The sequence below is a fragment of the Bacteroidota bacterium genome (assembly GCA_040388375.1).
GTDB lineage: Bacteria > Bacteroidota > Bacteroidia > UKL13-3 > UKL13-3 > JAAFJM01.
Genome location: JAZKBU010000011.1, coordinates 1 through 55,198 on the forward strand (window position 1 = coordinate 1; position 55,198 = coordinate 55,198).

The 55,198-nt window shown below is 33.7% G+C and carries 81 protein-coding genes; 61 read left to right on the forward strand and 20 right to left on the reverse strand.

Annotation, left to right across the window (positions count from 1 at the left end; genetic code table 11):
• The first annotated feature begins 208 nt into the window (after positions 1 to 208).
• The 6 genes from V4538_14895 to V4538_14920 all read left to right on the forward strand — a co-directional run bounded on the left by V4538_14895 (position 209) and on the right by V4538_14920 (position 2,377).
• On the forward strand, positions 209 to 667 hold the full coding sequence (locus V4538_14895; GenBank protein MES2382331.1) for a hypothetical protein: 459 nt from the start codon (positions 209 to 211) through the stop codon (positions 665 to 667).
• A 12-nt stretch (positions 668 to 679) separates the two neighbouring features.
• Positions 680 to 952, forward strand: a complete 273-nt coding sequence (locus V4538_14900; GenBank protein MES2382332.1) for a helix-turn-helix transcriptional regulator — start codon at positions 680 to 682, stop codon at positions 950 to 952.
• A 149-nt stretch (positions 953 to 1,101) separates the two neighbouring features.
• Positions 1,102 to 1,509, forward strand: a complete 408-nt coding sequence (locus V4538_14905) for a hypothetical protein (GenBank protein ID MES2382333.1) — start codon at positions 1,102 to 1,104, stop codon at positions 1,507 to 1,509.
• Positions 1,488 to 1,685, forward strand: coding sequence for a hypothetical protein (locus V4538_14910; protein MES2382334.1), 198 nt, complete (start codon positions 1,488 to 1,490; stop codon positions 1,683 to 1,685). Before V4538_14905 ends, V4538_14910 begins: the two co-directional genes overlap by 22 nt.
• A complete protein-coding gene (locus tag V4538_14915; GenBank protein ID MES2382335.1) occupies positions 1,660 to 1,926 on the forward strand; it encodes a hypothetical protein in 267 nt (88 codons plus the stop codon). The genes V4538_14910 and V4538_14915 overlap by 26 nt, the downstream gene beginning before the upstream one ends.
• Before the next feature lie 79 nt (positions 1,927 to 2,005).
• Entirely contained in the window at positions 2,006 to 2,377 is a 372-nt protein-coding gene (locus V4538_14920) for a hypothetical protein (GenBank protein ID MES2382336.1), read from the forward strand.
• A gap of 393 nt (positions 2,378 to 2,770) precedes the next feature.
• On the opposite strand, the gene V4538_14925 is transcribed toward V4538_14920, so the two are convergent.
• The 19 genes from V4538_14925 to V4538_15015 form a co-directional block, all read right to left on the reverse strand.
• A complete protein-coding gene (locus tag V4538_14925; GenBank protein MES2382337.1) occupies positions 2,771 to 3,148 on the reverse strand; it encodes a hypothetical protein in 378 nt (125 codons plus the stop codon).
• A 4-nt stretch (positions 3,149 to 3,152) separates the two neighbouring features.
• Positions 3,153 to 3,542: a DUF3307 domain-containing protein gene (locus V4538_14930; GenBank protein ID MES2382338.1), complete on the reverse strand. Its 390-nt coding sequence runs from the start codon at positions 3,540 to 3,542 to the stop codon at positions 3,153 to 3,155.
• A gap of 5 nt (positions 3,543 to 3,547) precedes the next feature.
• On the reverse strand, positions 3,548 to 4,093 hold the full coding sequence (locus V4538_14935) for a hypothetical protein (protein MES2382339.1): 546 nt from the start codon (positions 4,091 to 4,093) through the stop codon (positions 3,548 to 3,550).
• Between the two features lie 8 nt (positions 4,094 to 4,101).
• Positions 4,102 to 4,296: a hypothetical protein gene (locus tag V4538_14940; protein MES2382340.1), complete on the reverse strand. Its 195-nt coding sequence runs from the start codon at positions 4,294 to 4,296 to the stop codon at positions 4,102 to 4,104.
• Between the two features lie 40 nt (positions 4,297 to 4,336).
• The gene (locus V4538_14945) at positions 4,337 to 4,912 is read right to left on the reverse strand and encodes a hypothetical protein (protein MES2382341.1); all 576 of its coding nucleotides are present in this window, start codon (positions 4,910 to 4,912) and stop codon (positions 4,337 to 4,339) included.
• A 10-nt stretch (positions 4,913 to 4,922) separates the two neighbouring features.
• On the reverse strand, positions 4,923 to 5,126 hold the full coding sequence (locus V4538_14950) for an ImmA/IrrE family metallo-endopeptidase (GenBank protein ID MES2382342.1): 204 nt from the start codon (positions 5,124 to 5,126) through the stop codon (positions 4,923 to 4,925).
• Positions 5,116 to 5,463, reverse strand: coding sequence for a hypothetical protein (locus tag V4538_14955; protein MES2382343.1), 348 nt, complete (start codon positions 5,461 to 5,463; stop codon positions 5,116 to 5,118). The genes V4538_14950 and V4538_14955 overlap by 11 nt, the downstream gene beginning before the upstream one ends.
• A gap of 38 nt (positions 5,464 to 5,501) precedes the next feature.
• Entirely contained in the window at positions 5,502 to 5,798 is a 297-nt protein-coding gene (locus tag V4538_14960) for a hypothetical protein (protein ID MES2382344.1), read from the reverse strand.
• A 16-nt stretch (positions 5,799 to 5,814) separates the two neighbouring features.
• Positions 5,815 to 6,354 carry a hypothetical protein gene (locus V4538_14965; GenBank protein MES2382345.1) on the reverse strand — a complete coding sequence of 180 codons (540 nt, stop codon included), beginning with the start codon at positions 6,352 to 6,354 and terminating at the stop codon, positions 5,815 to 5,817.
• A gap of 4 nt (positions 6,355 to 6,358) precedes the next feature.
• Entirely contained in the window at positions 6,359 to 6,640 is a 282-nt protein-coding gene (locus V4538_14970; protein MES2382346.1) for a hypothetical protein, read from the reverse strand.
• 20 nt (positions 6,641 to 6,660) lie between these two features.
• Positions 6,661 to 6,888 (reverse strand): hypothetical protein, encoded by a 228-nt coding sequence (locus V4538_14975; GenBank protein ID MES2382347.1) that lies wholly within the window; start codon positions 6,886 to 6,888, stop codon positions 6,661 to 6,663.
• Positions 6,889 to 7,062: 174 nt separating this feature from the next.
• Positions 7,063 to 7,359 (reverse strand): hypothetical protein, encoded by a 297-nt coding sequence (locus V4538_14980; protein ID MES2382348.1) that lies wholly within the window; start codon positions 7,357 to 7,359, stop codon positions 7,063 to 7,065.
• 2 nt (positions 7,360 to 7,361) lie between these two features.
• Entirely contained in the window at positions 7,362 to 7,967 is a 606-nt protein-coding gene (locus V4538_14985) for a recombination protein NinG (GenBank protein ID MES2382349.1), read from the reverse strand.
• A gap of 3 nt (positions 7,968 to 7,970) precedes the next feature.
• Positions 7,971 to 8,294 carry a hypothetical protein gene (locus V4538_14990; GenBank protein MES2382350.1) on the reverse strand — a complete coding sequence of 108 codons (324 nt, stop codon included), beginning with the start codon at positions 8,292 to 8,294 and terminating at the stop codon, positions 7,971 to 7,973.
• A 13-nt stretch (positions 8,295 to 8,307) separates the two neighbouring features.
• A complete protein-coding gene (locus tag V4538_14995; protein MES2382351.1) occupies positions 8,308 to 8,580 on the reverse strand; it encodes a hypothetical protein in 273 nt (90 codons plus the stop codon).
• Positions 8,581 to 8,606: 26 nt separating this feature from the next.
• Positions 8,607 to 8,807, reverse strand: coding sequence for a hypothetical protein (locus tag V4538_15000; protein MES2382352.1), 201 nt, complete (start codon positions 8,805 to 8,807; stop codon positions 8,607 to 8,609).
• Complete coding sequence (locus tag V4538_15005) at positions 8,800 to 9,174, reverse strand: hypothetical protein (GenBank protein MES2382353.1); 375 nt, start codon at positions 9,172 to 9,174, stop codon at positions 8,800 to 8,802. Before V4538_15005 ends, V4538_15000 begins: the two co-directional genes overlap by 8 nt.
• Before the next feature lies 1 nt (position 9,175).
• Entirely contained in the window at positions 9,176 to 9,502 is a 327-nt protein-coding gene (locus V4538_15010; GenBank protein ID MES2382354.1) for a hypothetical protein, read from the reverse strand.
• Positions 9,503 to 9,706 carry a hypothetical protein gene (locus tag V4538_15015; protein ID MES2382355.1) on the reverse strand — a complete coding sequence of 68 codons (204 nt, stop codon included), beginning with the start codon at positions 9,704 to 9,706 and terminating at the stop codon, positions 9,503 to 9,505. It abuts the gene before it with no gap.
• 904 nt (positions 9,707 to 10,610) lie between these two features.
• On the opposite strand from V4538_15015, the gene V4538_15020 reads away from it, so the two are divergent.
• The 32 genes from V4538_15020 (at position 10,611) to V4538_15175 (ending at position 27,566) form a co-directional block, all read left to right on the forward strand.
• A complete protein-coding gene (locus V4538_15020; GenBank protein ID MES2382356.1) occupies positions 10,611 to 11,297 on the forward strand; it encodes a hypothetical protein in 687 nt (228 codons plus the stop codon).
• A 14-nt stretch (positions 11,298 to 11,311) separates the two neighbouring features.
• A complete protein-coding gene (locus V4538_15025; protein ID MES2382357.1) occupies positions 11,312 to 11,716 on the forward strand; it encodes a DUF559 domain-containing protein in 405 nt (134 codons plus the stop codon).
• 37 nt (positions 11,717 to 11,753) lie between these two features.
• Entirely contained in the window at positions 11,754 to 11,981 is a 228-nt protein-coding gene (locus tag V4538_15030; protein ID MES2382358.1) for a hypothetical protein, read from the forward strand.
• A gap of 10 nt (positions 11,982 to 11,991) precedes the next feature.
• Positions 11,992 to 12,303 (forward strand): hypothetical protein, encoded by a 312-nt coding sequence (locus V4538_15035; protein MES2382359.1) that lies wholly within the window; start codon positions 11,992 to 11,994, stop codon positions 12,301 to 12,303.
• A complete protein-coding gene (locus tag V4538_15040) occupies positions 12,209 to 13,042 on the forward strand; it encodes a hypothetical protein (protein MES2382360.1) in 834 nt (277 codons plus the stop codon). The genes V4538_15035 and V4538_15040 overlap by 95 nt, the downstream gene beginning before the upstream one ends.
• Before the next feature lie 2 nt (positions 13,043 to 13,044).
• Positions 13,045 to 13,266, forward strand: coding sequence for a hypothetical protein (locus V4538_15045; GenBank protein MES2382361.1), 222 nt, complete (start codon positions 13,045 to 13,047; stop codon positions 13,264 to 13,266).
• A 2-nt stretch (positions 13,267 to 13,268) separates the two neighbouring features.
• Entirely contained in the window at positions 13,269 to 13,631 is a 363-nt protein-coding gene (locus V4538_15050) for a GIY-YIG nuclease family protein (protein MES2382362.1), read from the forward strand.
• 12 nt (positions 13,632 to 13,643) lie between these two features.
• On the forward strand, positions 13,644 to 13,937 hold the full coding sequence (locus V4538_15055; protein MES2382363.1) for a hypothetical protein: 294 nt from the start codon (positions 13,644 to 13,646) through the stop codon (positions 13,935 to 13,937).
• A 34-nt stretch (positions 13,938 to 13,971) separates the two neighbouring features.
• A complete protein-coding gene (locus V4538_15060) occupies positions 13,972 to 14,400 on the forward strand; it encodes a DUF3307 domain-containing protein (GenBank protein MES2382364.1) in 429 nt (142 codons plus the stop codon).
• Positions 14,400 to 14,576: a hypothetical protein gene (locus V4538_15065; protein ID MES2382365.1), complete on the forward strand. Its 177-nt coding sequence runs from the start codon at positions 14,400 to 14,402 to the stop codon at positions 14,574 to 14,576. The genes V4538_15060 and V4538_15065 overlap by 1 nt, the downstream gene beginning before the upstream one ends.
• Positions 14,577 to 14,778: 202 nt before the next feature.
• Complete coding sequence (locus V4538_15070; GenBank protein MES2382366.1) at positions 14,779 to 15,309, forward strand: hypothetical protein; 531 nt, start codon at positions 14,779 to 14,781, stop codon at positions 15,307 to 15,309.
• Between the two features lie 45 nt (positions 15,310 to 15,354).
• Complete coding sequence (locus tag V4538_15075) at positions 15,355 to 15,741, forward strand: hypothetical protein (GenBank protein ID MES2382367.1); 387 nt, start codon at positions 15,355 to 15,357, stop codon at positions 15,739 to 15,741.
• A gap of 8 nt (positions 15,742 to 15,749) precedes the next feature.
• Positions 15,750 to 16,973 carry a hypothetical protein gene (locus tag V4538_15080; protein MES2382368.1) on the forward strand — a complete coding sequence of 408 codons (1,224 nt, stop codon included), beginning with the start codon at positions 15,750 to 15,752 and terminating at the stop codon, positions 16,971 to 16,973.
• Positions 16,970 to 17,233, forward strand: coding sequence for a hypothetical protein (locus tag V4538_15085; GenBank protein MES2382369.1), 264 nt, complete (start codon positions 16,970 to 16,972; stop codon positions 17,231 to 17,233). Before V4538_15080 ends, V4538_15085 begins: the two co-directional genes overlap by 4 nt.
• Positions 17,223 to 17,597, forward strand: coding sequence for a hypothetical protein (locus V4538_15090; GenBank protein MES2382370.1), 375 nt, complete (start codon positions 17,223 to 17,225; stop codon positions 17,595 to 17,597). Before V4538_15085 ends, V4538_15090 begins: the two co-directional genes overlap by 11 nt.
• 47 nt (positions 17,598 to 17,644) lie before the next feature.
• Positions 17,645 to 17,926 (forward strand): hypothetical protein, encoded by a 282-nt coding sequence (locus tag V4538_15095; protein MES2382371.1) that lies wholly within the window; start codon positions 17,645 to 17,647, stop codon positions 17,924 to 17,926.
• Positions 17,927 to 18,094: 168 nt separating this feature from the next.
• Complete coding sequence (locus V4538_15100) at positions 18,095 to 18,418, forward strand: hypothetical protein (GenBank protein ID MES2382372.1); 324 nt, start codon at positions 18,095 to 18,097, stop codon at positions 18,416 to 18,418.
• Complete coding sequence (locus V4538_15105; GenBank protein ID MES2382373.1) at positions 18,415 to 18,585, forward strand: hypothetical protein; 171 nt, start codon at positions 18,415 to 18,417, stop codon at positions 18,583 to 18,585. Before V4538_15100 ends, V4538_15105 begins: the two co-directional genes overlap by 4 nt.
• Before the next feature lie 7 nt (positions 18,586 to 18,592).
• Positions 18,593 to 18,832, forward strand: coding sequence for a hypothetical protein (locus V4538_15110; protein MES2382374.1), 240 nt, complete (start codon positions 18,593 to 18,595; stop codon positions 18,830 to 18,832).
• Entirely contained in the window at positions 18,829 to 19,791 is a 963-nt protein-coding gene (locus tag V4538_15115) for a hypothetical protein (protein ID MES2382375.1), read from the forward strand. The genes V4538_15110 and V4538_15115 overlap by 4 nt, the downstream gene beginning before the upstream one ends.
• Positions 19,784 to 20,434: a hypothetical protein gene (locus tag V4538_15120; protein MES2382376.1), complete on the forward strand. Its 651-nt coding sequence runs from the start codon at positions 19,784 to 19,786 to the stop codon at positions 20,432 to 20,434. The genes V4538_15115 and V4538_15120 overlap by 8 nt, the downstream gene beginning before the upstream one ends.
• Complete coding sequence (locus V4538_15125) at positions 20,427 to 21,173, forward strand: glycosyltransferase domain-containing protein (GenBank protein ID MES2382377.1); 747 nt, start codon at positions 20,427 to 20,429, stop codon at positions 21,171 to 21,173. Before V4538_15120 ends, V4538_15125 begins: the two co-directional genes overlap by 8 nt.
• Before the next feature lies 1 nt (position 21,174).
• Positions 21,175 to 21,927 (forward strand): glycosyltransferase domain-containing protein, encoded by a 753-nt coding sequence (locus tag V4538_15130; protein MES2382378.1) that lies wholly within the window; start codon positions 21,175 to 21,177, stop codon positions 21,925 to 21,927.
• A 1-nt stretch (position 21,928) separates the two neighbouring features.
• Positions 21,929 to 22,237 carry a hypothetical protein gene (locus V4538_15135; protein MES2382379.1) on the forward strand — a complete coding sequence of 103 codons (309 nt, stop codon included), beginning with the start codon at positions 21,929 to 21,931 and terminating at the stop codon, positions 22,235 to 22,237.
• Entirely contained in the window at positions 22,237 to 22,857 is a 621-nt protein-coding gene (locus tag V4538_15140; protein ID MES2382380.1) for a class I SAM-dependent methyltransferase, read from the forward strand. Before V4538_15135 ends, V4538_15140 begins: the two co-directional genes overlap by 1 nt.
• Positions 22,858 to 23,778 (forward strand): hypothetical protein, encoded by a 921-nt coding sequence (locus tag V4538_15145; protein MES2382381.1) that lies wholly within the window; start codon positions 22,858 to 22,860, stop codon positions 23,776 to 23,778.
• A 146-nt stretch (positions 23,779 to 23,924) separates the two neighbouring features.
• Positions 23,925 to 24,659, forward strand: a complete 735-nt coding sequence (locus V4538_15150; GenBank protein MES2382382.1) for a hypothetical protein — start codon at positions 23,925 to 23,927, stop codon at positions 24,657 to 24,659.
• A 5-nt stretch (positions 24,660 to 24,664) separates the two neighbouring features.
• Positions 24,665 to 25,468, forward strand: coding sequence for a hypothetical protein (locus V4538_15155; GenBank protein MES2382383.1), 804 nt, complete (start codon positions 24,665 to 24,667; stop codon positions 25,466 to 25,468).
• Positions 25,465 to 26,133 carry a hypothetical protein gene (locus V4538_15160; GenBank protein MES2382384.1) on the forward strand — a complete coding sequence of 223 codons (669 nt, stop codon included), beginning with the start codon at positions 25,465 to 25,467 and terminating at the stop codon, positions 26,131 to 26,133. The genes V4538_15155 and V4538_15160 overlap by 4 nt, the downstream gene beginning before the upstream one ends.
• A gap of 152 nt (positions 26,134 to 26,285) precedes the next feature.
• Positions 26,286 to 26,492 (forward strand): hypothetical protein, encoded by a 207-nt coding sequence (locus V4538_15165; GenBank protein ID MES2382385.1) that lies wholly within the window; start codon positions 26,286 to 26,288, stop codon positions 26,490 to 26,492.
• Entirely contained in the window at positions 26,479 to 26,616 is a 138-nt protein-coding gene (locus V4538_15170; GenBank protein ID MES2382386.1) for a hypothetical protein, read from the forward strand. The genes V4538_15165 and V4538_15170 overlap by 14 nt, the downstream gene beginning before the upstream one ends.
• Positions 26,613 to 27,566: a hypothetical protein gene (locus tag V4538_15175; GenBank protein MES2382387.1), complete on the forward strand. Its 954-nt coding sequence runs from the start codon at positions 26,613 to 26,615 to the stop codon at positions 27,564 to 27,566. Before V4538_15170 ends, V4538_15175 begins: the two co-directional genes overlap by 4 nt.
• 50 nt (positions 27,567 to 27,616) lie before the next feature.
• On the opposite strand, the gene V4538_15180 is transcribed toward V4538_15175, so the two are convergent.
• The gene (locus V4538_15180; GenBank protein MES2382388.1) at positions 27,617 to 27,916 is read right to left on the reverse strand and encodes a hypothetical protein; all 300 of its coding nucleotides are present in this window, start codon (positions 27,914 to 27,916) and stop codon (positions 27,617 to 27,619) included.
• A gap of 98 nt (positions 27,917 to 28,014) precedes the next feature.
• Here V4538_15180 and V4538_15185 point away from each other — a divergent pair, with 98 nt between their 5' ends.
• From V4538_15185 to V4538_15295, 23 genes are all read left to right on the forward strand, one after another.
• On the forward strand, positions 28,015 to 28,815 hold the full coding sequence (locus tag V4538_15185) for a hypothetical protein (protein MES2382389.1): 801 nt from the start codon (positions 28,015 to 28,017) through the stop codon (positions 28,813 to 28,815).
• A complete protein-coding gene (locus tag V4538_15190; protein MES2382390.1) occupies positions 28,815 to 28,940 on the forward strand; it encodes a hypothetical protein in 126 nt (41 codons plus the stop codon). Before V4538_15185 ends, V4538_15190 begins: the two co-directional genes overlap by 1 nt.
• A gap of 9 nt (positions 28,941 to 28,949) precedes the next feature.
• Positions 28,950 to 29,285, forward strand: a complete 336-nt coding sequence (locus V4538_15195; GenBank protein MES2382391.1) for a hypothetical protein — start codon at positions 28,950 to 28,952, stop codon at positions 29,283 to 29,285.
• A complete protein-coding gene (locus tag V4538_15200; protein MES2382392.1) occupies positions 29,282 to 31,357 on the forward strand; it encodes a hypothetical protein in 2,076 nt (691 codons plus the stop codon). The genes V4538_15195 and V4538_15200 overlap by 4 nt, the downstream gene beginning before the upstream one ends.
• 287 nt (positions 31,358 to 31,644) lie before the next feature.
• Entirely contained in the window at positions 31,645 to 34,107 is a 2,463-nt protein-coding gene (locus V4538_15205; GenBank protein ID MES2382393.1) for a hypothetical protein, read from the forward strand.
• A gap of 12 nt (positions 34,108 to 34,119) precedes the next feature.
• Complete coding sequence (locus V4538_15210) at positions 34,120 to 34,491, forward strand: hypothetical protein (GenBank protein MES2382394.1); 372 nt, start codon at positions 34,120 to 34,122, stop codon at positions 34,489 to 34,491.
• Positions 34,492 to 34,500: 9 nt separating this feature from the next.
• Positions 34,501 to 35,733, forward strand: a complete 1,233-nt coding sequence (locus tag V4538_15215) for a hypothetical protein (protein MES2382395.1) — start codon at positions 34,501 to 34,503, stop codon at positions 35,731 to 35,733.
• 35 nt (positions 35,734 to 35,768) lie between these two features.
• Entirely contained in the window at positions 35,769 to 37,202 is a 1,434-nt protein-coding gene (locus V4538_15220) for a hypothetical protein (protein MES2382396.1), read from the forward strand.
• Positions 37,203 to 37,336: 134 nt separating this feature from the next.
• Entirely contained in the window at positions 37,337 to 38,218 is an 882-nt protein-coding gene (locus V4538_15225; protein MES2382397.1) for a hypothetical protein, read from the forward strand.
• 1 nt (position 38,219) lies between these two features.
• Positions 38,220 to 38,903: a hypothetical protein gene (locus V4538_15230; protein MES2382398.1), complete on the forward strand. Its 684-nt coding sequence runs from the start codon at positions 38,220 to 38,222 to the stop codon at positions 38,901 to 38,903.
• Complete coding sequence (locus V4538_15235) at positions 38,903 to 39,541, forward strand: hypothetical protein (protein MES2382399.1); 639 nt, start codon at positions 38,903 to 38,905, stop codon at positions 39,539 to 39,541. The genes V4538_15230 and V4538_15235 overlap by 1 nt, the downstream gene beginning before the upstream one ends.
• Positions 39,542 to 39,551: 10 nt before the next feature.
• Positions 39,552 to 39,941: a hypothetical protein gene (locus tag V4538_15240; GenBank protein ID MES2382400.1), complete on the forward strand. Its 390-nt coding sequence runs from the start codon at positions 39,552 to 39,554 to the stop codon at positions 39,939 to 39,941.
• A complete protein-coding gene (locus V4538_15245; GenBank protein ID MES2382401.1) occupies positions 39,938 to 40,201 on the forward strand; it encodes a co-chaperone GroES family protein in 264 nt (87 codons plus the stop codon). Before V4538_15240 ends, V4538_15245 begins: the two co-directional genes overlap by 4 nt.
• The gene (locus V4538_15250; GenBank protein MES2382402.1) at positions 40,198 to 40,962 is read left to right on the forward strand and encodes a hypothetical protein; all 765 of its coding nucleotides are present in this window, start codon (positions 40,198 to 40,200) and stop codon (positions 40,960 to 40,962) included. Before V4538_15245 ends, V4538_15250 begins: the two co-directional genes overlap by 4 nt.
• A 1-nt stretch (position 40,963) precedes the next feature.
• Positions 40,964 to 41,254, forward strand: a complete 291-nt coding sequence (locus V4538_15255; GenBank protein ID MES2382403.1) for a hypothetical protein — start codon at positions 40,964 to 40,966, stop codon at positions 41,252 to 41,254.
• Between the two features lie 3 nt (positions 41,255 to 41,257).
• The gene (locus V4538_15260; protein MES2382404.1) at positions 41,258 to 41,566 is read left to right on the forward strand and encodes a hypothetical protein; all 309 of its coding nucleotides are present in this window, start codon (positions 41,258 to 41,260) and stop codon (positions 41,564 to 41,566) included.
• Positions 41,567 to 41,568: 2 nt separating this feature from the next.
• Positions 41,569 to 45,483, forward strand: a complete 3,915-nt coding sequence (locus V4538_15265) for a hypothetical protein (GenBank protein MES2382405.1) — start codon at positions 41,569 to 41,571, stop codon at positions 45,481 to 45,483.
• Positions 45,480 to 45,917 (forward strand): hypothetical protein, encoded by a 438-nt coding sequence (locus V4538_15270; protein MES2382406.1) that lies wholly within the window; start codon positions 45,480 to 45,482, stop codon positions 45,915 to 45,917. Before V4538_15265 ends, V4538_15270 begins: the two co-directional genes overlap by 4 nt.
• A 3-nt stretch (positions 45,918 to 45,920) precedes the next feature.
• Entirely contained in the window at positions 45,921 to 46,532 is a 612-nt protein-coding gene (locus V4538_15275; GenBank protein ID MES2382407.1) for a hypothetical protein, read from the forward strand.
• Positions 46,533 to 46,535: 3 nt separating this feature from the next.
• The gene (locus V4538_15280; protein ID MES2382408.1) at positions 46,536 to 47,942 is read left to right on the forward strand and encodes a hypothetical protein; all 1,407 of its coding nucleotides are present in this window, start codon (positions 46,536 to 46,538) and stop codon (positions 47,940 to 47,942) included.
• Positions 47,942 to 53,986, forward strand: coding sequence for a hypothetical protein (locus V4538_15285; protein MES2382409.1), 6,045 nt, complete (start codon positions 47,942 to 47,944; stop codon positions 53,984 to 53,986). The genes V4538_15280 and V4538_15285 overlap by 1 nt, the downstream gene beginning before the upstream one ends.
• Before the next feature lie 71 nt (positions 53,987 to 54,057).
• Positions 54,058 to 54,588: a hypothetical protein gene (locus tag V4538_15290; GenBank protein MES2382410.1), complete on the forward strand. Its 531-nt coding sequence runs from the start codon at positions 54,058 to 54,060 to the stop codon at positions 54,586 to 54,588.
• 3 nt (positions 54,589 to 54,591) lie between these two features.
• Positions 54,592 to 55,152, forward strand: a complete 561-nt coding sequence (locus V4538_15295; GenBank protein MES2382411.1) for a hypothetical protein — start codon at positions 54,592 to 54,594, stop codon at positions 55,150 to 55,152.
• Positions 55,153 to 55,198 lie beyond the last annotated feature (46 nt).

The following is a 55,198-nucleotide window of genomic DNA, read 5'->3' on the forward strand; positions in this document are numbered from 1 at the left end:
GGGATTGGGGGAATGTTGGCTCTACACTGATATTGATGAATTGATGGTAAGGGGGGATGGGGGCTTTAGTTTGGTTGTCTTAGGGTAATAACCATGATTGGGAGAGGGAAGGGGATTGGTGGGGGTAGGTTGATTTGGTGTAGATAAAAAATAGAAATAAAATAGAAATAAAATTTGTTAAATAAATTCAAGTAGTTATATTTGCGCTATGGAACAAAATAAACAAAAGGGCGGTAAACGATTGGGGGCTGGAAGAAAGCCTGTTTTGAGCAAAAAAAAACAGATTAGTCTTTATGTAGAGGGTAGTAAAATATTAAAGTTTGGCAATGACGAAAAAATGAAAAAATATCTTTACAAGGTTATTGAAACTTTTGGGAATTCACCTATTGATTATAAGCCTCCAACAGAAGCTAATTTTCATGGCAAGATGGTAAGCATGGAAGTTGTTGATAAAATGGATGTTGAGCAACAAAAAAGTAGTATAACAGGTTTGCCACCTAAGTTATCTGACTTTGATAAGTTTTCAGAAGAATTGCGTTCAGCTAAATCAAGGCATGATGTTGATGCTATAATGAAGCGTTCAGTTGGAGGTATCATGTTTCCAAAAGAAAGGTTTGCGCTTAAATCAGTAGCCGATGAAGTAATGGAAGATATGTTTAACGATTAAAAAATAAAAACTATGGCAGAAAAGATGTTAATGGATAATATCAGGTACTTACAAAAAAGTTCAAAGTTATCAAGATTGGCTTGGGCTAAGAAAATGCAAATAAGTGATAAGACAGTTGGAAAGTGGTTTGAGGGGTTAGCCTCCCCACAAACTGAACATTTAGTTAAGATAAGCAACAAAAACAAAGTAAGCATTGACTATTTGATACGTAAGGATATAGAAATATTGTACAAATTCCAAATTACCGCTAATTATATGTTTATTCAAAAACTTATGAAACTTTGACACCATGCACAACTTCTTTTACATATCAGGCGTATTATTTTGGAGCGCAATTTTAATCGGAATTATCGGGTATATTGTACTTGTAATAATAGGTTTGAGTATTACTGATAGGGATGAAAATTAAAAATAAATTATAAAAAATAAAAAGTATGAAAAAGTATAAAATGGTATTAATAGTTATGTTTTTATCATGTGCTTGGTTGCTCGTAGAAGCACAAACATTACATATTGAAGATGGTATTTACAATCCGTTTAAAATGCCTAAAAGAAATACAAATATTGGTAGAGACACAATTCCTGTTATATTACTTGTTAGTGATACAACTATACCAAATACTGTTGGTTACTGTAATGGTTATTCTGTCAGAAAAATAGAATACGCAAATGTTGATGTATCCATTGATCCAAATTATGTATTACCAGACGGAGGAATGACTTTAATGGGTTGGGTTCCTAGATATGAAGAACGTCCATTTTATACACATCTAGAGTATTTGGATGATAAAAAACTACCGTTATCAAAAAATATAATTGTATGGCAGTTAAATTTAAAATAAAAAACAATTGTAACCATTACCCGATAATGAGATATAAAGATGAAGTGCTTTATATTGTGTGTATGTTTTGTGAGAAAGAATTAAATAAAGACGGCACATTAAAAACCGAAGATATTGACTGTGAAATAGTAACCACTAAACAAATAACCAATGAAAAAAGCAAAAGACAAGGATGAAGCGTGGAAGTTACAGGAAACGTATGCGGGTAAACCTCATGGATGGATACAATGGAAAGGAACTAATGTTTGTATGGACTTTCATTGTGAATGTGGAAATTTTGCTCATATTGATGCAGACTTTGCCTACTTTATAAAATGCCATGTATGTAACAGGATTTATATGTGCAACGGTCATATCGAAATGATTGAAATAGAAAAAGAACCCGATAACTGTGTTATAGAAACAGAACCGGAATAAAGGCAATGATCTAAAACTTAAAAGCCACACAAAACAACAATGTATTTTATTTATTCACAAATCTAAATATTTATCAATTATGAGTTTAGCCGAAAAATATTATAGAATATTTTACAAAGTAAAGGACGGCGTTAAACTTTCAAATGAACAATGGAAGGTAGTAAAAATGATGCACGAATGTTTGAGGGAATACAATAAGCCAAAACTACCGCAGGGTGCAATTATGGTTAATAAACAAGCGTTGGTTAATCATCTTCGGTATGTAAAAAATTGCCTCAAAGATACAGATGCTTTAATGCTGAACTCTAAATACAAAGACTTTTCAAATGGGGAAGGTGGTAAAGAAATGGCTAAAATTTGGAACGCATTAAATTTAACCATGCAGTCTATATTGCACTTTCAGTTAAACGTACCACTTGAAAGGCTGAATGAAGAAATAGCAGAACTTTAAAATCCTTACGCTAATGAGGTAAGGTAGAAAAGCCATCCATTAACAAGGGTGGTTTTTTTATTGAAAAATAATTTGAATTATTGAGTAGGAGTATTATCTTTGTTGTCCGGAAAAGATACAGGATATACAGCCGGAATTTACCGGCAAGAGTTTTAAAAGAGATCAAGACGTTTAAAAGTAAAATCACCCTGAGCAAGTGGTTGCCGCAAAAGTCGGTTACAAGTCTCTAAGGATTTTCACAGAGCCGCAGCAAAGTACAAGCTGCGGTTTTTTTATTCCCCCAACAAAACACCAAATAAAATACCCCTACAAAATACTTTGCAGGGGTGCTTGGTTGACTAACTCTTTTTAAAAATGATGAAAGGCAAAGATACTATTTTTTCAACTGTTCAATTACTTTTGATTGGTATTGTAGGTTAATTCAGTTCCAGTTAATGCGAAATATAGGTTTTGGAGTTGGTGAAGATATTTAATTTCAGCTTTGTACAAATATTCTCCTTTCCCAAAATAAATATACCCTGTAAACAGTTCAACTGAAAGATGAATTTTTGATTTTGTCTCATACCAATCATTATCGTACCACGTAAATCCACACTTATCTAATATTTCCGGCGAAAGCGGTATTGGGTGGATATGCTCAATAGGGATATGGGTATTTATCATTGAACCTTCCCTTAATTCAAAACCGATAGTATGTACCTGTATTGGTTCTGTCATTTTACCTGCTAAAACATAATTTCCAATTCGTAAATCTTTTTCTGATAGGCTCATGGTTTTAGTTATTTATGGGTGGTTGGAGTGCGTAGTATGACATAAAAATAATTACTGTGGCGTGTAAAAATTGGTCAAATCCCATTAATATCCAGTAAGGGTATTTCATGTTATCCCTTGTTATTGGGAAGTAGTATGTTACTTTGCCTTTAGCTACATCAATCAAAAAATGAGTGCCTACCTGAAATAAGATAAGTGGAACCGATTTAAAATAACCAACCGCTATCAGCAATGGTATAATCATCAGTACCCCATGAACGCAAGCGTGATTAAATATAGGGTACAATGGTTTTCCTAATTGCTTTGCCTTTAGCATTGTTGCAGTAGATAACCAAGTAAAATCAGCTAACCAATGGCAAGCAAATAAACTTATCAATAATAATTCCTTTTCCATAACTTTTATTTTGATTGTTCTGATACTGGTGGTTGTGGTAAGGATGCGATAAGTTTTTCAAATTGCCTTTTAGTCATTATTGATTGGCCTGCAAACCGTTGGCAACTATCCAAATCATCGTCCATGTACTCCGAATATTCATCCCACAGTTCTTCGGCTTTTTCCTTTATCCACCCATCGGCTACTACATTAACAGGGGAGGCGGGTGGGTTTGTGATGGCTGGTAAAGGGAAGTTTAAAATAGTTTCTCCTAATGCCTGGAACACATCTTTGTCTGATTTCTTATCTGCTTTATCTTGGTTGAACGGGTAAAGGAAGGTTGTCGAAATATCCTTTAATAATTGTTTTCCATAGTTTTCCATATCCTCCATGCTGTACCATGCTTTTTGAACAGGCTCTACTTGTGGTAGTTGTTCTGGCTTGGGTGCGGGAAATAGAGGCTCCCAATTAGTGTACATAATGGGATCTGATTTACATGACTTGCATGGGGAAAGAATAATTGATAGTTCACCGTGTTTACAAGTTTCGCAATCTTTTTTATCTGGTGTCATAATGGTACTTAATTTTTATTAGATAATACTTCTGTTTTCCAGTAATCGTATAATTCATCAAGTTCAAATTCAGTTCCATCATATTCAACTAGCGGTTCCCTTAATAACCATCCTTCAAAACTTCTTATACAATCTGTATCAATAAACTCTGCAAACGCTATTGAAACAGATTTTAGTGCTGTAAAATATTTTTCTTGACTCATAATTAATCATTTTAAAGTTTTTGCGTTTGTACTGTTGGGGTTAGTTGTTCAACTTTTTTTGAATAGCATCAATAGCCGTCCAGAAATGAGATTGAATTTCATGTAACACATCAGTTCCGTAAGCGTGAACATAAGTGTTGATAATGACGTCTAAATTAAGCACTTCAGGCATTTCTTTCACCTGCCATACCTTACCTACCTCTCCAGTACTTTCTGCTGCTGTAGTGGAGGCGATAAATGTTACAAGATCAGGGAACGGGTTTTCACCCAATGTAATCGGATATGCGCCCCGTCCGTTACCAACAGTATAAGCATTGATTATTTGCTGTTTCTCAACTTCAATGTAGTATGAAAGCCAATGTAATAAGTTCCCTTTATCAATAGTATCTCCTTTAATGGCTTTTATTTTATCCATCATTGTTTTAATTGCAGTTTGCCCAACTGCCATTTCTGCTGCTGTAGTGGATGTATTAAAGTGCTGATGAGTAGCACAAACTAAGTCCACAAGCATGTGGTCATCTACAGCTATTTTAATTGGAGTATTTGAAATGGATATTCCAAAATACTTTTCTACGATTAATTCATACTGGCAGCGATTTGATTTTTCTAATAACATAATTATTTTTTTAATTTTTATATTTAATAAAGTATGCAATTCGTATTGCTAACGCCGTCTTTGATACTCCATATTTTTTTGAAAGACGGTTAATATCTTCATCACTGCCTAAATCAAATCCCCTATCCAAATCTTCTGATATAAATTTTTTTGGCATCAGTAAAAGCATTGCGAACAAATTTGCTTCGGATTCTATATTTTTATCAACTTTCATGTATGGCTGCTGTAGTGTCTGTATCTTCTGCATGGGGGGTGGGTTGGTTATCCAAAATGTCCAATACATCGCCACGTTTAACCCATTTAACTTTTACTGATCTGTGAGTTTTATTTTCATCCCATTCATTTTCAGGTATAGTTTTAAATGGTATTGCCTCAATCCGTTCCCTTAAAGTCCCCGCTACCTGTCCTTCTACTGCTTGTGGTGGTTCAGGTGAGGGGGTTAATTGGGAGGCATATTCTTCAATTGCTGAAATAATACCATCGTAAGTATAAGTAGAACGGAAACCGGGGAAAATGCCTTTATCTTTTAATATTTCTTCTTTACTTTTCATAACGCTTTATTGTTTTAATTGTGTTTGTTGAGTGAGGGTTATTGGTTAAATGTTTTATTGTAGTAATCCATGCAGTTTTTAAATTGTCTCCCGTTACCGTCTTGTTGGTTGTCCCTGTCTGAATCTCCTTGATTATATGCTTTCTCAAATTGTTCCCTTTCTAATTTAAGGAAATTTTTTGCTGTCATTACAGCGATAGTTTGTACTGACATTGCATCGTTCCATATTTTTTTATTCTCCTTACCTTTTACCTCTTTCCATTTTTTATAATACTCCTGATTAGTTTTATCTAACCTTTCAATTAATTGCTGCATTGCTGTTTGTTCTGTAGGCATGGTTACTTGGGTTTGTTTATTTAGATTTATTTAATTGTTCGATTTCCATAGCAACTTCAAGTTCTTTTATGGCTTTGTGATAATTTTCCTTTGCTTCTTGTAGCCTCTTTAATTTAAACCCTTGTTTTCTTTCTGAAATTATTGCGGAAATTCTATTTTGTATTTCGGTGTTACCTTTCCACATATCCATAACTTGTAAAATGCGCTGATCGTTTAAATATTCCTCATTTTCAGTCATAGCCCAATCAATAACACAATCTATCTTTGATATAAAAAATCTACTCATTGGGTAGTGTAGTTGTGAGTGACCTTTTGTGTAATGAGTATTAGCGCAGGTAAAGTCCACACTTGCTTTTAATTCTCCCGATTTTTCACTAACCTTTAAAACAAAATGAGCGTCTTGTAATTGGTTTTTAGCATCCCCTTCATCATAGAAAGGAGTAACGGCAAAAATTTCATCACTATACAAATCGCTTTCAAAACAAATAATAACTTTTCTGCCTCTTTTTTCAGCCCTTGTAATTTTAACACTAATCGGTTCAGGTTTCTTTTCCATAATTTTATTTTAGTAGTGAAATTTGATATTTAAGAAAATCTATCCACCAATTTTCAAATGTTTTATAATTATCTTTTTCTTCCCACAGTAATTCAAAATCATCTTTTATATGAGCGTATTTTTCGTTAACCAAATCTTCTGCATCCTTATACCCTTTGCCACCACATTCATTACAAATAACCATAACATCCATTTCTATTTGCATCCCTTCTTCTCCTCTATGGATATTTTTTTCTACTTCTCCTGTACCGTTACAGTTTTCGCAATTTTTATTTTCTTCTTTCATGCTTAGTACTGTTAGATGGGTTAAGGTTTATAAATAAAAAACTCAATTCCTGAATAATCTGAAATGTAGTAATCTAATTTATTTTCTTTAATGAACTTATTTATTTTTTCTAAGTGGTAATCTTTTCGGGGCAGCGATGTGGATTTAATCAACCAACCGACTACTTCATTATTGGTAAGGCTCTTTTTCACTTCATTAATAATTTTGCAATTAAAAGAAATGATATAAGATTTTAATTCAGGGTTCATGGGTTAATGATTTTTAAAAGAGGGGAAAGTAAATACAATCCCCGTTTGTTACCAAAACAACTGCTTATGAATAGATACTTAAATTACTTGTTCCTAAACATGCCAAATCTGTTGTTACGTTCCAATCCAGTTCAGTGCTGTCCTCTGCACCTTCTATTGCGTTTGGTTCTGTTGTCATGCTAATTGCTTTTTAATAAATTTATTTCTTATTTTTTCATATGGGATATAATCAAAATCTTCTCGTTTTATTTTTGATGGATCGTACTCCCCCAAGCATTCACATTCAGCAAATGTTGTTTCAACATTATCTCCGCTTTCTCTTTCTGTCAAATCAGTATGAATAAATAAAACCTTGCCGTTTCTTACTACATAATAATCTTCATAGTAAAAAACAGTCTTACTCATAAACACGTTCATCCATCTATGCACAAGTAACTTGCCCTCTGCTTCTTGTAATATTTTATTATCCATGTTTAATTAAATTTACTTTCTATCAATCTTAGTTTTGCCCGTAGGTCTATCAATAAACTTTTAAGTTCTTCTCTTGACCATTTGTAAGGCTCTCTTGCTATTTCTTGTAACTGTTGTGATAAGCCATTTTGTTCTTCATCAAGTTTATATGCAAACACCTCTAAATTACCGTCTAAAGTTTCGTTGCAATGTTTACAGCAACAACGATTAGCCCTGAAATCCCATCTTGTTAAAGTATTGGCACGTTTTATAAAATGGGATAACTGCATCATGCTCCAATGTTGCTCCTTCCCACAAGTAAAACAATTTGCATAACCGAATTTATTTGCCGCCGTCATTCTTACTATTCGACTATGAACGTAATCCAAATCATTAATCAATGCTTGCCGTTCAGCTTCAAAATAATTCCCTTCACTTACCTGCTTATTTCCTAAACTTCTTACCCTTTGATTTAAACTTGCTTTTTGTGTGTACTTTTTAACCTTAATTTCTTTGTTGCATTTTAAGCAAACCAGTTCTTTTCCCAACTTAACTACATCAGTATCTTTTGCCCCACATTTAGAACAATCACCGAACTTACATTTATTTATTGTGGGTGTATATGCCATTAGTTAAACTGATTGTGGTGGTGTATTGTAAACGTAATCAGGAAAATTAATAATCGGTATTATCTGTTTTTTTGCTGCCTCTAATTCAAGCGTTTCGTTCAATGATTCTATTTTTGATATTATCCTTAAATCAAAATCATACGCACCTTTGATTAATTCAAAAGCAACCTCAACATCCATACCAAATGCTTGTGCTAAATAATTAATAGTCAAGTTATGCCGCTTCATCATTCTCCTTACGTTTTCAGCTATTGATAATGAACTTCGCAACTCATTAAAATCAACATCATTTAAAGAGGACAAAACTTCTTTTAAGGGTGTATTCATTGTTACTTAGTTTTTATTTGGTTAATTTATTTAACATTTCTTCATCCTTTGAATAATCCGCTTCTATGAATTTCTTTGCCTTAATTATATCTTTTAATATTTCGGCAATTTCTTTTCGTTCTCTCCTAACTCGTTCCATACCATAACCTGTTGCTTCATCAATCATTTTTTCTATTGGACTTTGTGGCTTACTTAAATGTTCCTGATACTGCCTTAATAAATAATACCCTGCATCAACTGTGGCATAGGCTGTAAACACTTCACTATTTTCAAAAATACTCCGCATTGCTTTGTGTTGTGTGGGTTACTGTGTTAAAGTGATTGAAATTCTTTTGTTGAATTATTATTAAATAATGAGTATATCATATCGGTATCTGTTTCTATAACTCTATCATCTTCCACTAAATACCAACAAACCTTATCGTCTTTTAGTCTTGGCACTAAATCATCCCTTCTAACTATCCATTCGATAAATGCCATGCTTTTATGATATGCAAATTCTTCATTAGTCATTGTTCAGTATTTTGTTTATTTCAATTAATTCGTAATGGTCATAATCCCCACCTACTCCATTTGCAAATTTCGACCTACCTTCCAACTTAATTTTTCTTTCTTTTATTTCTTCAATACCATCAGGTCTATCCATTACAATTTGGCATCTGTTTTTTGCGGCATTAACCATTTTTTCTACTTTTTCAGCCGATATGCCCGTATGGTTATTTATTAATGGATAGGAAAGGTTTTCTGATTTAAGGGTTATTGTAACAGTTTCACCATAACTATGATTGTATGTTGAGAACTTTTGGTATTTATGTAGGCTTATACCAAATAATTTTAACCATTTCCTTTGCTTATTGTATATTCTTTCTCTCTTTTTCATTTTATTTAAATATTGCTTGTTTGTACTGTGCAGATAACACCTTAAAACTTCTTACATAGTTAGCAATGGTAACATTACCTGAATTTACAGAACCTGAAAACCTACAATAAGACAAATTACCATCCTTAAGAGTAACGGCAGGTTTCTCATATATGCTTAATTGTACCGTGTCTTTAGTTTTGTCGTTAAAAGTATATTCCACTTCTGAAATGTAATAATCTATTGTAAATATTTCTTTTGGTCTATGCTTAAGTTTGTATAAAGAATATTCTTCGTACCCAAAAAAGCAAGCATAAATAACAATTACTAATATAATTAATGGTTTCATTTAAAAATTAGTTTTAAGAATTTTATTTAGTCCCTTTAATTCCAAATCAGTAAAGTCATTGTATTTTTTCTTTACTGAAAACTTAGATGGGTTCATAGGTGTTTCTTCACTATGTAACAACTCTGCAACTTTAGCCTGTGTTAAGTTTGCTTTTATCATGGCAATATCAATTTCCTGCGATACTGTTAATATTTCTTTGCTCATTGTTTTTCCTTTTATTTCCACAAAGATAATGTTTTAAACTAAATTACAAAATAAATTTAAAAAAGATTTTGAAATATCAAAATAGTCCTTATCTTTGTCCAAGTTCTTTAAAAAATAGGGTTGATATACAGGGTTGTGGTGTAAATGAAATAGCACACTTTATTAAGTTAAAGCCGACAACTGGAAATCCGGAGTATAGGTAAGGTGTTTGTAAAATACAGTCTTAATAAAAAGGATAGGGAGGTACAAATCCGCCCAACCCTGCATATCAACGTTATTTAAAAAAGTATTTACCCTTTACTGCACAATAATCATAAACCTCTTTTTTTGGGGTTGAGATAAAAGCATATTTGGTAAATATTAAAGCTGTTGTTCTTTGTTATGTGGTGGAAAGTACCGATGAAGTGGCGAGCGGATTCGGGAATATACACATAAAAAAATGTTCGCATTATTAGTTCTATGGAACGACAAGCATAGAAATGCAGGTACACGGGAAATAACTTACCAATCCTGCCATAACAAAGGACACAGCTTTTTTAAAAGTTCTTTAAGTACAGTATAAATAAACCCGGACATTTTAACAAATGGCTTTTATCGTCCAGCAATCGGATGGGGTGAATAAAGCGACTGTACTTAATTTTAAAAAATAAATTTGGATATTCGGAAAAGAATATTATTTTTGATACCGCTACAAACAATAAATTAAACCAATAACACGATGTTAGTTCAGATTAAGTTATTATCTTTGCTTCACTTCACGCCACTACAAATATCAGGCGTTCGTTTTAATATGGTTTATTTTATTGCGTAGCAGCACAGGCCGATGGTTAACTCCATTGGCTTTTTTTATATTCAAAAACAATATTGTTGCTACTTGCGGAATACAGTTTTTATACCAGTAAAGTTGATTAAGGAGGCATCTAATGATGGGTGGCTAAAGTCAGTATCTTACTTTGTGCGTATGAAAAGCCTATATAGAAACAATACTTTTTATAATTATTCATTAAGGAGGTTAGGTGAAGTTGTTAAATGTAGTCCTGCGTGTTTGGCGGCTCATTTAAAGATACTTGAAGCTAAAGGGTTAATATCATTCCATAATGGGAATATAACCTTTGCAGGGCTTGGAAAATTACAATCAATGTACGGGATCAAAAATATAGGAGTTCCGGTAGATATAAATAACAATTTTAAAAACCAATACGATATTTTAAGAGGGCAGATAATACGATTTAACTTAGCCTCACAACAACATAGAATAAATAAGTCTGAATTACAACATTGCAGGGATAAATACGTTCCTAATACAAAAAATGAAAAGATGAATAGTTCTTATGTAGGTTTGTCAGCAAATGGAATTGGTAACTTGTTTTCTTTATCAATGGCAACAGGTAGCCGGATAAGAGGTAAATTAAAAAACCTTAATCAAATATCTGTTAAAAGACGTTTTTCCAAATTGTTATGGGTTAACTCTTATAATGATTTTATTAACTTGAAACGTATTGGGGTTATACCTATCTATTCATTATTTAATAATGGCTTAGTGGTTAAAGAGGTAAGACCTGAAATGCAGTACAACTATTGCCCTGCATAAGTAGTTTACAAAAAATGAACACGAAAAAACTAAATATAACTTTAAAAAAATATTACAAAGGATGGAAACCTGTAACTGAAATAAGACGTTCATTCTTTATATGGACAGGTAGTTATTCAAATAGCATAAAGGAAAAAGAAATATACAAGATACTTAAAAGACATAATCTAAGGTTTTACTGCGAAATATCATTTGATATGATTAAAAGATTTGACTTCTATATTCCTTTACTGGACTTAGTTATTGAATATGACGGTGGGCAACACTTTTCAAGTATCAAAAATATTAACAACGATATTGGAAAGGAAAGTCAGTTAAAAAAGTTAGGGGTAAAGTTGATACGGTACAATAAAACTCATAACTTAACAGACCAAATAAAGCATGATTTAATTCACCATCCTGTACTTTCAGGGATATAGGCTTGGTTTATCAATAACTATCTTAAAATTAAACACAATGATAATAAACGGAAGGTATTTTTTAGATAATCCAGAAAGCGGTTATTATGAAGTAAGCAAGGATCATTATGAACAATACCAAGAAAATTATAAGCGTTTTATGGATGCTTTTATTACACCAAATATTGACCAATCAAAATCAATAAAAGGTAAAATAATAATAACTTCCACTACTGCTGATGATAATAACGGGGATGAGTTTAAAAAACTTTGGCAACAAAAATAAAACTAAAACTATGTTTAATTCAGAACTATTCAAAACAGCATGGGCAACGTGGAAAAAGCATAAGCAGGAACTGTCAGATAGACCTTACACAGAAACAGCAGAAGAAAGGGCTTTATCAATATTGTTTCAGCAAAGTCATGGAATAGAAGATTTAGCAATCCAATCAATAAATGAAAGCATTGATAATAATTGGGCTAAAATATACATAGTTAAAAATTACAACGCCAATGGAAACGGACAAGTTAATGGTAGCAATCAGCAATCAGGAAATAAACAAAACGGAACAAGTACCGATAGAGTGGAAGCCCTGCGTAACTGGTGAAGAAGATGCGTTTACAAAAGCCTTGCAGCATAGACCTATTAATAAATCAACTGTAGATGAATTAAAGCAGGTTTTAAAGTTAGTTATTATTAAAGTAGGAGTAAGAGCCAACAACCTGCCAAATGATGTAGAAAAAGAGGTTTTAATAGAGCATATCATTACCAATTACGGCAACCATACACCAATGGAAATTAAGTTGGCTTTTGATATGGCAGTTTCAGGTAAGTTGGATGACTTGGATAGTAAAGGAAATGTTATTGATTTGGAAGTTAATTGTTACGAAAATTTTAGTTGTCTGTACTTTTCAAAAATAATGAACTCTTACCGCAGGTGGGCAAGACAAACACATAACCAATTAAAAGATTACCCAAAAATGATTGCAGAAAAACTTACTTTATCGGATGAAGAAAAAGCGGAGTGGATAATGGAGTGGAAGCAGAACCCCGATATTATATTAGAACTTATCCCTTTAGTATTTTACGATTGGATGGCAGAAAAGAACCTGTTAAAAATTACGGCAAAACAAAAATGGGAATACACCGAACAGGCAACCGCCCAAATAAAAGCTGAATTATTCAACGAAACCCAATTAGTAAAAACAAACAACGATGCTTACATAGCCTACAATAAATTCTGTAACATGGAGAAAGAAGGATTTAGCGGAGAAAATAAAGGCAGGATTGTAAACAGGGCAAAGAGATTAATTATATACGATTATTTAAAAGGTAAAATTGAATAGTTATGATGGAAAAAATTGTTGATTACGGAACTACACATTCTGTTACGGTGTTAGATGTTAAAAATGTTGTTATAACTGTGGTAGATGAAAACAACGAAGGTTACTTTTTAATAGGACACGGGTTGAAAACATTACCAAAAGTTGATGACAAAGGAACTATTGTTTTTACAAAGCACAACGGCCCCACTAAAGGTTATTGGAAATACTACCCAAAAACAAAATAATTATGACTTTTATTTATATTCTCATTTGCCCATTGGATGGATTGGTAAAATATGTTGGCAAATCAAACAATCCTGAAAAAAGGTTAAAAGACCATTGTTTGGATTTCAGGTGCATGGATTTGGATAAGGCTATGTGGATAAGAAGTTTATTGGCTAAAAAAATGAAACCACGAATAGAGGTAATTGACGAAGTTGATGCTGATAACTGGAAAAATATGGAAGATTATTGGTGCAAATATTTTAAAGGATACGGTTATCAGTTATTTAACAAACGTTCTCGTAACGGACTTACTTATGCAAATTCAAAAACATTTAAGCCCGGCAATATACCTTGGAATAAAAAGAGCAGATTTTATGAAGTATAAAATTTAATAGTTATGCAAACAGAATATAGAAAACAAAAGTACTTAACTGTTTCACCTGAACAGGAGCAATTAATAAAAGCCAATGCAGGTAAAATGACAATTAACGAACTATCTATATTACTTGGGTTGCCCTTCCAAAAAACTTACAATAATTTAAAACTTCTACAATTAACTAAACGTAAAGCAACAAGAAAGCCACCACCACCAAAATATAAAATAATAGAAGATAAAGAATGTAGGATAATTGACTTTGACAGAAACGGGTATTTTGATGAAGCAAAATTTGCAAAATATTATCAGTATTGACCACACAGGGTATAAACATAAAAAATAAAAAACGATGGAGCAACTTATTTTACACGGCATTGGAGACTATTTAATTCAGACTGATAAGTGGGCGAATGGTAAAAAACTAAAAGGCTTGTATGGATTTCTTTGTTGCCTTAAACATTGTGTTACTTACTCGTTACCATTTTTAATTATCGGTAGCTGGAAGGCAGTATTGGCTATATGTGTTTCACATTTTATAATTGACAGGACAAGGATAATAGAATATTTATTAGCATGGAAGAACGGGGTTTATAAAACAACAGAAATAAAACCAAACTCAATAAATTATATGTTCACTGCATATACCGTAAAGAGTTTAGATATTTCAAATTTTGGATTTGCAGAAAGTAAACCCAAGTTCATGTCAATATGGTTGTTTATTATTACCGATAATATAGTTCATTTAATCTGTAATTATTTATCATTAAAATATCTATAATGGCATTACACGTCTTACCAATAAATGATATAAAGCCACACGAAGAAACTACCACTTGTGAATGTGAGCCAAATGTTATTTTTGAAAACGGTGAAATGATTGTGGTTCATAATAGCTATGACGGTAGAGAATTTATTGAAGAAATATGCGATTTTATTAATAATAAAAACAAATAACCATGAACAACTCCTTTACCTATTCTTACATGATTTCAAAATTAGGATTTTCACTCAATGATAATTCCTTCGACAAGGTTCTATCTTGCCCTACTAATCCTGTTAAAAGAAATTATGTTAAGATAAAACCAGTGGTAACGTTAATGAGTGACGCTGATTTTAAAAACGCAATGAAGATTGTTAACCAAATTAAAAATAATAGGTGAGCAGAGTAATAACTTTTAGTCGTGTTTTCCCAAGTTACCATCCACGTAAAGGAGAGCCAACTAATTTTGTTGAAAAGATTTGGAAAGGATTGGATAAACTAAATTTAACGGGAGAGGAATTAGATAGGTGTATAAACGATTACTTTGTTTCTGCCGACGAACTTTGTTCTTATAATTCTATTCATTCAAAATACCATACCATACGTGCAGGTAATCGTTGGAAAGTAGGAGATAAATTTTCTCCCCGTGTTTGGAGTGGTAAACCTTATGCAAGTAAGCAAATAATAATTGCGCCGGATATTGAAATAAAAAAAGTGTGGGATTTAGAAATTGAAGTAGGTAAGGAATATTGGTTCTTTAAATTAAATGGTGAGGATATTAGCAACGGTAAAGAAGATTTTAACATTGATGAATTTACAGAAACACTTGCCAAAAATGATGGTCTTGAATTATCTGACTTTCTTAATTGGTTTCCTAAATCAGTAAAGGCACAAATAATTTGTTGGAACGAAAATATAAAATATTAACCCATGAGCCAATTACCATCCACAAGCCATTCCGCTAATCGTGAAATGACAAAAGAACTAAGAGAGCAACATCATGCAAAAATAGTTTCAGCTATTGAAGTACTTGGAGAATGTATAGGAGAGCAAATAGCTGAACAAGCAAAGATGGATTATCATGCTGTTATGCGTAGGCTTAAGGAACTTGTGGATGCAGGTAAAATTTACAACACATTAAAAACAGGGTTGACAAGCACAGGACGTAAAGCCAACAAGTATGCGATTAGAAATGAAAATACCGTAATCCCCGTTCCCGAAAAATTCAACCCTACTGATACAACACTACTTGACTTTGCATCTATGGTAGTAAATAAAAAAGAAAATGTAAAAATTGAAAAGGAAACAATAATAACAAAAAGATTAGAGCAGATAGATTTATTCTCCAATCAAAAATAAAAAACACAATGAACACACAACAACCACGTATGTTTAAATTGCTTAAAACAATTTCTTCGCCACAATTTCATATAAACGAAGGGAGTATTTTTATTCAACATTGTAGCGAACCAGATTGTGCCTATACCTGCGGTAACTATACATTGCATCCTGACCATGTAGAAAATAATCCTGAATGGTTTGAAGAACTTGCACCACTACCTACAGTTAAGGAAAGAATACAATGTGCATTGGTTGAAGAAAGAACTGAAAAGTTATTGAATAGGGATACGGATAATGCAATGATTAAAGTTTTTACAACTCACGGCGGTAAAATATCCGACATACTTCCACTTAGTAAATTAAGTTCAATAATCGAATCAGCCCTCAATGAAGATACAGTAGTGCAGGATAACCAAGACCCACTTACAATTTTTACAAATTCATTGCGTGAAGTAAAATGGGATAATGATTTATTTTTCAGATTTAATTGGGGTTTAACTCCTGTAGCGGGTAAAATAACTATTTCTCCATATAAAAAACATTTACAAATACTTCCATGTAAATCAACTGATGATATTGGTAGTGGTGCAGGTCAGGCAATATATCTTGATTTCCAAAGAAAAACAGATACAGTAGTAGAAGATAAGTTCGATGGTAAAAGAGTTGACACTTTATTTAATGATGAATATGGACAAACGGGTAAAATGCAGCCACTAAGTTTCGGCAAAAGAAGATTTACAAAAGAAGAAGTAGATGCTATAAGGAACAATGCTTGGACTACTGGTAAGTATGGAAATTATAATACCTATACCGAATATGTAAATGTAATTACAAAATATCCACCCGAAAATCCATTTGATAAAGTAGCCAAGTACGGAGAAGTACCAACAGGATTTTTTGACAAACAGGTAGGTAAGGAACAGGAATGGGAAATAATTTCTTTCCATAATACCGATTATAAAACAGTACTTAATAAAAACGAAGATGGTACTTATGGAATTTACAATGCAGGGTACAAAGAAATAATGGCTGCTTCACGAACATTACTCACAATACATTCAGTACGCAGGCTTAGTGATGGAGAAGTATTTACTGTAGGAGATATAGTTGAGTGGAATTTGATTGAACATAAAGGGTCAAAACCATTTACAATAAAATCTTTTGAAATTAACGATATTCTTACACAGAAAAGAATGTTTTGCAATAATAACAATATTGACATTTGTTACCTGAAAAAAATAAAACAATGAGCAAAGAACAACATGAACTTGAAACTGTAAATTGGGGCGTAATTCCTATTTATAATTATTCAGGAACGCTTGTGGAAAAGTTAGTGGGTGGTTATCGGGTATATGGTCAAACCTGCAATACTCCCCATGAAGTAGATTTAATCATTATGAACGCATGTAGCATCCTTTCCGAATCAATTTACAAAGGAGAAACGGTATCTGTTGTTAATAATGGGCAAATAGCCTGGACAAATGATAAAAAATTAGACAATGGAAAATAGCGTTGAAGTTTTGGAATTTAATACTGTTGAAGAAGCCGAAACGGAATACCTGAAAAGACGGGCAGAAGGTTGTTGGGTAATGGTTGACCGATTGAAAGTAGTTTGGTCATGGAGGAAGTTTAAATCTGTTTGCCGATTCTCTATGAAAAAAGTAGATAAAAGACCTATGGATATTGTGGAGTTTGTAGATAGGTTAAGGGAAGAAATACCGAAATTGGCTGAAACGTTTGGAATTATTTCCGAAGCAAAGCAAAGACGTAGGCAAAGATTGGCAGATGCACAAGTAGGCGAAAAATGTAACCAAAATAACATAAACGGCACTTTAGGGCAGGATTTAGGTGATGGTAATGGTATTCTGCCATAAGGCTGCTTTTTTAGGATTTGGGCAAAATAAGTAAAATTTATAATATTATGGCTGATTATTTTAAAAATGTAGATACTTATAACGGCTTTGATATAGTTCATTACATTAGACAAGGGGGAGAAACTGATTACTTTTACATTGCCAAAGATGGGGAAAGGTTTTCAGGAATGTATATGGCTTCTCCCAAAGCATGTAAAAATGTTATAGAAACCCATTTAAGAGCCAAAAAAGATCATGTCAAAATAGAAGAAGCAAGAAAGGCACTTAACAATTATCTCCAAACTATTAACCCAATTTACCTTTCATTTCCGATTAAGAAATCAGCATGAAAAAAAATAATTTTTGAATTATGAAACACACTAACTACCTTTAACAAAGCTATCAAATTACGTTATGATAAAAAATATTACAAACTCTTTCCCCGATTCAAGATGCAACTTCACTATACGTAGCGGATTTGATAGCCTTCTTTTATCGGGGATTTATTGTTTATTGAAATGAAAGAAAACATAATTAAATGGTGTGATAATTTACAAAGAATATTGTCTTTAAAAGAAAGTCATGAGGTAAAGTTTGTAAGTCAATACAAAGATTCATGTTATTATTTACCTCAAATTCAAATAGGTAGCACTACGCCAAAATCTTACGTTGCATGGTTTTGTGAAATATGGGTAGATGGGGTATGTATATTCCGTGAAAGTAGAATACCAGAAAACCAAACAGATGAAGAAATGGAAAATATGGTAATTGAAATATTAATGCAAAGCGTATTTAATTATGGAGTAATGGGAGCAAAAGACATTTTAGAAAAAATAAAATGACAGAACCAAACAATATAACGGATTTGATTAACCGATACCGTGAAAGACTAAAGACAGTGTACACCAATCCTAACCCAATACAGAACAATCCTTTATTTGAATATTCTGAAATACAGGAAAAAATTAAACAACTTGAACGGATAACCATAACTAAAGGTAAACAATAAATAAGCAATGACAAGGAAAGCATATAGAAGAAAGAGTGATGGTAAGGTTGCGGCAACGTATGGGTTATTTGAACACCAGACTGGAAATTTTATCAAGAACTATTATGTAATATTTGGTGAACCTGCAAACATAGAACAAAGTGAAGTTGATGATACTGATAAATGGGAATTAATAGATGTTGAAGTTTCCCCCAATCATGTTTACACTATAGAAAAATTAGATAATTTACTAAAAACAAATAAATGAGTATAGTATTACCCAACCTGAATAGAACAGATGTACCAGCCATTAATATGTTGAATATGGTTAATACAGATATTCCTATTTTGTTATTATCACGACAGGACGAGTTTTCATTAAATGAAGAAGTTTTAAGTTTAGGTGGTAAAGAGTTTGTTGTGTGCGACTTTATTGAAGAAGGGTGGGACAAATCTTATCCTAATACATTGGTTGTCGGAGAAAATACAGATGAATTTGATTTTATGCAGGGTGAAGGATGGAACAAATTGCATGAGTTTTTAGCAATTAACCAACCAAAATTATATCTAAAAAGAGAGTTGCAATCCAAAGACCAGACAGATAAATTAGTTCCTGTTGAATACCCAAATTGGCAACCCGATTATCCATTACAACTCAAAGAGCAGTTTGATAATAGACCTATTTCGGCGTTCAATTATTGGGGACGTAGCCACGAAGCAAGGCTAATGCTCCAAAGTCAAATATGGAAACACGCAGCACTTAATGGTTATTCTGTTTGTGATAATATTTTTCAGTATAATGATTTCATGCACCACGAAAGAGAATCGAAGAAACTTGTATCCTTTCACATGCCATTTTATTCAAGAGTTGAAATGCCAATAATAATGGCAATAAACGCCGTAAGTAAATTATCCATAAGTTTATGGGGATGTGGGAAAAAATGCTTCCGTTCAACAGGTGAGAGCAGCAATGATAGCATTTGTGTTTTACCAGAAGATGAACTTGCTTATTCCTACCCGTTTATCCATAACCAAAACTGTATAAAATTTTCAACAAATAATGATATAACAGGGTTAAAGAACGAATGGAAAGTTATGGAAACTGTTGATGAGGCATTACGGAATCCAAGACTTTATGATATTTACTTAGAGAGCAAAAAAATAGCAGATTGGTATAGAATTGATAATTACATAAAAAACTATTTAACCCCTTTAATTAATGCCTAAAATAGCACTTACCACTTTTTATACAAAAAACTATCAACCATTAGCTGATATTACTGTAGAAGTAATGAGGCAGTATTGTGATAAACATGGATACCATCTTAATATAAATGTTATTGAAGATAATGAAAGATACCATTTTGTAAAAACAAAAGACACAAGAAAGTTATTGGATGAATTTGATGTGGTAATGGGAATTGAGGCAGACTGTTTGCTGACTAATTTTAATATTAAAGTAGAAGATTTTTTGGATGAAGAAAATGAATTGTATATTACTACCGATTTTACAAATATTAATTTTGGAGTTTTTATAGTAAAATCAAGTGACCCAACAAAACGGCTATTTGATTGGATAAATGCACAAAAAGATATGTTTGGTGATGAACAGGAAATATTTGAAGCAAATAGAAATATAGAAAAAACAAAAGTAGTAAAACACCCATGCTTTAATTCAATTCCTTATTCACCATATTATGCCCCGGACTTTGGAAAGATGCACTATAAACCGGGTGATGAAGTTTATATATGCAAAGAGAACGAAGGTCACTGGATGCCGGGTAATTTTATCTGTCATTTGCCAGGTAAAAATATGCAGGACAGGATTACCATTTTTGAAGATTTAAAACAACATATCATTTATGGATAAGAATTACCAAATAGTAATAGTATCCACCAAGAAACCGGAAGCCGATTATTTTACATACGATGAATTTTATAAATCATTGGAAGGTGAAGAAATAATTAATTTAGGGGATTGGGGAATGAAAGGGTTATCCGATAGACCACGCTTGTTGTATAGGGCTATAAAAGAAGGGAGAGTTAATAAAAAATATACCATTTTCTGTGACAGTTGGGATTTGGTGTTTGTTGATAGTCCTGAAATAATAATCCAAAAGCATTTGGATTTCGGCAACGATGTGACCATAAGTGCTGAAAGAAACTCGTTCCCTGAAGATTTGAAAAATGAATTTGATAATTTAGGTACACCAACAACATACAAATATCTTAATTGTGGCGTTATTGTAGGAGAAACAGAAATGATATTAAAGTACTTAGGAGATATGGATGCAGAAAACATACAGCAAGATTATTGGGATGTTGACCATACCGTCCATATAAATGAGCAGCTCGAATATCAGAAAAGTTTTTTAAGACAACCAATAAAAATAGGTTTAGATTATATGCAGGATATTTGTTGGTGTATGCAAGATGTAGATATGGATGAGGTGTTATTATCCTTTAAATTAAATGAAGAATCACAACCAATAGGAACAGAAGTTAGGAATAAAGAAACAAAAACATTCCCATCAATTATTCATTGGAACGGTGGTAGTAAAAGTGGAAATACTATGCAACCAATACTAAAGCATTTAAAACTAAGATAGTTTGTCAGCGCAAATAGTAACCATATCATCTTATCATCCACCGGAGTTTTATTACGCATACGATTACCTTTTTCAAACAGCAGGAGATAATGAGATATTGGTATTAGGGCAAGAAAATGGAGAGTTTACCGGATTGAGCGACAAGCCACGCATACTTTACAATGCAATTAAAGATGGTAAAATAAAAGAAAAAATAATCTGTTTTATAGATGCGTGGGACGTTATACTCGCAAGCTCATTGGAAGAAATAATTGAGAAATATAAATCATTTAATTGTCCAATAGTAATAGGAGCTGAGAAGAATTGCTTCCCTGCTAACTTCAAAAAAGAATATGATAAATTACCATCAACAAGTAGTTTTAAATACCTTAATTCAGGGGTTATAATTGGAGAAACAGATGCAATAATGGAAGTCTTAGAAGTTATGGATGCACCTAATTTGCCCCGTGATTACTATAACCCACAAACAGGAACTAATTATCATTTTAATGACCAAGCATATTACATGGATTTGTTTTTAAGACAACCAGTTACAATGAAATTAGATTATAACTGTGAGATAGCACAGAATATGCAAGGTGTAACTATGGATGATATATCACTATCGGTCAGGTTAGATAAAGAATGGAATCAAATAAGACCGGAAATAAGAAACAATGAGACTAAATTTTTTCCATTAATCCTACATTGGAACGGATCATCAAAATCTGATGGAACGAGAGAACCAATACTAAAACACTTAAACTTAATTTAAAATGGCAGAAGAAATTGAAACATCAAAAATAGAAATGCCACCATTTTTAAAATTGCCACTTGTACTTTTAAAAACAGAAGAAAACGAAAATTTAGGCACGAAGGCTGAATTTATGATAGTCGAAGTAAGGATTAATCCTTACCACATTACTTCATACTATCCACGTTCTTATGGTAAAGGCGAAGATGAGAAAGGGTGTACATCAGTTAATATTAATGGAGGCATTTATTGGATTGATATGCAATGTGATGAATTTGATAAATTGATTGAAAAAACTTCAAGAGAAATAAACATAAAATCGCCCAAATAATGAGTGAAATAATATACGGTCTTATATCTCCTGTAGATAAAAAAACAATGGAGAAATGTTTTGATGAAATATTTGAAAAGTTTCCTGATGCGCCTATTCGTTACTGTGAGTGCGGTCTTTATAATGGCAGGACTACTTCAGGTGCAAGAGAATATTTTAAATCAAAAAACAAAAAGTACATTCAAATAGGGATTGATAACTTTAAGGATAAAGAAGAATTAGTATTTTTCCCTGAAGATGCAAAATTAATATTTGGAAGTTCTATAGAAGTGTACAATCAATTACCAGATGAAAGCCAACACTTCATAATGATTGACGGGAATCATTCTAAACCTTATGTGATGGCAGATGCTTTGTGTTACTATCCTAAATTAAAAGTTGGTGGATTTATTTGTTTCCATGATGCAGCACCACATGCCCAAGATGTAAGTTATCAAAGAATGGGTAGTGAAGATGATTTGGATATGAGTATTAGCGTTCTTCGTGCATTGGAAAGGATAGGATGGATAGGGGAATATAATGTATTGGATTTTTATGGGTTAGAATTAGCTTACTATGAATATGCTCCATTTGAAGTGGATGAAGGCGGGGGTGTCATAATTTTTAAAAGAATAAGATAAATGAATATCTACTTATTAAGTCCAATTAATAAATCAACAAAAGAACTGTTTCCAACTTTCATAAAGACGTTTGAGGAACAAGGACATACATTTACAAGTGGTGTATATGATTCTACGGTATGCTTTATGGATTTGTTTTCAGGATTAGGAGAGTATAACCAAAGTGTATTAAATGAAATTGTAGAAAGAAAAATCCCAATAGTTTATTTTGATGCTTTTGACTATGGCGGATGTAAGGATGGTACAGAAGAATGGTTTGGATTTGATGCTATGAAATATAAAGGAACAGCTTGGTGTGATTTCTTTTGGCGAACTATCGCTTATTGTAAAGTAGTTTACTTCATGCGTAAAAAGGATAAAACAAAAGATTATCCAAAATGGGTTTATTCGTATGAGCTAACAATGTATGAAGACCATATATTTGAACCAGTAACAGCAGATGAATTATTTAACCGTCCTTATGATATTTTCTTTGCCGGAAATGAAAGTCCTGCAAGAAGAAGTGTTTATGAAGGATTAAAAGATACAGGATTAAAATTGGATTGGTATTGGTCAAATGAAGGAGGTAAATTACCGCATGATGAATGGGTAAACAGAGCAAGACAAAGTAAGTTGTTCGCCGCTTGTGATGGGGGCGGCTACAATTGTGAAAGGATATATCAACTAATCTATACAGGTGTGCTATTAAAACAGCGCAATAACCAGTTCGTTTTAAGAGATTTTACACATGGTTTTAGTTGCTTAAAGGTTAGCGAAATACCATTATCACACGAAATTGATTTTATACAAAAAATATTGTCCAATAAAGAACGATTGCATAATATATATACCTTAGGTATAAAAAATATAGAAAAGTATTATAACCCACAATTTCGTGCATCTTATATTTTACAGGTATTATTTCAAAACGGAATAAATTAATTTGCAATAATCTAAAAATTATATATATTTGGGATAGCTTATCAATTATAGTCAATGAAAATATTAACTTCAAAATCCCGTAAGCAAGTGCAGTCCTACCGAAAGGCTATGATTGATAAGCCACTTGTTTGCGGGATTTTGTTTTTATGAAAATAGATTTAATACAAACGCCGTTTCCTGATTTTTATAAAAAAATGATAGGGAATAAATATGGTAGATTAGTTGTTATTGAGTATGCTGGTTCTTTGCCAAGTAAGCATAGAAAACATGGGGTTCCTTATATAAAGTGTAAATGCGATTGTGGGAACATAGTTACTAAATGCGTTTTTCGTGTTTGGAACGGAGATTGTAAATCGTGTGGATGCCTACAAAGGGAAATGGGAGTTGAGAAGTTAACCACGCACGGACAAAGTTATACCGTAGAATATAAAACGTGGGAAGGTGTAAAAAAGAGATGCTTGTACCCAAAATCTGAAAATTATTATTTATATGGTGGAGCTGGTATAAAAATATGCAAAGGTTGGTTGGGTAAGGATGGGTATATAAATTTCAAGAATGATATGGGTAATAAGCCAACTCCGCTACATTCAATAGATAGAATTTATAGTGATAAACATTATTCGTGTGGACATTGTAAAGAGTGTAAACGCAATAAATGGGATTTTAATTGCAGATGGGCTACCAGCGAAACCCAATCTAATAATACCAGTAGAAACAAGTATGTTTATATAGAAGGCGAAAAACTATCATACCGGCAAGCTGAAAGAAAATTAGGTTTTGGGCGTGGTATATTGTGGTCTCGAATAAATAATGGGTGGAGCGTGGAGGAAGCTATAAGAGTTTTCCCAAGTTACAACAATAAAAAAATAAAAAGAAAATAATTTACATGAGAACAGACAACCCGTTTATAAGTTTAGTAATAAATCTTGATTCTCGTTTAGAGCGTGACCAATTTGGAGGGGTTAATTTAACAGGTGTTGTTAATAATGACTTTTTAGATTTCGGGGTTTTTAATAAGCAAAAATTCTTTGAAGGATTTGATTTTGAAACCATAGTATTTATTGATAAGCACTTAGACATTCCGATAACTACATTAGAGTATCTTTATAAAACCTGTGATGTAGTATGTGTAAGAAACCATACTGATGAAGATAAGTTTAATGATGCAAATTATTTGGCTGCTTTACAATTAGCAAGAGGTAAATATATTTGCCATGTTGATTCAGATTGCTCAATGTTTACTTCATCAAAAGAGAATGTTCAGGAATTACTTAATTATCTCGAAACATACGATTATTTAAGCTACCCTACGCCATTTACACCCAATCCAGACACTAATGACAATTATGATTATTGGTGGTGTAGCACACGTTGGTTTATGTGCAAAAGAGAAACACTTGATTTTACCGAAATAAAAAAATGTTTAGCATCTTCCGATTACTTATATTATAAGTATCCGGCTTCAATAAAAAATCCTTGGCTTGAACATATTCTTGGATTGATTTCAAAATATACAACAGGTAGGGGAGTTTTTTATCCTCCACTGGATTATGAAAAACACTTAATATTCTGTTGGGATAATTATGAAAAATGGATACTTAGGAGGTTGAATGAACAAAGTTATGATGAAGTAAAAAATTGGGTATTATCTAAGGGTGGTATTCATTACCCAAATCAGGTTCATATATGAAAGACACATGGCTATTTAATAGAGGCGAAGTAATAAACTTTGATATTCCAAAAGGAGTACAGTTACCAATATACGTAATAGGAGATAGTCATGTAAGAGTATTACCGGAAGTAGCTCCATATATCTTTAAAAGGTCAACAGATATTGAAGATGTTATTGACAGTAAAAGTGCCTATGCAGTAGGAACAAAAGGACATGATGTTTACCTTAATGAGTCAATAAGGATAATACCCAATGGTTCACAAGTGTTATTATCATTTGGAGAAATAGATTGCCGTCATTATGTTCCGGTAAAGGCAAAAGAAAATAACACTACTATTCAGCAAGAGGTAGATAAAATTATTGAACGTTATACAGTTAACTGTGTGAGGTTATTAAAAGAAAAATATAAGGTAACAATATTGGGTAGTTATCTATGTCCCGATGATCTAAACCATCAAAATAAGTACACAGATATATTTCAGGCTAAATATTATTTCAATGTTAAAATGGAGAAATATTGCCAACAGAATAAGCTGCCATTTGTACCAATATTCAGAACAGGAATAGAAAAAGAGTGGCATAGATTTGAACACGAATACCCACATTATTTTAATGACAGTTCACATCTTGGCCCTTGTATGATACCAATAATACTTGAATCAATAGTAAATAATAATGAGTGAATTAAACTTACATGATGGTATATGTAATCTTATGGTAAAGGCTTTAAATAAGCATAGAAGTAAATTAGCTGCTGCAAGGTCTTTGGAAATAACAAGCAGTATGCTTAACACAAGGATTAAAAAGTATAATATTGTGAAGCAAAAAAGAAAGTATGTCCATATTGGAATTACAGAATAGAGTTGAAGTAGTGACACCTGAAGGTGTTGGATTTATATGGTTAGTCACTGAGTTTGGTACTGAAACATCAAAAATATTTACGGTAATACAATCAAATGGTCAAATTTGGGAATGGCAACCAAAGGATATAAAAGTAAAAAACAATATTACATTCAACAGAATAAACGATGAACGCAAATAGAGTTAAAAAATTAAAAGATATGGCTGCTTTATTTTATCAAATGCAACCACAAGGAGTAGTTAAAAAATCAGTTGAACAAATATATCAGGAATTGAAACAAGTTCATAAAAAGAAAACCAAATGAATATTAAAGAATTAAGGGAGTTACTTGCCAATGCCCCAGATGATATGGATTTAGATAGCATTCTTATAAAGAAAGAAGAAGTAACTAACATTATATCATCTGACATTGCTACTACAATCCCAATAGATACCACATTCACTTCCATTAAACATACTTGTAATTTGGGAGATATTATAGGGGCATTACCACAATGTAAAAAATACTTTGAAGTAACAGGAAGGAAGATACTATTCCTTCAGCGGTTGAATATGCCTGCCGCTTATTATACTGGTGCTGTGCATGGCACTGTTGACGAATCTGGAATCATGGTAACTCTAAACCGTCCACTTTTTGATATGGTAAAACCTCTTTTAGATTCACAAGAGTATATACAAAGCATGGAAATATACAATGGACAATCAGTTCATTTAGACTTTGATGTAATAAGGGGGAAGACATTCGTTAATATGCCTCACGGCAGTTTGGCTTCATGGTTGACATTTGCTTTCCCTGATTTGCATTATGATATTAGTAAGCCGTGGGTACACTTACCGCAAGAAAAAATCCAAATAGAAGAAGTCACAAAAGGGAAGATAGTAGTAAATTTTACCGAAAGATATAGAAATGGACTAATGGATTATTTTTTCTTGAAAAATTATGCTCCAGATTTGATATTCGCAGGTACAGAAACAGAGTACTTTAAATTCTGTAACCAGTGGCAGTTAACTATCCCAAGATTAGAGATTAAAAACTTTCTTGAATTAGCTCATGCTTTAAGAGGGTGTAGATTTTTATTATCAAACCAATCATTCCAGTGGAATTTAGCAACAGCATTAGGAGTCCCAAGAGTATTAGAGGTATGTCAATATGCTCAGAATTGCCTACCTTTTTATGGAGAAGATAATTATGGATTTTTTCATCAAGTAGGTTTGGAGTACTATTTCAGAATGATGTATAATAAAACAGCATAAAAAAAGCCCTGCGTTAACAGGGCTTAACCAATTAAAAAACAAAGAAAATTTTAAGTGGCTGCTGATACCAAAGTTGTTACCGATTGGTCAGTTGCAAGTTTTACACTGTTTACATTCAATCCACTTGGGGGAAATTCTAAAATAGTGTAAACATAATAGCCATTACCTACCTGAAGTCCATTTTGCAAAGGCCATAAATTTACTCCGGGGGTGACAGCAACACTTGCTAAAGGAGCAATAGGAAACTGTTTAAATTCGGTAACGGCAGCTTGTCCTGCTGCATTTTGAAATGGTGGAGTCCCGAATATTTGACCATAAATTCGGGTTGTTACGTGAGCTGTGATTGCCATAATAAAGTGTTTTTAATAATGATTGAATGAATGATTGACCGACTAAAATTAGTATTTTTTTCAATTCAACAAATATTTTTTATATTTATAGTTAAATTATGGCGGTAAAATATTTTTTATTAAATCCAGAAAAGAAGTCCTTATCTAAGGATGAAATACAGCAAATAGAATCCAATAAGACGGGGCTATCTGAAACCATTTGGAGTGCAAGGGAACAAAAAGCCAAAGAAGTATTTGAGGAAGAATGTACTTTAAAACATACATTTGGAAGGATAATAGTGAAAGCAAACCTGCAATCAAAAAACGAACATTCCTTTTCAGATGGTACTAAAATAAGATTAGAAAGGCAGTTCAACAACTTCAATAGAAGGGAAACTCAACCCGTAAATGCCATTGTTATTTCAGCAGACAACATACCAACAGGTAGTGAAATATTAATAGGTCATAATGCACTTCACGATTCAAATAAGATATTCAGCTATAAATCCAAGTCACCAGATATACAGTATTTTTCATTACCAGAATATGATTGCTTTGCATGGAGAAATAGCGAAGGTAAATTGCAGCCAATGAGTAACTTTGAATTTGGGTTAAGAGTGTTTAAGCCATACGAAGGAAATATTGCAGGGATAAAACCTATGCAAATAAAAAATGTGTTATATATTACTACCGGGAAATTTAAAGGATTAGTATGCCATACGGTAGAAGCATCGGATTATACTATTATTTATCAAGGTACTGATGGGAAAGAAGCGCAAGTAATAAGAATAAGACATAGTGATGATGAAGATTTTGACAGGGAAGAGGTACAAGCTATTTCACATTACTTAACGGACGGTGTTTCCAGTGGAACGTTGCTTATTGGGTTAACGGTGTCTGATTGTAAAACCTTAAATTAATGAAAGAATTAGGAGGTTATTGGGTATATAAAACAATAGATGGGATAGTTACAAGAAGAAGACCAACTGCGCAGGAAATTATTGAAGCAGAAAAGGCAAGCATCAAATACAAATTGAAAAAATAAAATAATATTATGGCTGAATTAGAGGAATTAAAAAAAGAGAATGAGGAACTTAAAAAACAACTTTCTGAAATGAGCGGGAGTATTGAGGTAAGTGCATTTTACTCTTTAAGGCGCATTCTTAGTCTTCAAGCAAAACGGTTAGATAAGTTTGATTTGGACAAGGAGATAGGTTCAAATTCCAAAGAAGACAAGGTTTATGATAGGACGTTGGATATTGTTGTTAAAATGCCCAAAATGATTTCTGAATTGAATAGCCTAAAGTCGGAACTTAAATTAACTGGTAATGAGGATGAAGATAAAAAGAACAAAGCATTTGTTGATAATATAGCCCAATCCCGCCCATGAGTCTTGCGATTGATATATTTGGCAGTTTAATTCGTATTGATAATACACCAAAAGAAATTGAGGATTGGGGGACTGATAACCCAAAAGAACAATATTGGCGAAGAAAAGAATTGCCTGATTTTTTTGATGAAGTAGAATATGACAAAGATGGTGTTGCCTTATTAACACCGGAACAAGCTGCCTATTCAGCCATTGAAGTAGAACGATGCAGAAAAGGATTTTCATTCTATAATAACGGAATAGTTACATACATAACAGGTAAGAATTATTTTTACCTACAATGGTGGAAACTGGAGGACGATATTTACCCTGATTATAGAGATGCAGATAGGAGGTATTTCCTATTCCTTAATTATTGGGAGGCTATTCTGTGGTGTATTTTTATAGTTCGTGGAAAGAAACGCCGGGAAGGCGCAAGTTCACAGGCTTGCTCTAATTTAATGTACGAGTGTATATTTTACAAAAGCAGTAACTGTGGGCTTGTTAGTAAAGAAGAAAAAGATAGTAGGGAAACATTCTTGGAAATGGTTTCTTTTGGCTATCAACAGTTGCCGCCGTTTTTAAAACCAAGACAGTTAAATAGAGCAGATAGCGTTACTGAATTTATTTTTGCAGGGAAAGCAGAGAAAGGAGAAAATTCAGGTAAGAAAGGTAATAAATCAAAGATAAACTATCGTACCCCAAAAGAAAATGCTTATGATCGGGGGCGTATGAGCCGGGTGCTTGGTGATGAGGGCGGTAAGTGGCCTATTGATATTAAGTTCTCCAAGTTTATTTCTAAGGTATCAAAGACACTGATAAAAGGTGCAAAAAGGGTAGGGTTCATGGAGTGTCCATCCACCGTAAATGAAATGACAAAAGGTGGAGGTGCTGAATACAAAAAGGTTTGGGATGGGTGCGACCAATTTATATCCGGAGGCAAAAAAACACCATTAAGGGGAGTAACGTATTTCACGCCATCTTACGACAACTACGAGGGTTTTATTGATAAGTACGGCATGAGCGTTATGGATGCGCCTGACGAAGAAACTTATGACTTCTTAGTTAAAAAATGGGTTGTGAAAGACCAGTACACAGGAGAAACAATAAGTGAAATTTCAGAGGAAGATATAAAGTTAGGCGCAAAGGTTTATATAGCAAGTAGGCGTGTTGGATTAACTGGCGATTTGTTGGAAGAAGAAATTAGGCAGAACCCAACTACTGTACAAGAAATGTTTGAAGCTGCAAATATAGGCTGCACATTCAATTCTTATAACATTAATCAACGTAAAAGAGAATTAGAAGAAAATCAAGTATATAAAAGAAAAATACTCTATACTCTTGATGAAGAAACCCAAAAAGTAAAATGGAGAGATATAACACCAAATGAAAAAAACTTTTATTGGGAAATAACGTGGGGGCTTGATGGGAAGATTACGGATAATAAATGGGTACTTAATGGAAACGGTCAAAAATCCCCCGGAAGAAGCGAAGATGGGGCAATATCTGTAGATAGCTACTCAAACTCACAGGGAGGGCGAAAATACGGTTCAAAGGCATGTGCGCTGATTGGTAGGCGTTCTGACTTACTTGACCCTGAAAACACAGGCAAACCAATAGGGATGCTTTATGGCAGACCGGCAGAAAAGGATATTTTGCATTATCAGGTCATGTTGGCTGGTATATGGTTTGGTTATCCAATTTGGTATGAACATACTGCCGATGACTATTGGGGTTATTTTAAAGACAGGGGTAGGCTTGGTTATCTTGGTAAATATCCTAAAAGCCTAATTGACCCTACGAAACGTGAAACACAAGAGCAGCACAAAGGCACTCCAATAACTCCATTCAGCCTTACTAAACAATTAGATTACGGCATCTCATTTTTTGAAAATCATTGCGATAAAATTGATTGGGTTGAAATATTGGATAACGCTTTAATTTTCGACCCCTATGACAGAACAAAATTTGATATAATTGTATCTTTTCTTATTTTGATTTCTGTACTTATGGAAAGACCAATAATTCCACCACCTAAAACTATTCCATTAATACCAGTATTTGATGGTAATGGGCAGTTGGTTATGAATTAATAAAAAATAAATTTGGATTGTTGAATAATTAATTATATTTGTTGGGAATATATATGGACAATACCGCTTTAAATTCAATTACTTGTAACAATTGTGGGAAGAAAATAGGGGAAGCCAAAATTATAGATGGAATATTGTCTTTAATTTGTCCAAAATGCGGAACAAAGAATATTCAAGAAACAAAACCTACAAAGAGCGTCAAGAACGCCAGTAGTTAAATTTATAAAAATAAGTGCTTCACGAAAGCCATTAGGTAGAAATACTTAATGGCTTTTTGTTTTTAAACAATGGCAGAAGAACCCAAAAATATTAATACTGGTGAAGACCCATTGAAGTCCTTTCAATTAGCAGAACTATCTACAAAACAAAAAGAATCTCCTGATTTTGGTTTGAAAATTTCAAAAAAAATTTGGGGCTATACTACAACTTCATTAGGTGGTTATTTTTATAATCGTAATGCCCAATATGTTATAAACAGAAATTATGCCAATGGTATAATGGACGTAAGAACTATGTTTCAAGACAGGTTTCAGTTTAATGCGAAACAGAATTTCATTCGATTGGATTGGCAAACCCTGCAAATAGTTAATCGTATAATTTCAGGATTAGTTGGTAGGTGGATGCAACGGGGAGAAAAAATTGAAGTTACAGCAACAGATGACCGTTCTCAAAAGAATAAAGAAGAACAGTATGCACAACTGGAATTTATAATTGAAAACTTAGACCAATTACAAAAATTGCAAGATGCAACAGGTGTTGCGTTTGTTCCAAAAGATGATTTACCGGCTGACAAAGATGAACTAAAACTATGGAAAGCCCAATTCCAAAGACTTCCAGAGGAAATAGAAAATGAGTTAGGATGCAATGATGTATTGCAATCCAATGGGATGTATGATGTAGTTAAGGAGAAACTTTTACATGACAGTGCAGAAGTTGGCTTTGTAGGTACATACACATGGATGGATGAACAAGGGGTTATTCATTCAAAATGGGTTAAACCGGAAGATGCTATTTATGGGTGGAGTGAGTATCCTGATTTCAGGGATGCAAGTTGGTTGGGTGAAGCACCGTCTATGAAGATAAGTGAATTAAGACGGGATTTCGGTAAAGAATTTCATCCAAATGATCCATTGGCACTTACGGAAGAACAACTTTTTAAAATAGCACAAACCGCAAAAGAGTGGTCATTCAATACCAATTTAGTTTGGAATAATTTATGGAACAGCGTTTACTTACGTCCGTATGATGAATGGAATGTAAGGTCATTAAAATTTGAATTAAGAACAGTTGACAGCGAACCATATACCGTGACTAATTCCACCATATCAGATAGAACATATGTTCAAAAAGGGATGCCGGTTAATAAAAAAGGTGAACCAAAATCAGCCCCTTCGCCAAATCAAAAAGTTATTGATGACAGTAACATAAATATTTATGAATCAGTTTATCTACCTGATAATGATATTTTACTAAGGTGGAAGTTGAAGGAAAATATGATTCGTCCACAAGACCCAAAAGAAATTGGTAATGCAGAATATTCATACTCTTTTTATATGTATCAGAACTACTTAATGAGAAACTTAGCAGTTCCTCAAAAGATACAGGCAGCAGTAGACGGGATGATATTGGCATTACTAAAAGTTCAACAAGATGTATCATTAGCTATACCTCCGGGATGGGTATTTGATGAAACTGCATTGCAGAATATTGATTATGGATTAGGTAATGAAGGGAATAAATCAGTTGACCATGCAAGGTTGTTTTTACAGACAGGTAAATTGTATTACAAGGGAATAGATGCAGAAGGGAACAGAGTTCCACCGCCAATAGAAGAAATAGCCAACACAGGGTTTGCACAACACATCGAAGCATTTATAAGGACTTATGAGTTTTGGTATAAAACATTGAGGGATGAATTAGGGGAAGACCCGAATCTGATAAGTTCAGCAGTTCAGCCAAGAGTAACGGCAGGTAATGTAGAATCTTCTTTATCAATGCAGGAATATGCAACTGATTATATGTATCGGGCTTATGCCGAATGTATGAAAATGACAGCAAGGAAAGTTTCTTGTTTGCTAAAGGATTCTATAGTGTACGGAAGTAAAGCATATAGGAATATAATAAAAGGGGAATACACTACTTGGCAAATATTTAATACTGATATTAAGTTCTTACCTACAGACCAACAAGTATCACAATTTGATATGATTATTCAAAATGCAATAAATAGTACCCCTGAATTAGCATTGTTTTTAAATCAGTTGCAAGCAATGGAAATGGTTAAGCAGGATGTTAAATTAGGGTGGACATATTACAATAGCTGTATAAAGAAAATGATTTTGTGGAAGCAAAAAACAACTGCTGAAAATACACAAGCAACCGGACAAATTCAAATTGCATCAGCACAAGCAGCAGAAAAAGCCAAGCAAGAAACAGAAACAGTAAAGATAGACGGAGATTTAGCTAAAGTAAAAATGGAAGGAGATACTTCTACTAAAAATGCTTTATCGGTAATGTTTACTTCTTTTTATAAAGATGGAGGACAAGTTCCACCTGAAATGAAACCGGCTTTTAATGCGTGGGTAGAAAATATAATGTTGCCAATGATTTCTCAAAATGAAGAACAAAAAGCAACTATTATGCAACAGATGAAAGAAGCACAACAGAAGCCAGACGAACAAGGTGAACAGTTACCAGATAATGAACAAGAACAAATTCAACCACAGCAGCAAGAACAAATAGCTGCATAAAAACATAAAGTCATGGGATTATCACGACCACTTGGAGATTTTGCAAACGAATTTAATTCGGTTTATAAAATAACACTTGACCTGTCAGGGTGGGATAGAACTGATATAAATGTAATACCCCCATTTTCAGGAGTAATTAACGTTTATGGCAGTAATGACGGTGGGGCAGTTCAAGGAGTAACACAAGGGAATGCGACATTAGCTATAAACTTTACTCCTGTAGAAGTAACTAATTTGGCTACTCATGCAGTAACTAATTCAATTTCAGCAGCAGGCAATTACCGGTATGATGTAAATGCACAGTTTTTAAGGATACAAGGTGTTCCACCGGCAGCAGGTACAAATGTTTATAAACTTTTATTATTTAATTCAAAAATCAGTTAAAATATTTTTATGTCAGAAGAAACAATAACAAATCAAGAACAAAAAGTAGATACAATTACACAGAACCTACAAAATGCAATGTGGGGCGAAGAAGGGCAGCAGCAACAGCAAAATTCACAAGAACAAAATCAACAACAGGATAATCAGCAGCAACAATCGCAGGAGCAGAATAATGACCAACATCAAGAAATAGCCGTTCCGGTTGAATGGCTTAAAAAAGAATTTGATATTGAAGACTATACAGTTTTAAAAGCTGAAAGAGAGGAGCTAAAAACGCTAAAAGCTAATCCACCAAAAGTAGAAGAAATTAAGTTTGATGATGACCAAAGCAAGCATATTTATGAACTATTAAGGGAAGGTGGCGATAAGAAAAAAGAAGTATTGAAATTTCTTGCTACACAGGAAAAGATTGAAGCACTTGTAAGTTCAGAAGTAACTAAAGAAAATGCGGCAGATATAGTAAAATTCGGGATGCAGTTAAAGAGTAAGGCAAGTGGTAGTGAATTAACAGATTTTGAAATAAATAGACTTTTTAATAGGAAATTCCAAATGCCTGAAAAGCCCACACTTGAGGATGTGAAATCAGATAGCACTATTCTTGAATCAGATGAAGAAAAAGTATATCAAGAAAGATTAAGCAAGTGGCAAAGTCAGGTAGAAGAAGTGAATTTAGATATTAGCATTGAGGCGAAACAGTTAAAACCTGATTTGGAAAAAGCAAAAGCAGAATTAGTATTACCAGAAATAAATAAAGGAGTACAAGCTAAACAAGAGCCAACGCCTGAAGAACAGGAGGCTTTTAATAAAAGTAAAGATTCCTTTAAACAATCTGCAAAACAAACAATAGATGGTTTTGGTGGGTTCACAGCACAGGTAAAAGACAAAGATGTTGATTACACTGTAGGATATACCCCTTCGCCAGATGAAAAAACACTTGTTTCGACCAAGTTAAATGAATTTGCAGAATCAGGGTTTGATGCTAATGCCTTGTTTGTAGATAGATGGCTAATGGAAGATGGAAAAACAATGAATATTCAACAAATGACAGAAGACTTGTCAAGAATATTCATGGGTAAAAACTCTGACGAAAAATTAGCTGTTGATGCTGCAAATAAAAGGATAGAGGCATTCTTACGTGAAAAGAGAAATCCTAACGTAATGGAAGGAAATCAAAACAGAACTTTCCAACCAAACGGAACACAAACACCGTCAGAGAAGTTAGCAGATATGTTTTTTGCGTAGTACTAAGTATTACTTAACAATTTAAATCTTAAAAAATGGCAGATCAAGGAATACCGACCTCCAATATATTGCAACCGGGTGTGATAAGCATATCAGGAGGTACAAATTATAGCGTCATTACAGGGCTACAACTGTTGACCCCAGTTTACTGGAAAAAATATGTAGAAAGATACGGCCCGGAAGCATACGATTATTTCTTTCAATGGTTAGCAACTTTTGGGGGAATGGAACTCGTTAAAAACCAAAATTTCTTTTGGTACGAATCAAGGGGTAAAAACCAAATAGCTGTCACTAACCTTACTCAAGTTTCAAGCCCATCAGCAGGAGCAACAGTTACGGTTAATATACCAGCAAGCCAACTGTATAGTTCAGGTGTTTATAGTCCATTACGGATAGGCGAAACTGTGTATATAGCATCTTCAAATATTGAAGGAGAGATTTTAACAGTACCAGCAGTTGACCAGTGTACAATACGTCCTAAACAAGTTGCAGATGCTTTTGTATCAGCAAATTCAACTCACTTGCTTGCAGGTGAAATACTGATTTTTGGAGGTATTACGGATGCTGGTGAAGCGTCAGGAGAAAGGGATTCTCAAACGCATCTTGACCAAAGGATGGAAAACAATATTACCGTTATCAGGGAAAACTATAAAGCCACTGACTTTGCTGAAATGTCAGATGTTTGGTATGATGAAGGTATTTCTGGTAGCACTCCTGCTGGAGTTAATCAGGCAGGAACAAGTATGTTCACATACAAAGCATTGGTTAAAACAGACCGTAGATTCCTGAATAGCATTGAAAGCAAATTAATGCGTGGTGATACTGTTACCAATACTGGGTTATTGAATACTCCACCAGTAGGTAGTCAAGGGTTTATTCCAACTGTTTTAGCAAATGGCGAAACAGTAAATTATACGCCGGGAACTTTGGATATTGCCAAGCTGCACCAAATTACCCGTATCATGGATGTGAACGGATGTGCTAAAGAAAATATGTGGTTGATGGATATTTTCCAAAGACAAGACTTTTCTGACGGCATATTTAAAGAATATCCAGCAGGCGCATTTGTTTATGGTACAGGTGAAAAATCACAAGAGGCATCAGTAGCTTATGGATTCCAAGAAATTCTTATTGACGGTTATTTACTGAAAGCTAAGAAGTACTCTCCGTGGAACACAGAGGTTACAACAGGGCTTACTCCTAATGTTGATTTCTTCCGTGACTTTGGTGTTATTTCTCCATTAGGAACAGTTATGGATGCTAAGAATTATACTCCATTGAAAAACATTACCATGATGGCTATGCAACCTCAAAAAGGTGGTACAACTGGTAATGCAATCAGGGTTTGGCCTTATGGTGGTGGTTCTATGAACCCAACTGACGGTACATTGGCTGATAATATTGCAATGGCCTGCTATAGGGGGATAAGAACCGCAGGAGCGAATCAATTCCTTATCGTAAGCGCATAATATTTAATTTAATAGCAGGGGTAATTTCGCCCCTGCTTCTTATAAGACCATCCGAATATTTCGGACACTAAAAAAGGTGTTAAAAGGTAATCAAAAAAATCATAAAAATGGCAACGTCATTGAAACACACGCAAATGGCTGATGAAGAAGCAAAAGCTGCTAATCAAAAGCACAACTTTGAAAGTTTGGTAATACCTACAGATATATTACCAGAAGAAAAAGAAAAAAAGGTATATAATGTACTTTTTAAATTAATTAAAAAAAGACGAGGTAGGGTTTATTTGGATAATTGTTGTGACAATATACCTAATCCTAAAAATGATGGGAATCCAGAAAGGATATGGCTATTAAATGGTGCAAGAAGTATTTGGGATTCTGATTTAGAATATATCCTAAAAGATAAATCAAGATACGACAGGGCAAGGAGGGGTATGGATATTAAATTTACAGATTCAGTTTGTATGGTTCAAAGTACCGATACACTGCGTTTGGAGTTTATGCGAAAAAATAGTAACAATGTAGGTAAAAAAATAGAGGGTCGTGGTGGTAAATATGATTATTATGAGTATGACCCTGCACAAGAACAGAAAGAAAGACACGCAAAACAGTTAATGAAGATTGGTATAATAACCAAAGTAAATGAAATGCCAACTGATAAAATTAGAAAATTGGCAAGTTTTTTAGGTATTTCTTTTGTTGATGAATTAGGGATGCCTGTATCTGACGAAGGGGTAAAAACAGAATTAATGATTAAAGCAGATACAGACCCAGCTACGGTACAAAAATACATGGATTCAAGAGAAGTAGAGGTTGCGTATTTGGTTAAGAGGGCAATAATTGATGCAAAAATAGATTTGGGAGGACAGAACGGTAACGCAATATGGGCAGGCGGTAAGGGGTTTATAGCAAAAATACCAACCAACAGAAAGCCTTATGAATACCTTACTGAACTTGCAATGACAAATAGTGATGAAGGAAGGAATTTTAAACAGCAATTAGAACAAATGATTACGTAATATGGATGTGAATGAATGTTATCGGTTGATGAGTTATTGTGTGGCAAAAAATCGTTCACAAGGATACTTGTCACCCGATGACTTCAATTTAGTTATAAATCAAGGGCAGCGAATGTACCTTGATTTTTTGCTTGGGGAGTATCAAAAATATTTACCACAAAGGCCGATTGCTGTAGTTGAATTTGGGCAAAATGAAAGAATTAGAGATTCGATAGCTCCGCTTATTTACAATACAATTCTACCAATAAATTCAACAACAGGTATTTCTTCATACCCATCAGATTATGAATATGTAGATAATATGTTTGGTGTGTATGGAAGTTATAATATAAGATTTATTCAGCAGGATAGACAGGATTCGTATCTGCATTCTGTAATTGATCCTATAATACAAAATCCTGTCTATTTAATCCGTCACGAAGGTTTTCAGTTTTTCCCAGATAGACCGTATGGCGAAAACCAAGCCAGAATGAGTTATGTAAGAAAGCCGCCAAGTATAGTTTGGGGTGAAGGTAGAGACAGCAATGACCGACCAGTTTGGAATCCAGCTACAAGCCAAAATCCAATTTGGAGTGAAACGGATATTTTACAAGTTATTATGAGAGCATTGCAATTAGTCGGAGTTAATTTGCAATTAGGAGTTGTAATACAATACGCTAATGAGATTAAAACACAAGGGCAATAATGACAAGACGTGCGTACATAGAAAGAGTAAGAAGATTAATTTATGGTGGGCAACCACCTGCTGATGCTTCTATTACTGTAGGGTTAGTTAACTTCTATCTACCAGATGCCGTAGCCGTAGCCGCAAGAGCAAATTATACCGACAATTTAAAATTAAGTGGAATAGCAGTTGTTAATAATTCTTTTTATACCACATTCAAATCATTATCAGTTGTTGGAGATGAACAGTTTTTATGGAAAATAACAATACCGGAATTACCAATAGGAATTGGAGCAAATGAAGGGGCTAGTACTCTAATATTTAAAGATTCAAGTTCAAATCAATTATCATTCCCTGTTGTATGGTTAAGTGAAAATCAGTTAAGTTTTCAACGTGGGATGAGAATAATACCAAATAAACTTTTAGCTTACCCACAAGGGACTTTTATATACGTTATGAGTACGATAATGCTTAGTGCTTATACAGCACAGGTTACAATGGTAAGTGCAGGTGATAGTACAGATTTAGATAGTGTACTGAATGTGCCACCTGATTACTTTCCAATTATGACAGACTATTTAAAAACTCAATTAATGTTTGAAAGAAGTGTGCCAGTACCAGTAACTAATGATGGTTCGGATATAATTAAGACAACTTAAAAACTTAAACATGAAAAAAGGTCAATACTTATCAGAAAATGGTGATTTAATGAATGTCACTATTATTGATGAAGAAAATAAACAAGTCTTTGCAACTAAAAATGGATGGAATGCCTCATGGTTTTTAGAAAAAGAGTATTCTACATGGAAGGTTGTAGAGAAAATTTATATACCGGATATACCGGCACAAATTAATTCACAATCAAAAACTGAAGAAAATGCCATACAAGAGCCTTCAACAAGCAGCGTATTTCAATATTCACAAGAAGGAACTGGAAAAGAAGGGAGTGAACGTGGAGGAATGGAACAAGGAATCGAAGGGGATGAAATTACCGAAAAAAGTGAAATTGAAAGTGAAGAAACCATAAAGCCTAAAAAAACAAGAAAGAAAAAAGAATGAAACCAATTTTAAATCAGATTATTTTTAAACCATTACCATCAGATGAATTAACTGAAGGTGGATTATTTGTTCCTGAAAATTGTAGAGAAATAAATAACAAAGGTACTATTGTTAATGTTGGTGAAGGAACAAAAAATAAACCAATGCGGTTAAAAGAAGGTATTACTGTTCATAGAGTAAAAGATTGGGGTTTAGGTTTTACAATCAATAATGAACTTTATTTTCTAATGGACGAAAGTGCCATAATAGCAATAGAATGAGCCAGCAGCATATGCCTTATATTTCAGTGGATAGCTGTATTACAGACTATCTTGGAGAGGGGGAATACTCTCAACATAAATATTTTAAATGTTGGCACATAGCATTTAGAGGTATGGAAAATTTAGGATTAGATTTCTTCTATCGTATTCAATCATTAAAATTACCTATTAATTCAAACTTTACAGTAACACTACCTGCTAATTGCCTTAATGTAACAAAGGTTGGAATATTAAACGATAATGGGGCAATAATACCATTATGGAATAATCCAAACATGACAACCTATGCAGACCTATTACCTGATAGGATTGATAAAACTACTGACAATGAATCCTTATGGTTAACATGGGATAATAATACATGGTGTAATACTTGGAATGGTAGTGGATATTCAAATGTTTATGGAGTGCCAAGCGGAGAACCATTTGTAGGAGAATTTAAAGTTGATATTGAGAACGGAGTTATTCTTTTAAGCCAACATTTTAATCGAAATTATTTAATGGTAGAGTGTCTTGTTTCTCCAATGGAAGGACAAGAGTATTATTTACCAATGCAGTTTAGAGAAGCTCTTATAGCATGGATTTGGTGGAAGGATAATAAAGCAGTTTCGGTAAGGCGTGGGCAAGTTGGTATTTCAAGAGATTTGAAACACGATTTTTTTGTTGAAAGAACAAATGCCATCTCAAGATGGAAGCCATCAACAATAATGGATAAATACCAAGTATCACAAGAGCAGAGTAGAGCAGCTATAAAGACTTAATATGCCGTCTATAATAGGAAATACAAGTAGTTCAATATACAGCATCCCTTATAATGAGGGATGTACTTTAGAATCTTTTTCATTGGTTAATAAAACAGCAGGAACAGTAACAGCTAATTTAGCAATAAGAGAAAATGAAACCGATTACCAAATAATACCAGTTAATACACCTATTTATGGTAATCAAATGTATAGCTCTGATTTGGAAAGACAGATTAATGCAGGACAAAACTTTCATTTAATTGTGAGTGGAGCAGTCGATTACCAGTTTTCAACCGGCAAACCAAAATAAAAAATGGCTTTAAATGTATATACTAATTTAACCTATCCTACAATATCTGTTTATGTTGATTTAAACAGAGGTAGTCAAACAAATAGTATATGGGGCATACAGATATTAAATGACCCACCATTTAGAAATGATAGTGCTGATAGATATATATTCGGGACAGTAACAGGGATAAATTATTTAGGAACAAAAGTATCAGTAGGGCAATCTGTAATGATTGATAGGGGACAAGCGATATTAGTTACACAAGGAGGTATTAATTATTACTTGGCAGATGAAACTACAGTTTTAATGACCGAACTACCAGAAGAATAAAAATGGCAAAAGAAGAAAAAAGATTTGGAGGGATAATGAACCTTGACGATAAGCCGGAATTTGTTTTGGCTAATCAGCATATTCACGCATTAAATATTCGCCTGTATGGTGGCGCAAATGGATTGACTGCACAAAATATTCCCGGAAATACTTTAATTGCAAATTCACTTCCGGCAGGCGATAATCAGGCATTAGGTTCATGTTATGATGGGTTAAGACAACGGATATTTTGGCAAAACTGGAATAGCAATGCAAGGAATGGGCTTTATATGTATACTATTAGTACAGGGGTTATAACTGCATTACTTGTAAGTTTTACTAATTCACAAACTGATATATTTGGCTTTGATTTGGATTATCCTATTGCTTCTCAAAACATAATTTACACAACAGAAGAAGATGGAGATATTTGGACTTGGACGGCAAGGAATGACAGACCAAAAGAACTGAACATTTTAGATGCCTTAAATAATATTTATGGTGCAAACTGGTTAGCATCATATCTTGACGTTGAAAAATCACAGCCAACAATACCTATTCATTGTGGGTATGAAAATGATACAGCAGTAACGGTTAATAATTTAAAAGGTAGCGGTGGGTATAAACTAATAAGGGCTAAATATAGGTTTTGGTACGGAACATTTCAAAAATCATGTTGGAGTACCATTAGTGAAATGCCTATTCCGGTTGGATATACTGACCAAGCAATAGATACTGACCAAACAAAGAATTGTCGTATAGGAATGATATTCCAAACTGGTTCAACAGACACAGTTAAAATTGAAATAGCAGTACAGGAAAATTTAGGAGACATTTGGGGTAAGTTTTTTTCAGTACAAATATTGGATAAAGCCGAACTTTCAATACCCAATAACGATACATACATTTGGGCTTTCTATAATAATGAGGCTTATGATTATATAGATGAAGCAGAAAGTATCTTGCAGTTTGACAGGGTTCCAATAAAAGCAAATACACAGGAACTATTAAATGGCAATGTAATTATTTATGGAGGGATTACAGAAGGTTATGACCCTGTAATACCAGATGTAACAATAACTTCCGAAACACAGGATATTTCAGCACCAACAGGCGGTATTTCTGTCTTAGCCACACAACAAGGATTTAATGGGTTATCAACAGGTAATATAAGAATATCTTTAGCAGGTACACCTATTTTCCCGACTGCCGGAATTGGTATTACAGGAACAGCTTCATTTGTGCGTGTAACTGTATTTAATGGCACAACCCCCTTAGATATAATATGCCAAGCATTAGTAGATAATACTACACTTGCTGTATTGATTGCACAACTTTCCGCAAGTGCAACTGGGCAGGGATTTACGGTAGTAAGCACAACTTCAAATAGTATTGTAATAAGCCATGCAAGCCAAGTATTGATGTATTACTATTCAGGCGGTAACGGACGAGATCAAAAGCCAATAGGGGAATCAGTACCGGCAAATGATTTTAGTAGTAAGTACGATTATGCTTTAGCTTATTTCGCAGAAAAATCTAAAACAAATGGGGCAACTACATCAGAGGATTTTAATGTTAGCATCTTCCCAATAACAATGAGTCCAAATGCGTATAATTTCAGTCTTTCAAATATACAGTTAAAAATATACCATAGACCGCCAACATGGAGTAAATATTATCAGGTATTAAGAACCAATAATCTAACCAAAGAAGATTTTGTAAGTTTAGTAAGTGATAGGACTTTTAAGGATGCTGATTTCGCATATATTTCTATTGAGGCTTTGGCAAGATATAAAATACAATACCCTACAACAGTAATATCTTATGACTTTTTGGTTGGTGACCGGATTAAATTTTGTGCCTTATTCAATAATGACAAAACCATTGCACAAATTTATGGTAATGCACATGATTATGAAATAGTAGGACAGGTTGATAATCCTAATATAAATGGGTTGGTTAATGGTGGACGGTTCGTTAAGATAAAATTGCCAACAACAGGTGCAACATTTGATTTTGGAAGTTTTACAAGCAATTCTTATTACTACTATTATATACAATTATATACACCTGCAAAATCAGTGGCAAACAATCTTAATGTATATTATGAGTTTGGAGAAATGTTTGAGATTGGAAATTCAGGTAGTGCCACATTAGCGTTTCATCAGGGCAACTTCCAAAATCAGGCAACCGATTTATCTGCACCTGCAATAATAAACCTAAGAAAAGGAGATGCTTATTTCAGACCAAGAGACATAAGGGCAGGGGCTTTCTTCTTAGCAGATACCGTAAAGGATATAACATATTCATGGGTTAATGAACCTGTATATGAACAAACCATAGAAAATATTCCTGTAGGCACAACATACACAGTTAAAAATACCACAAGTGGTAATACATCTAATCTTAATAATTGGCTAATTAAAACAGGATTGGTTGCCGTTAATTTTAATGTAAAAGGCAAATTAATCTTTAAGTCTTTATTGACAACTGCAAGCAATATTTCCGTTATTTTACAAATAAAGAATGTTGGTGGTGGTGGCGTAAGTTTAGTGGCATTATCAACAATATCAGGTGCATCTAACGGGCAGATACTTGAATTTAATATTGACCAAAATGTAACTATACCTGCAAGTAAAACAGCCGTTATTTATTTACAGGAAAGTCCTGTTAGTTCTCCAACTCCATTTAGTGCAAGTTCAATATCAGGACAATTAACTTTCATAGATACTGAACATGATTTTTTAATAGGAGTTATAGACCCTAATTTTTCAGACTTCTTTGCAAGTAAAGTAAATTCTAATGGTAGGGAATTTGTAGTTAACCCTGATGAAAAACAAATATTTTATTCAACACTTTTAAGGTGGGGTTTAAGTTACCAACAGAATACAAATATTAATCAAATAAACCGTTTCTTCCCTGCAAACTTTGATGAAATTGACCGTTCAAAAGGGGCTATCCAAAGACTAAAAACAAGGGATAGAATATTAAGAGTTTTCCAAAACAGGGCGTGTGGGCAGTTTGGAGTGTATGCAAGGTTTATTCAAAATAATCAAGGACAATCTGAACTTGTAACCACAGACGATATAATAACCAAAAATAATATTTCATATTATGAAGGTGAATATGGGGTAGGGGAGCAATATACGGCTTTAGTCAGTGGAAAGATTGCTGACTACTTCGATGACAGCGTAAGAGGTTATGAATGTAGATTAAGTGGTAACGGAATTACGCCAATAAGTGAGTTGTATAAGGGAGAATTTACGATAAGGAATTATATAACTCCATACAATAAGACTAATTTAAGAACAGATGGGAGCAAGGCTAAAATATTAAAAACGTTTAATTACTTTGATGAAGAAGCAATAACACTTTTACAAGCTACAGCCACATTGCCGGGGTATTGTTTTTCATTCAATGAGAAAAGAAACGGGTATTGTACTTTCCATAGTTTTAAAGATGCAGAATGGTTACAGGATTTTGAAGATAATATTGCTATGTGGAAAGACGGACAATTATGGGTATTAAATATAGGTAATCCTGACCCATCTACTCCATATTGTAATTACTTCGGGGTTCAATATGATGCAAGTATAACCGTAGTGTTTAATGTAAACCTATTGGAAAAGAAAACACCTGAAAGCCTTAGTGAAATTGCCAGTGCTATTTGGGCGTGTCCAGTTATCTATAGCAATGTTATGAGCTATGGTACTCAAAGGCAAGAAACAATGTTAGGCACTTATGATTTTGCCACTTTAGAAGGTGTTTTTGAGGCTGCAATTTTAAGGGATTCATATTCCATAAATGGGATAAACAATGGAGATTGGATGAAAGCAAACTGGTTGGTAGTTCAGTTTATAAAAGAAAGCGCAAGTGAGTTAATTTCATTAGCTGAAGTAAGTTTGATGTGGAAAGACAGCCCATTGACAAACAAATGATTAAATTAGAAAAAATAAGTACATTTGGGTTACGCAATTTGGTAGAAATAGCGTATAAAGGTGATAGCGAATTATTGGATAAATATTGGGGAGAAGATTTTAATTTAGAAGATGCGGTAAATGAAACAATGTGGATGGTTGGTGAAGTTAGTAAAGAAGCAGAAATGAGTTACTATTCAGTTGAATTGGATGACTGTGAAATTGGATATGTTTGCTGCTTTGAACACAATCTTTATTCATTTGGAATAAATATTAATTACAGGACAAAAGATAACTTGGTAGAATTTTGGGAACGGATTAAAGAAATAATGGGGCAAAGTTTTATTTGTATGTTATTTCCACAAAATGAAAGGGCAATTAACTTTTTAAAAACACAAGGGATGAAAATAGTTGATGGAGTTGAACAAAATTGCGTAACACTTTTAAATATATAAACTATGCCGTGGATTATACCTTTAGCAACAGCGGGATATAGTATTTATAATTCTGCACATAATGCCAATAAAGCAAAAAAATCAGAAAATGCTTTAGAAGATTCATTGAATAATACGCCAAAGTACAAACCAAATCAATCAATTTTAGATTACTATGATAAAGCCTTAAATAAATATAACACCAATCCAACAGATACAATGGAGTATAAAGCTACTTCACAAGGTATAAAACAAGGAACAGTTAGTGGGTTAAGGGCATTGCAAGATAGGCGAAGTGGATTGGCTGGTATCCCTACATTAATGGCTAATCAAAATAATTCATTATTAAAAGCGGCGGTTACTGCTGAACAAAGAAAAGCACAGCAATTAGGAGTACTTGGGGAAGCTACAAGACTAAAAGCAGGTGAACAAGGTAAGGAGTTTCAGCAAAATGAAATTTACCCATTTGAGGCTAAGTACAATTTGCTTTCATTAAAGGCGGCAGGAGAAAGGGCAATACAAAGACAATCTACTCAAAACGCTTATAATAATGCTTGGGCAGCAGGAAGCATATTCCAAGATAATTGGGATAATGGTAAAAATATATGGGGTACTAAAAATAGAAAAACAAAGTAATCAATGGCACTTCACAACGCAGCAGGAATGTATAACGGTTCAGCACCGCTTAATCCATTACCCTATGTACAGATAGCTATGGCTGCACGTCAACGTAAAGCTGCAAGGGAAGAAGCCATTGATAAATATTACAGACAATTACCCGATACAATAAATGATAAGAATTTGAGGGATCAGGAAGTACCTATTATTAATGATTATAAAAACAAAATATTTGAATTTGGATTAAAGAACAGGGAGGCATTAAGAAACCCAAAATTAGATAATGGAGCAGCACAACTCACATTGGATAAGTTAATGAGAGAAACAACATCAGTTGCAAGGGAAAGCCAAAATGCAGCAAAGGTTGATTTAACAGCAGGTAAATCATTAATGAATAAGGATAATCAATTTATACTTAATAGCGATGAATATGTAGCTGACCACGCATTACATAATTTACCTGTAACAGACCCAAGACACAAAACACTTGACTTAACTAAGTATGCAGCAGGCAGACCGTATGATGAGGGTGCTTTAATAAAAAGAAATGCAGATATAAAGTATTCTGATGGTACACCTGAAATTTCACAGCATCCAACAGACCCATTATCACAAGTTGTTACTACAAGACCTGTTTTAGATGCAGCAAATAAACAAGTACTATTTGCAAGAGCAGCAGATGATTTACATAATAATCCAATGTTTGCTAAAAAGATAAAAAATGAGTTGGCTCAAACAGGACAGTTACCACAGTTAGTAAAAATAGCACAAGAACAATTCGGGTTAAAAGACCCAAGTGATATTACTGATGAGCATTTAGCAGCAGCTTACGAATATTCATTATTACCAGTTAAGCAAACCGTACAAAAAAGAATTGTTAACACAGAAGCAGTAATGGATAAGAGGCGTAAAGAAGGTATGGAAGATTGGAGAACCAAAAATGCTTTAACGTTTAAACAGAGTTTAGAAAAAATAAGACTAAATAATCAAAACCGTAAAGATGGATTGCCAACAGAAGATACGGGTTATGTTTCTGATGAAGTAGCAGACCAAGCTGGACAGGATATAACAGTTGATTTAGGGGGTAAGAAAAGAGACGTAAGGGTAATATATGTTAACGATGTTGACCCTGAAAGGTTGGATATTATTACCGGGAAAGATTTAACTAAGAAAAAAATTGGAGTTACGCCTATACAAATAAAACAACCTGACGGAACTTATAAATATGGCTATTATCAAGATAAAGGTACAGGTGATTGGGAAGGAGCAGATGGGCAAAAAATAAGCCGTGAGGCTGTAAAAGACAGATATATTAGCAAGGTATCTCCTACTAAATTTAAAGTACAGGTAGGAACTAAAGGGAGTGAAAATACAAATACACCAAAAGTAAAAACAACAACTAAAAGCGGGCTTCCCGTATTTCATTAATGCCGGAAAAATATTTATATAAAGACAAAGTATTGCAACGTAAAGATGTTGAAGATGCAGCAAAGCAAAGCGGCATGGATATAGATACTTATAGTCAAAAAGCAGGGTTAAAACGGGTTAATGATAACTACAATTACAATGGTAAAACCATATCAGCAGAAGATGTTTTTGATGCTGCAAAACAATCAGGAATAGGGTTTGATGATTATATACAAAAGGCTAAAATTTCACCTATTGAAGATGTAAAAAAAAAAGAATTTGGAAACATATCTGGCACTTCATCTTCCCCTACATTATCACAATCTCAATTAAACGTAGAGATACCTACAGTTAGTCTTGAAGATAATCAAAAAGATATTTTTACTTTATCAAAAGAGCATAATGATTTAGCCAATAAAACTATTGAGGTAGGTGATACTGAAACAGGTAGTACTATTGAGCCAGTTGAAGGAATGGCAAATGCTAAATTTGATAAGGAAGGAAATGCTTTACCAAGAGGCGGTAGAAATCAAGCCAAAGATTTAAAGGATTACATGGTTAATGAAAGGGGATCAGACCCCGTAGATGTTTATGAAGAAATTAAAGATGTACCGAAAGATAAGTTGGATCAACATAAAGATGAATTGGCTGATGATAGAGAAACAAACACTCCTTTATACCAAAGAAAATTAGCACGAATTAAGTGGGAAGATGGATTGGATAAGGAACTTATAAAAGGATTGGAACAAGGTGGCGTTTCTCCTGATGAATATAACAGAGTAAGAAATAATATGGATTTAATTTCCGATGAAACAGGGAAAGGAGATTATACCAATCAGCGTGGCGCAGTTAAATCATTAGCGCAAGATATTCAACTTTACGGTGGAGAAAATAAAGATAAATTACTGAAAGATTTTGCAGTAGAAGTAAGTAAGGTTTATGGTAATGCCTACAACAATAATTTTGATAAAGTTGCAAGCGATACTCCCGAAAGTAAATACCTGAATAATGATGAACAATTAGCACTGCAATACATTAAGGATATTGCACCGGATAAAGCAGGACAATACGATAGGTTAATGATTGACCCAAAAACATTAAAAGATAATCCTGATGCCTTAAAAGGGTATAATCATTTAAAACAAACTCTTGAAGAAACTGGAATTGGATTACAGCAAAATTCAGTAAATGAAGAACTAAATAGCCTTAGTAAACAAGCAGAAGAAAATGGTGGTTTAAGTCCTGACCAATTACAGATGGCAACGGACTTGCAAAAAAAGAATGAAGAACTTTCACAGAAGCGAAATGAACTAGATAAAAAATACCCTGATAGAATTACTGATAAGGTAGATGATGCAGTACAGGAAATATTAGGACAACGTGCAAATTTTGGTGGCAGATTCATGGGTAAGGTTACGCAAGGTGTTGGGCATACAGTTGAAGGTATGTGGAATTTAGTTAGTCAACCGTTCATGTCCGATGCAAGTAATAATCTTACAGAACTTGGAATAATGGGGGCTTCAATTAGAGAAGAAAAAGACACCCATTTAACGGATAAAAATAAATCTATTCAGGATAGTGAATTAATTATTCAGCCAGAAATAAAATCACAAATTGATGCAATAAAAAATGACAAGAATTTATCTTATGAACAAAAGGCAACAAAAATTACAAGCATATTAAAAAACAATCCTGATAAGTTTGGCAGAGTTTCAATACAAGGTGGCAAGTTTAATTTTTCGCCATCAGCAATACTTAATTCAGTTTCAGATGTTACAGCTTCATTAGTTCCGTTTATTGCTATGGAAGCAGCAACGGGTGGCATAGGTGGTGCAGGAACAGCAGCAAAGATGTTTAGGACAGCAAACGCAGCATTTACAACAGGATTTTATGACCACCAAGCGGAAGGAATAAAAGAAGGTAAAACCGGAAGTGATTTGTATAAATATGCTGTAGTATCAACATTGATAGATGCAATGGCTATTGGTGGCGCACAAACAGCATCAGAAATAAGGGCATTGGCAGGTAATAAAACATCAGCAGCTAAAATGTTGGCTTCGTTATCAGATAAAGAAATTGAAGCACAGTTAGCAAAAGGCGTAGCTAAACCAATAAAGGTGTTTGGTAAGAACATAGAGCCGTTTTTAACCGCAACAAAGGATAGATTGGCTACTACACCTAAAATGTTTGCAGAAGGCTTAAAAACAGGCGCAAAATTTGAATTAGCTACCACAGCAGCAAATGAATTAAAGCATCAAATATACAATACCGATATTGATAGAGAATTAAATTTAAAACATTCAATTTTAGGTGGCGCAACTTTTGGAATAATTGGTGCAGGTTTAGGACAGTTAGGCTATAAAGCACCAAATGAATTACAAAGAGATTTTATAGTTAAGTTTGGTGAAGACCCTGATTCATTTCATGCAATTAATGACAAAATGAAAAAGGATGGTGAAATTACACAAGTAGAATATGACCACCGGAAAACACTAATAGAAAAATCAGCAGAAGCATACAAGGCACTTCCCAAAGCCAATGCAAAAGGAAAGCCTTTAACCGAAAAAGAAAAAGGAGAATACCTATACAATACCGTTATAAAAAATGAAGGTAATAGTGCAAAATCAAATCTTCCACCAAAGCAAGCAGAAAAAGCAGAGATAACAGCAATGGCGGCTGACCATGCTAACGATTTAATTCTTGACCCAAAAACCGATAAGCAGTTAGAAAGTAGAAAAGGATTTTTAGAAAGAAAATTAGAATTAAATCAGTTAGGAGATGAAAATGCTATCCATCTTTCAGATAAGGAATTGATAAGTGTAAAAGGAGAACTACAAGCAGTAAATGATGCTATTGAACACAAAAAATCCTTTGAAAAAGTAGAAATGCAGCGTAGGGAAATAACCCCTAAACCCACTGAACTAAGTACAGAAGCCAAGCCTGATGTAGTAGGTAGTGAAGAATTGGCTAATAATGCAGATTTGATGCGTGATATTTTGGATGAAACTAAAATCAGTAAGGATGCAAATACTTTAAATTTTGAAGAACGAGATAATATTCATCAGGGCATTAACGATTATGAAACTGGTAAAATATCAGGAGAGGAATTGAAGAAAGTGTTTATTGATAATAATGTTCCCGAAGAATATCTAAGTAGAAAAATGGTTGAAAATGGGATGGCTAAAAATTTAGAATTACCACAATCAACTACCGAACCAATAACAATAAGCAATGAAAATACCCAAGCAAGTACTGAAAACACTGAACCAAACAGTGCAGAAAAAACGAGCGTTGCAGAACCAGTGGTTAGTGAAACTACACCAGAAGCAGGAATAGGGGAAGAAAAAGTTACAGGCATCAAAAAATCAATAACAGAAGCTATAAGGGCTGAAAGAGGATTACCAAAAGTAGAGTTGCCTAAAATGGGTACTGATATTTCAAATTTAGAAGCAGCTAAAGAAAGGGTTGATAGTGGCAAGTCGAATCCATTGGATATTATTAACAGGATACTTGAAGATAAAAACGGGTTTAAAAATCACGATGAGTCTTTTGATATTCAGTATTACGCACATCAATTAGAAAGACATAACGAGGACTTAAATAAGCAATTGTCCGAGGCTGAAACACCGGAAGAAAAGGCTGCTATAGTCGGACAAAAAATGCAGTTAAGTGATAAAGTTGATGCCCTTACAGAAGCTACAAGAATAGCAGGTAATACCGCAGGTAAAGTGCTTAGTTCTTTTGCCCCTGTAATTAGTTTGAATACCGGACAAATATTTAGAGAAAATAAAGCCATAATAAAAGAAGCGTACGGTGGCGAAGTACCAAAAGAAGTTCAGGCTAAATTGGATGCTCTTACAAAGGAAAGGGATGAAGCTATTGCCGCAAAAGTAAAACTGGAAGAAGAACTAAGGCAGAAAATGGCTCAAAAGGGCTTTGAAGAAATTAAGAAACGTGCAGCAAAAACAGCAAGAACAAAAGAAACAGCAGAACAACTTAAAAAAGAAGAACAGGATTTATTGCAGCAATTGAAGGATGCAGGTAAAGCAGACCCTACAGCACCCAAAAGAAGTGGGGTAGCATTAACAGACAAGCATGTTGTTATCATTGGTAAATTAGCTTTAAATTACTTTAAACAAGGCGTTAATGGGTTAGAGGCAATAATTAATAAAATACATGATGCCGTAAGGGATGAAATAAGTGGAATTACCAGAAAAGATATAAGGGATTTGTTGGCTAATTATGACCCGTTAACTATTGAAAAAGAGATTGAAAGGCTTAATAAAAAAGCTGACCTTTTAGAAAATAAATTAACACCACCATCAGTTGATAGTAAAGGTAAGCCAACAGAAAAAACAGATTTTGGCAAGCAATCAAAAATAGAAAGGACGTTCAGAAATAATACCGAATGGACAAAGGCAAATCAGCGTGTAGCAAATGCTGAACATAAGATGAAGATTGAAAAGCGTAAGGCATTTGAAAGCCAAAAGAATTTATATCAAAGAGGTTTAATGTGGTTAGGTAGATTAACAAGGTTATCTGTTTTATCCGGCAAAGCAGTATTGGCTAAATTAGCATCAGCAGCCGTTATAGGAGGTGCAATAAAACGTATTCCTGAACAGGCAATAGGGGCTATGTATAGTGGTGCATTTAAGGGTATTGCAGAAAAAGCACCAATAGAAGGATATGTTAACGCTAAAGCAGAAGCTAATTTTTATAAAGAGTTTTTTAATCCTAAAAAGTTTGCACAAAATTCTTGGCAAATATTAAAATCAGGAACAACCGATTTAGGTAAAAGGCTTGGCGGTGCAGAATACGAGCATGTACCAGTTTTATATTTACCAACCGATTTACACCAAATAATAAAAGACCCATTAAAGAGAGGGGCTTATGAAGCATCATTAAGAAATGGGCTTGTTTGGGCTGAAAAACAAGGATTGGATATAAATGACCCATTGGTAATTAATTCGCTTGAAAATGCAGCTTATAAAAGGGCGCAATACGAAATTTTCCAAGAGAGCAATAAACTTTCAAGATGGTTTGTATCTCAAAAGGCATCATTAGAAAAGAAAGGCAATGCAGGAGCAACCGTTAAGTTTCTTGTTGACTTCCTAATACCCGTAAGCACGGTTCCTGCAAATCTGGTTCGTAGGGCTGCAACTACTTCCCCTGTAGGATTAGTAAGAGGCGGCGCAAAGGTAGTAGAGGCATATAGAAAAGGTATTGAAAACCTATCCACCGAAGAAGCAGAAAGCATAATGAAGCAATTAAAACAGGGTACATTAGGTACAGCATTATGGCTTGCAGGTTGGTTTGGTTATCAAAGTTTCGGTGGTTTATATAGTCAGTTCAATCCAAATAAAAAAAGAGAAGAAGGAGATAAGGTAAGTGATGTAATGATAGTTAACGGCGAAGAAATACCTAAACCAGTTCAACACGCATTGCCATTAGAAGTTATTCAGGTAGCAGCAACAGCAAGGCGTATTTATGAGAACTATAGAAAAAATAAAAATGCAAGTACACCGGAAGCCTTGTTAAATGCAGGATTAGGTTCTATTGGTGCATTGGGTGAACAAATACCAGTTATTGAAACTCCAATTCACGCTGCTTTGGCTACCCAAGACCCACAAGAATTGGATAAGTTTAAAGAAGATATTGACAGGAGAATAGTACCGCAAATAATAAGGGAAGAAACAGATAAAACAAAAGGTTCTAATGACTTAAAGTATTTGGATGACCACCAACTAAAAATAGTGGATATACATAAAGAATCATTACAGCCTGTTAACTCAAAAGGTGAAAGGGTATTTGTTACCCCTGAATTATTTAAAAAAGTAACCGATGTAAGAGAAGAAAAAATAAAAAAAGAAATTGCAGATGCAAGAAAAAATGGCTTTGTTATTTGGGAAACCGGAGAAAAAATACCTGCCGATAAGATAACAAAACCACAATTAAGATCATGGTTAATGGGAGTATCAACAAAGGCTAAAAATGAAGCAATTAATGAAGTATTTGGAGAACAACCAGAAAAGGAGGATAAACCAAAGGTCGAAACATATCAATAAATAAAAACAATAGTGAATTTATACTACAATACGGATTATATTTTTTAATTTACATACTAATTTATACAATCATGGCAGCATTTACACCGAATTTTTCAGCTACACAAACTTTGGGAAATCCGTCTATCATAAATTTTCAGGACACAAGTACTGGAACGCCTGATGTATTGGTAGTAGTAAGGAGAATATATATTACTAATGCAGAAGGTAATTATATTACTGCCAATGGAGTGTTTACAACTGCTACTTATACTACGTGGTTGCTTGCAGATGCAACAACTTCAGTTGATTGTTTAACACAAGATACCGCTTGTTATGTGCGTGTTACTTGGAATGAAGTTGGTGGTACTGCTTTGTACGATAAAATTGTTCTGTATGGGTTTTATTCTTACACACAGGACTTTCTTTTGCAGCTTACAAAAAATCAAATACCTAACCCACAGATATTAGCAGATACAAATTACTGGTCAAACAAGAGCAAGTTACATACTCTTTTAAAAGATGCGATAAATGCTGTAGAAATCGGCGCAGATATTTATTCGGCTCAAAATAGCTTGAACTTAGGAAATTATCTTATCCAAAACAGTGCAGACTTTTTTTAAACTATGAGTACACCATATAACATACCGACAATAATAGGGATTGCAGATGTGTGCCAGTATCTTGCACAGAACGCTATTTCAAAATCTGCTTTATTCAAAAAGCCACCATTTACACCATTATTGCCTGAAATAATATACGTAGAAAACGATTCACTTAAATATATTTATGCAAATAATCTTAGCGGAAACAATGCTGAATTAGATGCAGTGGCAAATTATGTATTCAGTCTTTGTGTCTATACACTACAAGCATACAATATTTATTCAAGTGGAAACGGTGGAACAATAGCACCAATAACCCCCGGTACAATTATGCCTTTGCCTTACGACTTTATTGTTAGTGGAAGTAGCTTTATTGCTAATGGTGTTTCATCAATAACCATAACATTATTTATTGGGTACAATATTGAGTTTGTCAGAAATGCAGTACCGCAATACACAACAGATGACGGTTCAGGATTGTATTATTCATGGGATAGGGCAACAGGATTATTTACAATTTCAGTAGCAGCTTCGGGTGACGGTAATCCGGGTTCTGAACACTTTAGAATATCAGCAGTTTAAAATAATTATATGAAAAGTTTAATATGTTCTTTAGGGTTAATTTTAA

Excerpts from the sequence above, each read along its gene's own strand:
- V4538_14895 (MES2382331.1), top strand. The coding sequence starts at position 209 with ATGGAACAAAATAAACAAAAGGGCGGTAAACGATTGGGGGCTGGAAGA.
- V4538_14900 (MES2382332.1), top strand. The coding sequence starts at position 680 with ATGGCAGAAAAGATGTTAATGGATAATATCAGGTACTTACAAAAAAGT.
- V4538_14905 (MES2382333.1), top strand. The coding sequence starts at position 1,102 with ATGAAAAAGTATAAAATGGTATTAATAGTTATGTTTTTATCATGTGCT.
- V4538_14910 (MES2382334.1), top strand. The coding sequence starts at position 1,488 with ATGGCAGTTAAATTTAAAATAAAAAACAATTGTAACCATTACCCGATA.
- V4538_14915 (MES2382335.1), top strand. The coding sequence starts at position 1,660 with ATGAAAAAAGCAAAAGACAAGGATGAAGCGTGGAAGTTACAGGAAACG.
- V4538_14920 (MES2382336.1), top strand. The coding sequence starts at position 2,006 with ATGAGTTTAGCCGAAAAATATTATAGAATATTTTACAAAGTAAAGGAC.
- V4538_14925 (MES2382337.1), bottom strand. The coding sequence starts at position 3,148 with ATGAGCCTATCAGAAAAAGATTTACGAATTGGAAATTATGTTTTAGCA.
- V4538_14930 (MES2382338.1), bottom strand. The coding sequence starts at position 3,542 with ATGGAAAAGGAATTATTATTGATAAGTTTATTTGCTTGCCATTGGTTA.
- V4538_14935 (MES2382339.1), bottom strand. The coding sequence starts at position 4,093 with ATGACACCAGATAAAAAAGATTGCGAAACTTGTAAACACGGTGAACTA.
- V4538_14940 (MES2382340.1), bottom strand. The coding sequence starts at position 4,296 with ATGAGTCAAGAAAAATATTTTACAGCACTAAAATCTGTTTCAATAGCG.
- V4538_14945 (MES2382341.1), bottom strand. The coding sequence starts at position 4,912 with ATGTTATTAGAAAAATCAAATCGCTGCCAGTATGAATTAATCGTAGAA.
- V4538_14950 (MES2382342.1), bottom strand. The coding sequence starts at position 5,126 with ATGAAAGTTGATAAAAATATAGAATCCGAAGCAAATTTGTTCGCAATG.
- V4538_14955 (MES2382343.1), bottom strand. The coding sequence starts at position 5,463 with ATGAAAAGTAAAGAAGAAATATTAAAAGATAAAGGCATTTTCCCCGGT.
- V4538_14960 (MES2382344.1), bottom strand. The coding sequence starts at position 5,798 with ATGCCTACAGAACAAACAGCAATGCAGCAATTAATTGAAAGGTTAGAT.
- V4538_14965 (MES2382345.1), bottom strand. The coding sequence starts at position 6,354 with ATGGAAAAGAAACCTGAACCGATTAGTGTTAAAATTACAAGGGCTGAA.
- V4538_14970 (MES2382346.1), bottom strand. The coding sequence starts at position 6,640 with ATGAAAGAAGAAAATAAAAATTGCGAAAACTGTAACGGTACAGGAGAA.
- V4538_14975 (MES2382347.1), bottom strand. The coding sequence starts at position 6,888 with ATGAACCCTGAATTAAAATCTTATATCATTTCTTTTAATTGCAAAATT.
- V4538_14980 (MES2382348.1), bottom strand. The coding sequence starts at position 7,359 with ATGGATAATAAAATATTACAAGAAGCAGAGGGCAAGTTACTTGTGCAT.
- V4538_14985 (MES2382349.1), bottom strand. The coding sequence starts at position 7,967 with ATGGCATATACACCCACAATAAATAAATGTAAGTTCGGTGATTGTTCT.
- V4538_14990 (MES2382350.1), bottom strand. The coding sequence starts at position 8,294 with ATGAATACACCCTTAAAAGAAGTTTTGTCCTCTTTAAATGATGTTGAT.
- V4538_14995 (MES2382351.1), bottom strand. The coding sequence starts at position 8,580 with ATGCGGAGTATTTTTGAAAATAGTGAAGTGTTTACAGCCTATGCCACA.
- V4538_15000 (MES2382352.1), bottom strand. The coding sequence starts at position 8,807 with ATGACTAATGAAGAATTTGCATATCATAAAAGCATGGCATTTATCGAA.
- V4538_15005 (MES2382353.1), bottom strand. The coding sequence starts at position 9,174 with ATGAAAAAGAGAGAAAGAATATACAATAAGCAAAGGAAATGGTTAAAA.
- V4538_15010 (MES2382354.1), bottom strand. The coding sequence starts at position 9,502 with ATGAAACCATTAATTATATTAGTAATTGTTATTTATGCTTGCTTTTTT.
- V4538_15015 (MES2382355.1), bottom strand. The coding sequence starts at position 9,706 with ATGAGCAAAGAAATATTAACAGTATCGCAGGAAATTGATATTGCCATG.
- V4538_15025 (MES2382357.1), top strand. The coding sequence starts at position 11,312 with ATGAACACGAAAAAACTAAATATAACTTTAAAAAAATATTACAAAGGA.
- V4538_15030 (MES2382358.1), top strand. The coding sequence starts at position 11,754 with ATGATAATAAACGGAAGGTATTTTTTAGATAATCCAGAAAGCGGTTAT.
- V4538_15035 (MES2382359.1), top strand. The coding sequence starts at position 11,992 with ATGTTTAATTCAGAACTATTCAAAACAGCATGGGCAACGTGGAAAAAG.
- V4538_15040 (MES2382360.1), top strand. The coding sequence starts at position 12,209 with ATGGAAACGGACAAGTTAATGGTAGCAATCAGCAATCAGGAAATAAAC.
- V4538_15045 (MES2382361.1), top strand. The coding sequence starts at position 13,045 with ATGATGGAAAAAATTGTTGATTACGGAACTACACATTCTGTTACGGTG.
- V4538_15050 (MES2382362.1), top strand. The coding sequence starts at position 13,269 with ATGACTTTTATTTATATTCTCATTTGCCCATTGGATGGATTGGTAAAA.
- V4538_15055 (MES2382363.1), top strand. The coding sequence starts at position 13,644 with ATGCAAACAGAATATAGAAAACAAAAGTACTTAACTGTTTCACCTGAA.
- V4538_15060 (MES2382364.1), top strand. The coding sequence starts at position 13,972 with ATGGAGCAACTTATTTTACACGGCATTGGAGACTATTTAATTCAGACT.
- V4538_15065 (MES2382365.1), top strand. The coding sequence starts at position 14,400 with ATGGCATTACACGTCTTACCAATAAATGATATAAAGCCACACGAAGAA.
- V4538_15075 (MES2382367.1), top strand. The coding sequence starts at position 15,355 with ATGACAAAAGAACTAAGAGAGCAACATCATGCAAAAATAGTTTCAGCT.
- V4538_15080 (MES2382368.1), top strand. The coding sequence starts at position 15,750 with ATGAACACACAACAACCACGTATGTTTAAATTGCTTAAAACAATTTCT.
- V4538_15085 (MES2382369.1), top strand. The coding sequence starts at position 16,970 with ATGAGCAAAGAACAACATGAACTTGAAACTGTAAATTGGGGCGTAATT.
- V4538_15090 (MES2382370.1), top strand. The coding sequence starts at position 17,223 with ATGGAAAATAGCGTTGAAGTTTTGGAATTTAATACTGTTGAAGAAGCC.
- V4538_15095 (MES2382371.1), top strand. The coding sequence starts at position 17,645 with ATGGCTGATTATTTTAAAAATGTAGATACTTATAACGGCTTTGATATA.
- V4538_15100 (MES2382372.1), top strand. The coding sequence starts at position 18,095 with ATGAAAGAAAACATAATTAAATGGTGTGATAATTTACAAAGAATATTG.
- V4538_15105 (MES2382373.1), top strand. The coding sequence starts at position 18,415 with ATGACAGAACCAAACAATATAACGGATTTGATTAACCGATACCGTGAA.
- V4538_15110 (MES2382374.1), top strand. The coding sequence starts at position 18,593 with ATGACAAGGAAAGCATATAGAAGAAAGAGTGATGGTAAGGTTGCGGCA.
- V4538_15115 (MES2382375.1), top strand. The coding sequence starts at position 18,829 with ATGAGTATAGTATTACCCAACCTGAATAGAACAGATGTACCAGCCATT.
- V4538_15120 (MES2382376.1), top strand. The coding sequence starts at position 19,784 with ATGCCTAAAATAGCACTTACCACTTTTTATACAAAAAACTATCAACCA.
- V4538_15125 (MES2382377.1), top strand. The coding sequence starts at position 20,427 with ATGGATAAGAATTACCAAATAGTAATAGTATCCACCAAGAAACCGGAA.
- V4538_15135 (MES2382379.1), top strand. The coding sequence starts at position 21,929 with ATGGCAGAAGAAATTGAAACATCAAAAATAGAAATGCCACCATTTTTA.
- V4538_15140 (MES2382380.1), top strand. The coding sequence starts at position 22,237 with ATGAGTGAAATAATATACGGTCTTATATCTCCTGTAGATAAAAAAACA.
- V4538_15145 (MES2382381.1), top strand. The coding sequence starts at position 22,858 with ATGAATATCTACTTATTAAGTCCAATTAATAAATCAACAAAAGAACTG.
- V4538_15150 (MES2382382.1), top strand. The coding sequence starts at position 23,925 with ATGAAAATAGATTTAATACAAACGCCGTTTCCTGATTTTTATAAAAAA.
- V4538_15155 (MES2382383.1), top strand. The coding sequence starts at position 24,665 with ATGAGAACAGACAACCCGTTTATAAGTTTAGTAATAAATCTTGATTCT.
- V4538_15160 (MES2382384.1), top strand. The coding sequence starts at position 25,465 with ATGAAAGACACATGGCTATTTAATAGAGGCGAAGTAATAAACTTTGAT.
- V4538_15165 (MES2382385.1), top strand. The coding sequence starts at position 26,286 with ATGTCCATATTGGAATTACAGAATAGAGTTGAAGTAGTGACACCTGAA.
- V4538_15170 (MES2382386.1), top strand. The coding sequence starts at position 26,479 with ATGAACGCAAATAGAGTTAAAAAATTAAAAGATATGGCTGCTTTATTT.
- V4538_15175 (MES2382387.1), top strand. The coding sequence starts at position 26,613 with ATGAATATTAAAGAATTAAGGGAGTTACTTGCCAATGCCCCAGATGAT.
- V4538_15180 (MES2382388.1), bottom strand. The coding sequence starts at position 27,916 with ATGGCAATCACAGCTCACGTAACAACCCGAATTTATGGTCAAATATTC.
- V4538_15185 (MES2382389.1), top strand. The coding sequence starts at position 28,015 with ATGGCGGTAAAATATTTTTTATTAAATCCAGAAAAGAAGTCCTTATCT.
- V4538_15190 (MES2382390.1), top strand. The coding sequence starts at position 28,815 with ATGAAAGAATTAGGAGGTTATTGGGTATATAAAACAATAGATGGGATA.
- V4538_15195 (MES2382391.1), top strand. The coding sequence starts at position 28,950 with ATGGCTGAATTAGAGGAATTAAAAAAAGAGAATGAGGAACTTAAAAAA.
- V4538_15200 (MES2382392.1), top strand. The coding sequence starts at position 29,282 with ATGAGTCTTGCGATTGATATATTTGGCAGTTTAATTCGTATTGATAAT.
- V4538_15205 (MES2382393.1), top strand. The coding sequence starts at position 31,645 with ATGGCAGAAGAACCCAAAAATATTAATACTGGTGAAGACCCATTGAAG.
- V4538_15210 (MES2382394.1), top strand. The coding sequence starts at position 34,120 with ATGGGATTATCACGACCACTTGGAGATTTTGCAAACGAATTTAATTCG.
- V4538_15215 (MES2382395.1), top strand. The coding sequence starts at position 34,501 with ATGTCAGAAGAAACAATAACAAATCAAGAACAAAAAGTAGATACAATT.
- V4538_15220 (MES2382396.1), top strand. The coding sequence starts at position 35,769 with ATGGCAGATCAAGGAATACCGACCTCCAATATATTGCAACCGGGTGTG.
- V4538_15225 (MES2382397.1), top strand. The coding sequence starts at position 37,337 with ATGGCTGATGAAGAAGCAAAAGCTGCTAATCAAAAGCACAACTTTGAA.
- V4538_15230 (MES2382398.1), top strand. The coding sequence starts at position 38,220 with ATGGATGTGAATGAATGTTATCGGTTGATGAGTTATTGTGTGGCAAAA.
- V4538_15235 (MES2382399.1), top strand. The coding sequence starts at position 38,903 with ATGACAAGACGTGCGTACATAGAAAGAGTAAGAAGATTAATTTATGGT.
- V4538_15240 (MES2382400.1), top strand. The coding sequence starts at position 39,552 with ATGAAAAAAGGTCAATACTTATCAGAAAATGGTGATTTAATGAATGTC.
- V4538_15245 (MES2382401.1), top strand. The coding sequence starts at position 39,938 with ATGAAACCAATTTTAAATCAGATTATTTTTAAACCATTACCATCAGAT.
- V4538_15250 (MES2382402.1), top strand. The coding sequence starts at position 40,198 with ATGAGCCAGCAGCATATGCCTTATATTTCAGTGGATAGCTGTATTACA.
- V4538_15255 (MES2382403.1), top strand. The coding sequence starts at position 40,964 with ATGCCGTCTATAATAGGAAATACAAGTAGTTCAATATACAGCATCCCT.
- V4538_15260 (MES2382404.1), top strand. The coding sequence starts at position 41,258 with ATGGCTTTAAATGTATATACTAATTTAACCTATCCTACAATATCTGTT.
- V4538_15265 (MES2382405.1), top strand. The coding sequence starts at position 41,569 with ATGGCAAAAGAAGAAAAAAGATTTGGAGGGATAATGAACCTTGACGAT.
- V4538_15270 (MES2382406.1), top strand. The coding sequence starts at position 45,480 with ATGATTAAATTAGAAAAAATAAGTACATTTGGGTTACGCAATTTGGTA.
- V4538_15275 (MES2382407.1), top strand. The coding sequence starts at position 45,921 with ATGCCGTGGATTATACCTTTAGCAACAGCGGGATATAGTATTTATAAT.
- V4538_15280 (MES2382408.1), top strand. The coding sequence starts at position 46,536 with ATGGCACTTCACAACGCAGCAGGAATGTATAACGGTTCAGCACCGCTT.
- V4538_15285 (MES2382409.1), top strand. The coding sequence starts at position 47,942 with ATGCCGGAAAAATATTTATATAAAGACAAAGTATTGCAACGTAAAGAT.
- V4538_15290 (MES2382410.1), top strand. The coding sequence starts at position 54,058 with ATGGCAGCATTTACACCGAATTTTTCAGCTACACAAACTTTGGGAAAT.
- V4538_15295 (MES2382411.1), top strand. The coding sequence starts at position 54,592 with ATGAGTACACCATATAACATACCGACAATAATAGGGATTGCAGATGTG.